This is a genomic window from Marinobacterium arenosum, from assembly GCF_019795155.1.
GTDB lineage: Bacteria > Pseudomonadota > Gammaproteobacteria > Pseudomonadales > Balneatricaceae > Marinobacterium_C > Marinobacterium_C arenosum.
Map to the genome: position 1 here is coordinate 1 of NZ_JAILYN010000033.1, position 51887 is coordinate 51887.

Below are 51887 nucleotides of genomic sequence, written 5' to 3' on the forward strand. Positions count from 1 at the left end.
TGTAGTCGTAGTGCTTGTACCGTGCCATCCCTTGCACCCTCTGCGGTAAAGTTCTATCCGGCGATTGTAGCGGTATCCGAGCCCGCAGACCAAGGGCTTCGGGACTTATCCGACAGCCTCAACACTTCATTATGGGAAAAATAATCCCTATTAACGCCAAACATTACTAGTAAAACTATCTTCCAAGTGGTTACAGGACTATCCGATAGAACAACAGTGAACAAAGAGATCATTTTTCAAAACTAAGCCTATCTTTCTAACAGCAATACTTTTAACCTTAAGCTTTTACTAACAAAAATCCAATCATAGCCATAACAAACAATAGAGGAAAAACAAAGTGAAAACCTTCCACAATTTCTCCTCAATATCCATTAAAAGTCTGATCTCAGCCCAACTCCCCAAAAGCTTCTAAATCCAATATTGCTTTCTCCATATCTTCACGCACAACATCTAATTTCTCTCTCATCAGATTATCACGAAGTTTTTCAAGGCACCTATCGGTGATATTTTCCTCATCAAAAAACTCGACAATCTCCACCAACAGATTAGATAATGCACATCTCACCCTATAACAATCACTATTAAAGAAAGAACATAGATCATTCAGAGACTGACAATTGTCTATTATACAAAGAGCTGCTGCATATCTCAGTCTTTCCTCTTCACAAGAAACCGTCATATATCTATTGCTAATAATATCTTTCACTCTACTATTAAAAAACTTTGCTAATACTATCGCTGAGCTCCCTCTAATTAACCAATGTTTGTCATCCAAACACGTCTTTATAGCCTTAAAAGGCGGAGGGGGTTGCAGGTTCGAAATAGCATCCAAACTTTCCGCTCTTACCAAGTAGTCTTTATCACCCAACCCATCTATAACTCTACGACTGACACGTTTGATATCCATAACATCAGCTAACTTCTCTATTGACCTAAGCCGCACTTCATAATCAGAATCCTCCGACAACACTAACAGCCTATCGATACCGGCCTTAGAATCGATATTAATAAGATTTATCTCATCTAACTTGTCCACAAAATTACATTCTCTTATATACAAGAATCCGGCTTATCACAATTTGGATTGCAAACCCCAAAAACCCCAAAAACCTTACAGGTTGTAAACGCCCAAGTTACATGCAGAATATGCAGGAAAAACACCCCCTTATCATTCTGATGCCACCACGCCCCTTACTGTTATTTCGACGTCGACGACCTTATTCCTCTACCTGATTTTCATCCGTCCATTATGCATTTATTTATCACGAAAATTTTGCACAACCTTATCGGAGATTTTCTCAACCATATCAGTATGTTTCTTACTCTGAGGACTTCGCTGGGAAAGCCCAAATGGATCGGTATAATACGCATGATCATTCATAACATAAGCGTAATAATTTACTCCTCTTTCCAATCCAATCGGATCTTCAGATATAAACCGCCTTAGCTGCGGGCGGTAATACCGGGCTCGATAGAAGTATAGACCGGTGTCATCGTTCTCCCGCCCGGTGTACTGGAAGCTGTTGCTTTAGGACGCTTCATCTTCGGCTGCTTGGACAAACGTCTGGTAGCGGCACTGGGAATCACAAAGCCTGATACGTAGAAACCTTCTGGCTTGAGGGGGTGAACGAGCAGGCCGACTTCGGCGGCTGGCTGGTGCCGGACGACAGCTGGGTGGCGGAACAGGCCGAAGCGGTGCTGAACCACGCCTGGCACGTATTCACCTACCAGCTGGAAAACCTGAATTTCGTGTAACTTCATAGCCTGGTGATGCCTCCGGGCGGGGCATCGACAGCAGCGACTGGTCGCGGCTAAAGTCCGCTACTACAAGAAGGATGCGAGACTGTAGGAGGCGCTTCAGCGGCGACCACGTGGGCACAGAAAACGTGCCACCCTACTGACAACCAGCTGGAAAACCTGAATTTCGTGTAGTCAGGATATCATCAGCTTGGCCAGGTCGCCGCTGAAGCGCCTCCTACAAAAGCGTCCGCGGCCAGATGTAGGGGCACGTAGTCTGTGCCCACCCTGCTGCACTTACTGCCCGGTACCGAGCTGAACACGAGCCATATACTGCGCCAGCGCCTGCGCTTGCAGATCATCCGACGCCTGCAGCCCCTGCCAGACGCCCTGCTGGTCCGCCGGCTTGCGATGCTGACCGAGCTTCAATTTGCCCTCCAGCCGACTCAGTTCCACCTTGAAGCCGACGATTCCGGCCAGCAACCGGTCGCGGAACGCATCAGTCAGAATATCCCGCTTGGCCAACAGTTCCGGCTCGTACTTGGCAACCGTCTGTTCGACCACCTCCAACGTCCGAGGCCCATCGAGCAGCCGAACCACACCATAGGCGTGAACCGCCGCATAGTTCCAGGTCGGCACCGCCGGTGCGGCCGCGTACCAGGTCGGCGAGATATATGAGTGAGGGCCACTGAAGATAATCAGAACCTCTTTGCCGTCCAAATCCTGCCAGTGCGGATTCGCCTTGGCAAAGTGGCTGTACAAAGTGCCACTGTGCCCCTCACTGCGGTTTAACAGAAACGGTAGGTGACTGCCCTGCAGCGGTTCCGAAACCAGCACGCCGAAGCCGAACTGGTCGACAAACGCCTGAGCCTGCTCGGTAGACGCCATTTGCATATTGCCCGGCACGTACATTTTTTATTCTCCCGGATAAAAATAATCGGTGTTAAGCCCAGCCACCGAATTGAAAATCTCAGCCTTTACGCCGCCATACAGATCCCGGCACTCCAGGCTAAAGGCTAGGATATCGCCAAAACAATTTTGCTACTTGCATAGGAAGCACTGGCTGTTTTTATTTAGCGACTGTTTTTTGAATGGACCTTAACGATATTGGTTGCTAGCAACAAAACAAAAAGGCGCCCGAAGGCGCCTTTTCAATGAGCTTACCGAAGCAAACGAAACTTACTGCTCCTGGTTGGCCAGGAAGAACCAGGTATCCAGAACCGAGTCCGGGTTCAGCGATACCGAGCTGATACCCTGCTCCATCAGCCAGCGGGCCAGTTCCGGATGATCGGACGGGCCCTGGCCGCAGATGCCGATGTACTTGTTCTGCCGCTTGCAGGCGTCGATCGCCTTGCCGAGCAGAATGGTCACCGCCTCGTCGCGTTCGTCGAACAGGTGAGCGACGATGCCGGAGTCGCGATCCAGCCCCAGGGTCAGCTGGGTCAGGTCGTTGGAGCCGATCGAGAAACCGTCGAAGTACTGCAGGAACTTGTCCGCCAGCAGCGCATTGGCCGGGATCTCGCACATCATGATCAGTCGCAGGCCGTTCTCGCCGCGCTTCAGGCCATTGGCCTCCAGCAGTTCGACCACCTGGCGCGCTTCGCCGACAGTGCGCACGAACGGCACCATGATCTCGACGTTGGTGAAGCGCATCTGGTCGCGAACGATCTTCAGCGCCCGGCACTCCAGCTCGAAGCAGTCGCGGAACGACTCGGAGATATAGCGGGTGGCGCCACGGAAACCGAGCATCGGGTTCTCTTCGCTCGGCTCGTAGTGGTCGCCGCCGATCAGGTGGCCGTACTCGTTGGACTTGAAGTCGGACAACCGCACGATCACTTTCTTCGGATAGAAGGCCGCCGCCAGGGTCGAAATACCCTCCACCAGTTTCTGGACGTAGAAATCCACCGGCGAGTCATAGCCGGCACAGCGGCGCTCTACCACCTGGCGCAGTTCACGCGGCTGGTCGTCGAAGTTCAGCAGCGCCTTCGGGTGCACGCCGATCATCCGGTTGATGATGAACTCCAGGCGGGCCAAACCGACGCCGGCATTGGGCAGCGATTGGAAGTCGAACGCCCGGTCCGGGTTGCCGACGTTCATCATGATGTCGAACGGCAGGCTCGGCATCGATTCGATGGAGTTTGTCTGATGCTCGAAGTCCAGCGCTCCTTCGTAGACCCGGCCGGTGTCGCCTTCGGCACAGGAGACGGTCACCAGCTGGCCCGGCTGCAGCTGCTCGGTCGCATCACCACAACCAACGATCGCCGGAATGCCCAGTTCGCGGGCGATGATCGCCGCATGGCAGGTACGACCGCCACGATTGGTAATGATCGCCGCGGCACGCTTCATCACCGGTTCCCAGTCCGGGTCGGTCATGTCGGTGACCAGCACGTCGCCCGGCTGCACCTGGTCCATCTCGCTGAGATCGCCGACGATGCGCACCGGCCCGGAACCGATCCGGTGACCGACGGAACGCCCTTCCGCCACCACCTTACCGGTCTCTTTCAGCAGGTAACGCTCGATCACGTTGGTCTCGCTGCGGCTCTTCACCGTCTCCGGCCGCGCCTGAACGATATACAGCTGGCCGTCGTCACCGTCCTTGGCCCATTCGATATCCATCGGCCGGCCGTAGTGGTTTTCGATCAGCACCGCCAGGCGGGCCAAACCCTCTACCTCGGCATCGTTGATCGAGAACTTGTTGCGCTCGGCCACCGGCACAGACACCGTTTCCACCGCGCGGTGGGTTGTGCCTTCGTCGCCGTAGACCATCTTGATCGCCTTGGAACCCAGGTTACGGCGCAGGATCGCCGGTACACCCTGGGCCAGCGTCGGCTTGTAGACGTAGAACTCGTCCGGGTTGACCGCGCCCTGTACCACGGTCTCGCCCAGCCCGTAGGCGGAGGTGATGAACACCGCGTGCTGGAAGCCGGATTCGGTGTCCAACGTGAACATTACGCCACTGGCGCCGGTCTCGCTACGCACCATCTTCTGGATGCCGGCGGACAGCGCAACCTCGGAGTGTTCGAAATTCTGGTGTACCCGGTAGGAGATCGCCCGGTCATTGTAGAGCGAGGCGAATACTTCTTTGATCGCGTGCTTGACGTTGTCCAGCCCGCGGATGTTCAGGAAGGTTTCCTGCTGACCGGCAAAGGAGGCATCCGGCAGGTCTTCCGCGGTGGCCGATGAACGCACCGCCACCGCCAGTTGGTCGTTGTCGCCGGCCAGTTCAGCCCAGGCCTGATCGATCGCCTGTTCCAGGCCGGCGGTCAGCGGTGCATCCAGGATCCAGCCGCGGATCTCGGCACCGGTCTTGGCCAGTGCCTGTACATCGTCAGCATCCAGCTGCTGCAGCCGTTCGTTGATCTTATCTTCCAGGCCGCTCTCTCTCAGAAAATTACGGTAGGCATCAGCGGTGGTCGCGAAACCGTTGGGAACCCGAACGCCGGCACCACTCAGTCCCCTGAGCATCTCGCCCAATGAGGCGTTCTTGCCACCGACACGCTCAACGTCTCCCATTCCCACCTGATCAAGGCGCAGTACATATTCCTGCAAGGTCTTCTCTCCTACGGCTAGCACTGAAAGTTAAGCGACCACCGGCCTCTGCCGCCCTGCCAGACTCGAGGCTGACGTCTGCGCAACAGCTGCCGGCGATGCACCGATGCCGAATATAATACTGCAGATAGACGGAAAAATCGTTGTTACTTCGGCGCTTAGCCGCCAGCTGACCCATCGGCGGCACAATCTGCTATAGTCCGCCGGCAAATGAAGTGTCAGGAACGGGATCGATGAAACGTAGTGCCTTTTTTATCTCAGACGGAACCGGCATCACCGCCGAAACCCTCGGCCAGAGCCTGTTGGCGCAATTTGAAGGGATCGAGTTCGACAAGAACACCCTGCCCTACGTGGATTCACTGAGTAAAGCCGAGCAGGTGGTCGCACAGATCAACCAGGCCGCTGAACAGGACGGCGAGCGGCCGATCGTATTCGATACCGTGGTCAACGAGGAGATCCGGGCACTGATCGCACAGAGCAACGCCTTCAAGATCGACGTGTTCGCCAGCTTCCTTAACCCGCTGGAGCAGGAATTGAGCACCCGCTCCTCCTATTCGGTCGGCAAATCGCACGCGATCTCGCAGATGAACCGCTACAAGGAGCGGATCGATTCGGTCAACTTCGCCATCGACAACGACGACGGCGCCCGCACCCAGCAGTACGACCAGGCGGATATCATCCTGGTCGGGGTGTCACGCTGCGGCAAGACACCGACCTGCCTCTACATGGCGATGCAGTTCGGCATCCGCGCCGCCAACTACCCGATCACCGAGGAAGACCTGGAGCTGAACGAACTGCCGCCGTCGCTGCGCCCGCACCGCAACAAGTTGTACGGTCTGACCATCGACCCGTTCCAGCTGGCGGCGATCCGCCATGAGCGGCGCCCCAACAGTCGCTATTCGTCTCTGGACCAGTGCACCCTGGAGGTGCGCGAGGTAGAGCGGCTGATCCGCCAGGAGAACATGCCGCTGATCAACACCACCACCTTCTCGATCGAGGAGATCGCCACCCGCATCATGGCCGACACCGGTCTGAAACGGAAAACCGGCCAGTAATTCAAAAGCAAGCTGCGACCACACCCCCGGCTTTTACCGGTAGGAGGGGATTTATCCGCGACCAATACGGCCAGGGAGGCAGGTGCAGTACCCGGGTCGCTCGCGGAGCGTGCTGCGACAGGGATTAAAGGCGGATTGGCGGTCTACATCGACGGCGCCAACAGCTGCCTGCGGTGTTGGCGCACCGCAATGCTCGGCACTACGAGGCTTGCAACAACTGCCCGGTACGACGCAGCAATTGGGCCATGGTGAGATCGCTGCCGCCAAGGCCACGCGCCCAGTACCAGAGGCACTCGAGGGATTCGCTGAGCCAGAGCGCCCGTTTCAACCCCTGTTCCATGGCCTGCGAGTCGAGCGTGGTAAAAGCCGGTAGCTGAGTCAGCTGCTTGGCGCTAACGCCGAACCGGCGCTGCAGTGCGGCGGCATCGAACCAGGGATTGCCGAGCGCGCCGTACTCCCAATCGACCACCACCAATTGCTGATCCAGCACACAGAGATTGGCGCCGTGCAGATCATGATGGGTCAGCACCGGCTTGACGGTTGGCAAGGCCGCCAGTGCACCATGCAACCGATCGATCAGCTGCATCAATTGGGGTTCCAGCGGCAAGCCGGCCAGCTGCGGACGGTAGGCTTCGAACAGAGCACGGTAGTCCAGTTCCAGCTCGGCCTGAAGCGGCAGTTGCTGCCACTCTGACACCGCCTGCAGCAGCTGCTGACGCAGCCGGTTGGCCAGCGGCAACGAGGGTGCCGGCCCGTGCCAGGCCATCAGGCACCAGCCCTGCTGCCAGTCGTTGTGCACCAGCCGTGGCGCCCAGTCGGTGCCGGCCAGTTGCTCGAGCAAGCGCGCCTCGCGCTGGCGGTCGACGCCGAAGGCAACATCCGCCGACGCGTTTAGCCGCAAAACCAGGGTCTGCCCCTGGTGCTCGGCACGGTACAGCCAGTTGCTGCTGCCGCAGGCCATCGGCTGCCAGTCGGGCGATGCCTTAAGGTATTGATTTACTGATGAGAACTGCGTCGACTGCATGACTCGCCCATAGCGCTTGCGTTAGAATTTCAGCCTAGACCGGCCGCGAAACGCGGCAGTTTACCGCGCCCGAGGCGCTTCGTCTTGCCCGCTTACCGAGACCGCCATGAGATCACTGCTTTCGCTGTTCACCGCCCTGCTGCTGACAACGTCCGTCAGCGCCGCCGACCTGACCGTCTACACCTATGACTCCTTCATCTCGGAGTGGGGCCCGGGCCCGAAGCTGGAAGCGGCCTTCGAGCGGCAGTGCGATTGCGACATCACGTTCATCGGCGTCGAGGATGGCGTCAGCATTCTCAACCGGTTGCGTATCGAGGGCGACAGCAACAAGGCCGACCTGATCCTCGGCATCGACGACGGCCTGATGGAGGAGACCCGCACCACCGGGTTAATCCAACCCCACGGCCTGAAACTGGACCGGCTGAAGCCGGAACTGGCCTGGTCGGACGACAGTTTCGTGCCGTTCGATTACGGCTACTTCGCCTTTATCTACGATAGCCGCCAGATCAGTAAACCGGTGGACTCGCTGCAGGCGCTGATCGATTCGGACGCCACGGTGATCTACCAGGACCCGCGCACCAGCACCCCGGGCCAGGGGCTGATGATGTGGGTCAAGGCGGTGTACGGCGACCAGGCGGCCGACGCCTGGCAACGGCTGGCCGGCCACACGGTGACCGTCACCAAGGGCTGGTGGGAGGCCTACAGCATGTTCCTGCAGGGCAGCGCCGATTATGTGCTGAGCTACAGCAGCTCGCCGGCCTACCACGTGGTGGCCGAGGGCAAATCCCACTACAAGGCGGCGCCGTTCAGCGAGGGTCATGTGGCACAGATCGAGTTGGCAGCGATCACCCGCACCAGCGGCAATCCTGAACTGGCGCGCCGGTTCCTCGAATTCCTGACCTCCGCCGAAGCCCAGCGGCTGATTCCGGTCAGCAACTGGATGCTGCCGGTGATCGACGGTGTCGAACTGCCGCCGGTATTCGGCGAGCTGATCCAGCCGAAACGGATCGGCTTCAGCCCGGCCGAGGTCGCCGACCGGCGCTCGCAGTGGCTGCGCGAATGGCGCAACGCGGCGGCCCAGTAATCCCCGATGCAGCGAGCAGGGATCGCGGCACTGCTGTTCAGCGTGCTGGTCACGGTGCTGGCCTTTCAGGGGCTGATTGGATTCGGCCACGGCGGCGCCGACTGGTCGCTGCTGAGCGACCGCTACTACCAGTCGGTGCTGCTGTTCTCGCTCAAGCAGGCCTCGCTCAGTGCATTGCTGTCGCTGTTGCTGGCCTGGCCGTTGGCCCGTGCACTCTACTACCGGCCACAACTGCCGGCAAGGCGCGGCTTCCTGAGCCTCTGCGTACTGGCCTTCGTGATGCCGACGCTGGTACTGATCACCGGCCTGGTGGCCCTGCTGGGCCGCAACGGTCTGCTCAGCCCGCTGCTGGGCGAACAGTGGAACCTGTACGGCCTGAACGGCATCCTGATCGCCCATGTCTACTTGAACCTGCCATTTGCGGTGCGGGTGATGTTGCAGCAGTTGCAGCATATCCCGGATAGCAGCTGGCAGTTGGCGGCCCAATTGAAGCTAAGCCGCTGGCAGCGGTTGCGGTTGATCGAATGGCCAACGCTTAAGCCGGCGGTACTGGTACTGTTCGGCTTCGTGTTCGTGCTCTGTTTCAACAGTTTCGCGGTGGTATTGGCGCTCGGCGGCGGGCCGCGCGCCACTACCCTGGAAGTGGCGATCTACCAGGCGCTGAAATACGACTTCAATATCCCCGAAGCGCTGACCCTCGCCTGGAGCCAGCTGCTGATTGCCGGCAGCCTGTTCCTGCTGCTGTCGCGCTGGGGCCGCAGCCACTGGCTATCGGTCGACACCCTGCAACGGCAGTGGATTCCTCAGCCCAACCAGCCCATGAAGCTGATTCACGCCATGGTATACGCCGCTGGCTGGCTGCTACTGTTGCTGCCGATTGTGGCGCTGCTGCCCGGCGTGCTGGAGGTCGACATGGCCCGTTTCGGCTGGTCGGCGCTGCTGCGGCCGACGCTGGTCAGCCTGGTGGTCGGCCTGCTGGCCGCCGGCGGTGCGATGCTGCTGGCCTACCTGATGCTGACGCCGGTCCGTCAAGCACACCTGAAACGCCAACGTAAACGGGCCCTGCTGCTGGAGTGGCTGTCGACCCACGCCCTGGTGGCTCCGGCAATGGTGGTGTCGGTCGGCCTTTATATCCTGCTGTTGCGGCAGATCGACCTGGACCGCTGGGGTATGCTGTTCGTGGTACTGTTGAATATGCTGATGGTGGTGCCGTTCGCAGTCCAGCAGTTGCGCCCACGGCTGTTGCAGTACGACGCCCAGTACCATCGGCTGTGCCGCGCATTGAAACTGAGCGGCCGGCAACGATTGCGGCTGGAGTGGCCGTTCCTGCGGCCGGCGTTTATCGCCAGTTTCGCGCTGATCCTGGTGCTGGCGATCGGCGACCTGGCGATCTTCGCCATCTTCGGCAATGAGCAGTGGACCACCCTGCCCTGGCTGATCTACAGCTACGCCGGCAGCTATCGAATCGCCGAGGCGTCGCTGGCGTCGCTGCTGTTGTTACTGCTCTGCGCGCTGATCGTGTGGGCTTTTGAACGGATACGACTGGATGCTTGAGATCGACAACCTGCGCGTCAAACAGGGCGCCGCCGAACTGCACTACAACCTCCGGGCGCTGCCGGGTGAACTGCTGGCGATCCAGGGCCGCAGCGGGGTTGGCAAATCCACCCTGCTGCATGCGATCGCCGGCTTCCTGCCGGTCGCCGGCGGCGACATCCGCTGGAAGGGCCGCTCGCTGCTGAAGTTGACGGTCGAGCAACGTCCGGTCAGCCTGCTGTTCCAGGATCACAACCTGTTCGAACATATCAACGTCTGGCACAACCTGCGCTTGGGGATGCCGGCCGAGCAGTCGCCCGAGCCGCTGCACCAGGCCGCCGAGGTGCTGCAGGTGACTGAACTGCTGCAGCGCAAGCCGAGCGAGCTGTCCGGCGGTCAGCGCCAACGGATCGGCCTGATCCGCGCCCTGCTGCGGCCCGAGCCGATCGTACTGCTGGACGAGCCGTTCGCCGAACTAGACCCGCAGACCCGCCAGTTGGCCGCCGAGTGGAGCCGCGCCACCGCTAAAAACGGCCATAAAACCCTGCTGCTGGTAACCCATCAGGATGAGGATGTGGAACGGGTGGCCGACCGGGCCCTGCAGCTATAGGCCGCGCTTTTCATCCAGCCTGCCGGCCGTTACGCCCCGCTTCCGATCCAGGCCGCCTGCTTGACCCCTCCCCGCCAACCGACTTAACTGAAATCTGAAAGGCACGACAGATCCAGCTGTGCCCAGCTAGCAATCTTCGGGAGCAAGGAGATGCAACAACAACCCCACCATCAAACCTGGCCAGAAGCCGCCAACGACCTGTTTGGCCTGCTGACCGGCCGCCACGCGGAAGTCACCTATCAACTCGACGATCTCGAAGTGTACGTCCCGATCGAATCAGGCATGGAGACGGAACACGCCCTATGGAAACTCAACGGAACGATCAAGGTTCGGGCCCGCGAAGACAACGATCGTTAAACTCGCTATTTACCCCGCTGGATATCGTCGGCGATCTGCAGGCGACCAGCGGGGACGTTAACGTCCAACTGCATGCCCAAGGCGGCCTGATCACAGTGGAGATCAACCGGCTGCCGACACTGCGCAGCCACCGCGGCCAGCGGCGACGCCGCATCCGCTTTCTGCAACTGCTGCATGCCGGACTGCAGCGCACGGCTCAACGGATGGAGATCAAGCTCAACGGCAGAACCGCCGCCCGGCTGGGCCACGATGTCCGCCCGGGGGTGTTCTCCCGGCTCGTAGCGCGCTTGTTCGGCTTCGGGCCCCTGGAGCTGCGACTGACTGCTATAGTGCCGGCACTGCTCAGTCTTCGCGGCGACAGCGACACTGGCAGTTAGCTGAAAGACTGGCAGTCTCTGTTGGATTCGGAATCCAACTATCGCATGCGTACCGCGCCCCGTGCCGCCCGGCGCAGCCAGTGACGTCCGGCGCTGCGCAACGCTTGGTACGACTCGGTGAAAGGCGCCAGGTAGAGCTGTTTCAGGCTCTGCTCGCCTTCGACCACATTGGCAGCAAGTCCGAAACACAGCGGCGTATCCCGTTCCGACAGATGCAAACTACCACCCAACCAATCCCAGACCGCCAGCACCGCGCCAAAGTTCTTGTCATAGTGACGCGGCTCCACCGAGTGATGTATCTGGTGCTGGGCCGGCGAGATCAGAATCCGTTCCAGCGGTTTCCAGTAACCGATCGCGACATGGGAGTGGCGCAGGTTGGCACCGGTTACATTGAACGTGAACACCAGCACATTGACGCCCAGCACCGTGATCAGATCCACCTGGCTACCAAAGAAGAACAGGAACAGACCGATGCTGATCGCCTGCACCAGCACGCTGCGCAGTGCGAACAGCACACCCTCCACCGGATGGGTCCGTAATACCGTCAGCGGGGTCATCGTACGGGCCGAATGGTGCACCTTGTGAAAGGCCCACAACCAGGGCCAACGGTGCATCAGCATATGCAGGAAATAGCGGGCGAAATCGTCCAGCAGAAAAAAAAACAGCGTGAACGCGGTCATCACCGACCAGTCGGGCAGCAGGCTGCCCGGCAGCGGTGGATTACCGATCAATCCATGCAGTTGTTGGTAGATCAGCGTCGCCAGCACCACCTGGCTGAGCAACAGCGGCGAGATCAACATCATCAACAGCCGGTTGAGCAGCAGAATCTGGTAGTCCGCCCGCGCCGAAGAGGACCACCAGATCGCGGGCGACAGCATCTGTCGGCAACCACTCAGCCAACCGCTGCCGAAGCGCCAGCGCAGCCAGAGCATGCCGATCAGCAGCGCGGCCACCAGATAACCGACGAACACCCGCTTACGCGGGCTGGTGAACATTTCGGCCAGTTCGGTCAGGTAATCCGAGACAAGGGTTTCGATCACTGCAAGCTACCGATTCATAACCAGGAGATTGAGAAGCCAGCCGGGCATCGAGCTGCGACACGCACGTCTTGCAGCCACTTTACCGCAGCAAGACACCAGCTATAAAAAAAAACCAGCCACAGGGTCTGTGGCTGGTTTCCTTTCTGATTGTCGGCTGCTGACAACGAGCAGCCGACTATCCGCACACAGACGGGATCAGTCGTTCTCGGCGGAAGCCGCCTTGGCGCCCAGCTTCTCGACCAGCTTTTCCATACCGGCCAGTACATCCTTGCTGCGTGCCTTGACGCCGAACTCGTCGACCATCAGCTGCTGAACTTTCAGCATCTGCAGCATGTACTCATCCATGGTGACGGTGGAATCCTGCAGGTAGTTGCCCTTGGCGTCGATACCGGTCACCTGGGTGTTGCCCAGCAGCACCGGACCGAAACCGATCAGGCGGTTCAGCTGCACGCCGGTTTCGCCCAGATCCTTACCGCTCACCTGCAGCGCCATTGCGAAGCCTTTCAGCTCGCCCCAGTGCTTGATGTAGTTGCGGTAGTCGTCACCCACGCTGCCGCCGGCTTCCAGGATGCTGGTGATCTTCTGCAGGTCCTTGTAGGTGGAACCGGCATACTTGAAGACGTTCTCGGCGATCACCTTTTCCCAGTTCTCGGCGATCACTTTGGCGTGGCCTTTCAGCTCAGCGCGCTGTGCGTCGGTCAGGGCTTCACCGTTGGCATCGCTGATCAGCTGACGGCCATCGACGAACGCCTTGGTGATGGTGTGCAGGTAATCGGTCTTGCCGCTCTTGTCGGTCGCCGCCGCATAGTAGCCGTGGGCGTACGCCATCTCGTCATACAGGCTGACCTTGCCGTCGCCATTGTGGTCGGCAACGGACAGTGCGTCTTCCTTGCCCTTGGCGATGTTGTAAACCTGTTCGGCGGTCAGCTCCAGCGTGTGGGCCGGTACACCGAAGTAACCGAACGCCTCATCCCAGACGTGCTCTTTGCCGGTGTACGGCTTGCCATCCTTGTACGCCTTGTTGTTCGGCTTGGTGTCGGCTTCCAGCTTCTCATCCAGGTAGTTGTCCACCGCCTGGTTGTAGAACACCGCGCCCATGGTGAATTTGGAGATCAGCTGCGCGTAGTCGTAACCGTTGACCGAGTCGTAGCCCTTGTCCGCTGCGGATGCCTTGTCGATCATGAACGCCAGCACTTCGGCGCCGGTCATGTTGCCCGGCCAGCTGGTCACAGCGCCTTTGTATGCCTTACCCGCCAGGTTCTTCTTGCCGGACAGCTCGTCCACCTGGCTCTGCGCGATCACGAAGCCGCCCTTGCTGGTCGGCGACAGGATCTCACGGCCGGCATCCGTACCTTCGAAGTACGCCATCATCTTGGCTTTCAGTTCTGCGTTCGGCTGGCCGTTACCCTGTGCCGCCAACTTCTTCAAAGAGGTGTGCAGCACGTGACGCGCCATCTGGCCGCCGTAGGAAACGGAGTGCTTGGCATCGCCCTGGTAGTCCTTAACGGTTACCGGAAAATCAGCGTAAGCGTTCTGATCTGCCTGAGCCATAGCGCCGAAAGAACTCAGCGAAGCAACCGCCAATGCGGTAACAATTTTCTTCAGTTTCACGAGATACAACCTTCTGAAAGTGAGCTTATAAACCTGGCCTGCCGGATGGTTGCGGGCAGACCCAAACCGAAAACTGCGCTTAAGCTAACACAGCAGAAGTGCGAATTCCAATGATATACATTCCCATTTACACGCTGAGAATGACCTGCGTTAAGGTTTATTCAAAAACTGGGGATTCCAGCCGATTTACCGGCCACGAGGACTTGACAACAACCACCTCACCACCACTGAGAATCCGCTCACCCGACGTGTTCGATTCAGTGAAGGCAGATCACCAGCCAGTCAGATACCGCAGCGATGCCCGCGGCGCCTGTTTGCAGCGGACGCCGGGAAGAAACCCCGGACATATTTCGTGCAAAGCACTAGCGGCCCGGTGTAAAGCCGACGTCCATGGGCGCTTCATCGCTGCCGGCTTTCAACTGAGAACTGGCCTGAATGGTCTGGGCCAGTCGCGCTGACGCTTCGTTGACCTCTTCAGCCACAAACAGGGTGGTATGGGTTTTCGGTAGCCGGGGAAGCTGGTTTTCAATTACCAGACCGGGTTCGAGGGTGGACCTTGGAATCACGCCGACACCGATCCCGGCCTTGACCGCCGCCAGAACCCCCGCCCGGCTCTGGCTGGTAAACGCGATGCGATAGCCACGATTGATTTTGTTCAGTGCACCGATCGCCGCAGCGCGGTGCACACAACCGTCGGCAAACATCGCCAGCGGCAGTGGATCCCGCTGAATGACCGAGTGCGCTTCGGCACGCACCCAGACCAGCTCGTCGCCGAACAGGTGCACGCCGCCCTCGGCATTCAGCGGCAACTCCACCAGTGCAAGGTCCAGTTTTCCGTCTTCCAGTTGTTGTATCAGGTGTTGCGGACGATGATCCGAAACCACCTCGAGACAGGCTTCGGGGTACGACAGTACAAAGGCTTCCAGCAATGGCACCAACGTGCGCGTCGCGTATTGATCATGGGTGCCGAAACGAACCTGGCCGCCTATATCGCCATTCTGAAAGGCCCCCAGAATCCGGTCATGCAAGTTAAGCAGCTGATGGGCACTGGTTTTCAACGCCTCACCGGTCGGGGTCAGCCGGACCCCGTACTGCCCACGCTCCAGCAGCGGGCTACCGATCAGCGCTTCCAGCCGGTTCAGCTGCATGCTGACGGTCGAGGGGGCCCGATGCAAACGCGCAGCGGCGGCTGACAGGTTCAAGGTATCGGCGACAAGCACAAAGGTGCGTAAAAGTGGGATCGGTAGGTCGCGCATATCCAGTTTTCAATATGATTGAAGGTAACAATCAATATTTATCGTTTTGATGAATACATGCAAGCCCATAAGATAGCCTCAGTTGCGAGATTGCCCACGCATTCAGCCGGAGGAAGACCGATGCACATGGCAGCCGTTTTTGGTTTAAATCAAATTATCAGCCACGGATTTGGCGTGTTCCTCTTTGCGGCGCTGGTACCGATGATGCGGGAAACCATCGCCATCAGTCACTGGCATCTCGCCACTATCGGTGCGTTAACACAGCTGTCCTATCTGGCCGGCGCATTGCTGCTCGGCGTGATCGGCCACCGCATCGACTCCGGCCGACTGGCACTGGTGACCGGCGCCATCACCACCACCCTGCTGTTCACGATGGCCCGGCTGTCGGACCCGGTTGTCATCGGTGCCGTATTAATCTGCATGGCCGCCTGCGCCGCAATCAGCTGGGGCGCAATTGTCGAGATTATCAGCCGCCATGCCGACCCGAGCCGTTGCTCGACCTACCTGTCCAGTGCTGCCAGCGGCACCGCCTGGGGCTACGGCCTCAACGGACTGATCATTTTGTGGCTGGTACCTGCCATGGGCTGGCAAAGCGGCTGGTTGATGGCCGGACTGCTCGGTCTTTGCGCGCTCTGCTTCACCTGGCGACTGCTGCGACGGATCGGGACAACGGGCGCCCCGGTTACCACGTCTGCCGGCAGCGCTCTGCCGGTCGGCCGATTACTGATCACCATCGCCACCGAGCGTACCGCTCTGTTTTGCTGCCTGATCTGCTTCGTGGTCGGCTTTGCGACAATGCCGTTCGCCACCTGGCTCAACAGTTACCTCGATGAACTGCAGCTGCCCACGGCACTGGCCGGCTACAGCTGGACCACAGTAGGCGCCACCGGCATGGTGGCAGGCTTCGTCGCCGGCAAGCTGGCCGACCATCAGGGACCAGGCCGGGCACTGTTGCTGGTCGCGGTGGGATTTGCGCTGGGATTGCTGGCATTCACCCTGGATCCGGCACGATTCGCGCTGCTCGCGGGGTTTGGCTATGGCCTGATGTATTTCCCGATGTGGGGCATCATTGCGGGTTGGCTGAAGCAACAGTACTCCTCCACCGCCACCATGCAGATCAGCGGTATCGGCATGGTCACCTTTGGCCTCGGCGGTACGCTGGGCAATGTGCTGGCGGGGATCATTCACCAGAGCAGCGGCTCGCTACAACAGGTGTTCTATATCCTGACCGGCGACGCTCTTTTGCTGGTGGTCCTGGTGCTGTTCATCCTGCTATCGTCAGCCGGCAAGCAGGGGGTGGCGACGGCGGCCGGCTGATCAGCCGGCAGCATGCCCGTCGCCGAAAGTCCGTGACTTAAGGCAATGTGCCTTTGCGATTTGAGCAAAGCCCCTATCGGGAGTGGCATAGCCTTGCAGGGCGGACTTCAGTGCGCCACCGCCGCAGGCGGTTACATCGTAGTTACTGAAGTAACCCGTATTACCTCTTACGACAGGGCTTCAGTGTGTGCAGTAAACCGCTTCGCGGGCCGGTTAGCGAATCCGTTATTCCTGGCCGATCTCGATCTCCGAGAGCAGCCACTCGTATTCGTCGGTAATCTCCGACAGGAAGCTGTCGTGCAGGATGGCACGGCAGTCACGGGCGATCATCCCCGGCAGGTCGCCCAACTCATGCTGACGGGTCACCAGGGTGATATTGCGGTAGAAGGACTCGTCCAGCGGCAGCAGCTTGACCTGGTGCTGGCGAATACCGCTCTGGAACAGGCACAGCGGCGAGGTGATGGTACAGCCGATGCCCGACGCCACCGCCGAAACCACCGCGAAGGAGTTATCCAGCTGCAGCCGTTGAGCGGATTCGCACTGTATGCGTCGCAGGTAACGTTCGACATCCTGACCGATCAACGAGCTGGCGCTGTAGCGGATGAAATCGTAACTGGCCATTACCGCATGGATATCCCCATCGCCCTGGTAATCGTTCGGCACCGCCAGCACAAAGGGTTCGCGCAGGATGCGATAGCGCAGCAGATCGGAATAGTTGTCCAGCGGATCGTCGGAGATGATCAGGTCCGCCTGGCGCGAGTTCAACATATGGGCGTGCAGGTGGGACTGACCGGTCACCACGGTCCAGTTCTGGGTCCGTTTTCGCACCACGTCGATCAGCGGTTTACCGACCGCGGTGACGATCGAATCCACCAGCGCCACCTTCACATGACGCAGCAACTTGTAGTCCGCCTTACGCATCTCCTGGCTGGTCAGCCGGGCATCGCGCAGCAGATTGGTAGCCCGGTCGTAGAAGTAGCGACCGGCAGTGGTCACCTCCATTGGCCGGATGCTTCGATCCATCAGCTCGACCCTGAGCGATTCCTCAAGATTGGCCAGGATCTGCGAGATCGACGACTGACTCATACCCAGCCGCTGACCGGCCAGGGTCATATTGCCGGTTTCGACCACCTGTACGAATACTTCCAGTGATTTCAGATCAAATCCGAATGACGATGCCATAGTTCCCTCCGATGACCGGCCCATCGGTACTGATTGGTTTGTATTGTTTTTGTTATCGACGGCAGCATTTCGCCACACCACCGGATATTGAAGACAGTACAGCTGACCGGCAGCAACAACAATTACCCGATGGTGCCCATCAGGTATTAAGTTTTCCGATAGTAATATCCAAAAAGCGGCCCAACCACAAGGACCTGTACTATTTGGAGAGCAATGGCGCACTATCGAGCAGTGGCAAACGGTTGGGCCGGGACAGAATCAGCACTGTCAGGGGATTAGCTAGTGATCACGCATGAACAGAGTGTGCGGTCAGTATCAGCGAAACGACGGAGCCCGGCAAAAACCCATCAATTCCGCAGGCAGAACGCCATTAGCAAATTCAATAGTGGTGCCAGATCCGCCGTACTCAGCACGATCTTCACGCCGTGGCGCTGCCCGGAACACGCCGCCCTTGCATCGCCAGCAAGCCGGCCGCGACCACTACCAGCATTCCCAACCAACTATGCAACGCCAACAGTTCGTGCCACAGCAACCAGCCGAACAGAGCGGCAAAGGCTACCGAAGCGTAGGTGAACGGCCCCAACTGACCGGCCGGTGCCAATCCGTAGGCGCGGCTCAGCAATAGCTGAGCCAGCGTCGAGGTACTCGCCATCAGCGCCAACCAGAGCCATTGCGACAGAGTCGGATTCACCCAGCTCCAGAGCGCCGGCAGCAGCGAGATCAGGGTACTGAACAGGGCAAAATAGAACACGATCCGCCGGGCCGGCTCACTGCCGCTCATCCGCCGGATCACCACCTTGGCCAGCGCGCCGAGCATTGCCCCGCAGAGTGCCACCAGCAGCGCCAAATCGAGCGCACCGGCGGTCGGATTGAGGATTAGGAACACCCCGCCGAACCCCACCGCGATGGCCAGTTTCGCCATAGAGGGAATCCGCTCGCCCAGCCACCAGAACGCGAACAGCGGCATGAAGAACGGTGCGGTCTGCTTCATCAGCGCCGCCTGGGCCAGCGGCAGCTGAGCCCAGGAGTAATAGAGGCAGCTCATCGCCGCCACGCCGATCGCGGCCCGCATCAGGTGGAAACGCAGCTGATCGGTCTTCACCGCCGACAACCCGTTGCGCATCAGCCAGGGCAGTAACAGCAGCAGGCCGAACAGGTTACGCACAAAGACCACCTGCTCGGTTGGCAGCTCGCCGCCGAGCTGCTTGACCACCATCCCGGAGGCGACCAGCAAGAGCTCCGACACCAGGATCAGCAGGGCGCCGCGCGACAGGTTATGACTGTGCATGCAGGGATTCCGGGAGCGCCCGACGGGCGCCCCCTCTGTCAGTGGCTGAGGTTGCGAATCCGCTGATCAGATCGCAATGACTTGGTAGCTGCCGGCCAGTTTTTCCGCCGCGGCCGGGCTGGTGACCACCGCGATGCTGGCGTGCTCCGGTTTCAGGTAAGTTGCGGCAACCCGTTTCAGGTCATCAAGTGTCACCTGCAGAATACGCTGGCGGAAGGCCTTGCGTTGTTCCGGGGTACGGCCGAACAGCGCGCTATGATAGGCCTGCTTGGCTTCACCGGCCGGCGAACCCGGCTTATCGATCGAGCTGACCACGCCGAGAATCGCCTCCTCCAGCTTTTGCGGGTCGTGTTCGGTCTGCTGCAACCATTCCAGCGACTGGTCGAAATCGGCCAGGGTCTCCTCCAGACGCGGATCGCGATAGGAGAAGAAGCGGAACGCGGCATCGCCGGAATCCTGCCCGGCGCCGGAGCCATAGGCACCGCCCTGCTCGCGGATGGCACGGTGCAGGTAGCCGTTACGCAGGAAGTCACCCAGTACCGTCAGTGCGGCGGAGTCCGGATGGTCGACCGGCACGGTCGGGTACGCCTTGGCGCAGAAGTTGACCTGGGTGCTGGTGGTCCACAACTGCTTCACAGAGTCACGCACCGGCGGCAGCTCCAGCAGCTCCGCCGCCGCCTTCTGCGGCTGCCAACTGTGCGCCAGGCTGTCGAGCAGCGCCTGGCGGTGCTCCTCTTCGGCCACCAGCAGGAAGCGGCGCGGCGCAGCGATCAGCTTCCGGTGGATCGCCTTCATCCGATCGGCCAACTGCTGCAGCGCGGCTTCATCGGCCAAGGACTCGTCCAACTGCTTGATAAAGTGAATGCTGGCCAGCCCCTTGCTCTGGTGGCTCTGCAGCGCCGCCGGGCTCATCATCGCCGACGCCGCCATCATCGCCAGCGAATGACCGTGGCCGGTGATACTCTGCTCCTTGCGGGTACGCTGCTGGGCAACGATCTCGCGCAGCCGCTTCAGCTCGTCAAAGCGGGCCTTGAACAGGGTTTCGTTCATCAGCTCGGTCAACTCGGCCTGCTTGGCGGTCAACGCCTTACCGGACAGGGTAAAGAAACTGGCGACCCGCTGTTCGTCATCCACCGCGCCGCGCATCGACGCAAACGCATGCAGACCGCCGGTCACCTGGGCCTGGTACTGCTGGTTCTGCTGGTAGTCGCGGTCACCGCAGCCCAACTCGGTCAGGCAGTAACTGAACAGCGGCAGCAGCTGCAGCTCATCATCGCTCAGCGCCGGCAGGTCAAAGATCACCTGTTGGTAGACCAGGCCATTGGTGCCCTGGCTGTACCAGCAGGTCTGCAGCCCGGGCAGCACGTCGTCATCACCATGCGGGATTCGCATCTCCGCCGGCACATCGCTGATGGTGACCTTCGGCAGCAGGCTTTCGTCGTCGACCTGTATCTGGCGATTATTCAACGCCTCGGTGCGCTCGATCACCGCCTGTTTCTCCGCCTCGTCCATCTGCGCGGCCATGGCGGCCAACAGGGCTTGTTCCGCGGCGTCCCGACGCTGGGCCAGCTCCCGGTCGGGGCGCAGGGTGACCCGGATCCGATGCGGATTATCCAGCAGCCACTGTTTCACCAGCGACTGGATGAAATCCGGCTGCTTGATCTGTTCGCGCAGCTTTTCCAGTACTGGATCCAGATTCAGCAGTGCAATCGGGTCGCCACGGTGGATCGCCGACGACAGCGACGACAGGATCAGGTTCATGCCATAGGGATAACCGTCGCCGCTGATCTCGCGCTGCGCCAGTTCCAACTGATGCAGCTGGGCCTCCAGCATCTCCTGGGGCACCCCCTGCTCGGCAACCTGTTGCAGAGTATCGAGCACCAGCTGTTCGAAACCGGCAGCGGACTCGGGCTCACTGCCCTCCAGGCCACACATGAAGCTCATCTCACGGTTGGAGTCTTCCAACCCGCACAACGGCGATGGCGCGCTGCCCAGATCGGTGGATTCCAGCGCATGGCGCAACGGCGAGGCGCTGTTGTCCAGCAACACCCGCGTCAGCAGGTGCGCCTTGAGCTGCTCCTCAAGATCGATCGAATGCCCCAGCAGCCAGCCCATTACGTGGTGGGTCTTGGCGGCGGTATCGTCCTGGTCCAGCGCGTAAGCTTCTTCCACCCGCACCGGCGCGTGGTAGCGCTTCTCATCCTCGACAACGATCTGGCTGTCCAGCTTGTCGAAACGGGCCAGCGCCTGGCTGTCGATGCGCTGCTGCAGGTCGCTGACCGGCAGGTCGCCGAAGGTCATGAAGACCGCATTGGACGGATGGTAGTGGGATTTGTAGAACTCGATCAGTTCGTCATAGCTCAGATCGGTAATACAGTCCGGTTCGCCACCGCTGTTGAAATGGTAGGTAGTGGTCGGGAACAGGTACTTACTGACCGTCTGCCATAGGGTCGACACCGGAGAGCTCATCGCGCCCTTCATCTCGTTCAGCACCACCCCTTTATAGGTGAGCGGCGAGTTCGGATTGTCGGGCTCGGAAAATTCAACACGGTGCCCCTCCTGGGCGAAGTCCAGCGGGTCCAGGCGGGAGAAGAATACCGCGTCCAGGTAGACATCCAGCAGGTTGTAGAAATCCTTCGGATTCTGACTGGCAAACGGATAGGCGGTCCAGTCGCTGCTGGTGAAAGCGTTCATGAAGGTGTTCAGTGAACGCCGGGTCATCATAAAGAACGGATCACGTACCGGGTATTTTTCGCTGCCGCACAGCGCCGTGTGCTCCAGGATATGGGCCACCCCGGTCGAGTCCATCGGCACCGTCCGAAAGGCAACCAGAAACACATTTTCCTGATGTTCGGCGGCCAGATGATAGTGCATGGCACCGGTTTTGATGTGCTGGTACTCAGCGACATCCAGGCCGAGAGAATCAATGCGCTGGGTGCGGATGAACCGGAAGCTGTCGTGATGCTGGGTGGAATCCATAAACCGTATAACCTCATTGTATCCGGGAGGCGGAGCGATCGCCGGTCAAGGCGCCCCTCAGCATCCCGAGAGAATGCTTGGCGACAGCCCTTGTCGCCCTGATCTTTCAAAATATAGCTACTGGCATTGTATCGGCTTGGCAGCGCCTTTCAAAAAACTGTTGCATTGCCGGGCTACACTCTAAGTCCGGGTTGAGCAGACCCGATTGAAAAAACAACAAGTGCACCGCCAAAAAGGCTAGATATAGCCGCTAAAAAACAAACCAACTCAACCAGATAAAACACAATAACATATTGATATTATGTCATTTTTTCTATGAAAGCCAACAGGTGCATCGCATTGTGCGACGCACAATACAGCTGTTGACAGGTTATTTTTTAGCCACTATATTAAGACCAAATTGCTGCAACGCACAATTACCCCCTATTGCTGCTACCGAGGATGACCGATATGTACCAAGACATGATGAAAGATATGAAGGACCAGATGAAGCCGGTTGTAGATATGGCAGATATCAATAAGAAGACAGCTGAAAAGCTGTTCGCGCTGCAGTCTGAGTATGTCTCCGATTTCGTCAACTCCAGCCTGGAACAGGTACGCGCGCTGACCGAAGCCCGCGATCCGAAGCAGGTGGTGGAACTGCAGGTCAACTACTTCAAGCAGCTGGAATCCAAAATGACCGAGGTTGCCGAGAAAGAGCTGGCAGCCATGACGGAAGCCAAGGATCAGTTCACCAATATCTTCGAAAGCAGCTTTGCCGACATGGGCGAAATGCCGTATTTCAAGCAGTTCGCCGACATGGGTGAAATGCCGTATTTCAAGCAGTTCTCAGAGATGGGTGAAATGCCCTACTTCAAGCAGTTCGCTGACATGATGCAGCCGCAGAACAGCAACGCCGCTGAGGAGAAGGAAGTCAAGAAAGCACCGGCTAAGCGCAAGACCGCTGTAACTTCCAGCGTCAGTGCGGCCACCAGCACTGCTGCCGCATCCTGATTCAATTTTTGTTATGCGCTCTTAGGGACCCTGCGGGGTCCCTTTTTTGTTGTTAGTCCTGAGTCAACAGAGATCCCGTAGCAGCTCGCTCCACGAGCGACAGGCTGCCGATCCACGATATTATGGGCAGCCCGGCCGGAGACCCACCTGCAAGGAAAGGTCAGCCGGGTGATCGCGGAGGATATCCAAAAAATCAGTGCTGGATCGGCTGCAGCCGGGCCAGTGCCGGCAACGGCCCCTCCAACCCCATGGCGAACGCCATCACCTTGTTCTTGGCCGGTCCGACCCGCTCGGCAACGCCGAGGCCGATATTGCGCAGCACCTTCAACGGTATGATGTCGTTGCTGAACACCCGATAGAAACTGTCCATCAGCTGCATCATCAGCAGGTTGTGCTGGCGGCGCGCCTTCTCGTACTGCTTCAGCACCTCCAGCGAGGTGAAGTCTTCGCCATAACGGCACGCTTCCCAGACGGTTTCCGCCAGTGCAGCGGCATCCAGCAGGCCGATATTGACCCCCTGCCCAGCCAGCGGGTGGATCATATGGGCCGCGTCACCAACCAGCGCCACACCCTCCAGCACATATTGCTGGGCGTGCTGGCGGCGCAACGGGAAGAAACCGCGCTCCAACAACTGATCGATTCTGCCAAGCGTTTCCGGGAAGGTTTCCACCAGCTCCGCCATAAAGGCATCATCCGGCTGCGCCATCAGGCGCTTCACTTCGTTCGGGGTGTTGTACCAGACCAGCGAAGCATGCGGGCCGTTCAGCGGCAGAAACGCCAGCGGGCCGGTCGGGGTGAACTGCTGCCAGGTGATATCCTGCTGCGGATAGCCGGTCACCACCGAGGCGACCAGCGCATGCTGCTCATAATCCCACTTGGTGACGCCGATACCCGCCGCCTGGCGCACCCGGGACTCGCCGCCATCGGCCGCAACCAGTAACCGACCGATCAGCTCGCGGCCGTCACTCAAGCGAACCACGCTGGCGCCGGGCGCATAGTCGATCGCCTCGGTGCTGGCCGGGCAGATCAGATCGACGTTATCGAAGGCTTTCAGCCGCTCCAGCAGAGCCAACTGCACCACCCGGTTCTCGACGATATGACCGAGCTGCGCATGGCCACCGTCAGCGGCACGGAATTCGGTGGCAGCCTTGCTTTCACTGGCTTCCCAGACCTTCATCCGCTGGTAGGGACAGCTACGACGACTGACAATGCCCGGCCAGGCGCCGATCATTTCCAGGATGTTCTGCGACGCAACGCTCAGCGCCGACACCCGCAGATCGTGGGGCTGCTCGGCATCGAACGGCTGCGGAAAGCGATTTTCCAGCACCGCTATCGACAGATCGCTGCCACCCAACGCACAGGCCACGGCCGCACCGACCATACCCCCACCCACAATAAGAACGTCGTAACGGTTTTCCATCCGGACTACACCAGCTAACTCAAAGATGGCGGCCAGTATACCGGAAGCGGACCGGCGGCGCTTGAGTAGGGTCAATGGGGGGGGTAGCGGCGAATATCAATCGACAGTCGGCCTATTGGCCGGCTTAAAAAACACCACCCGATCCGCCTCGATATTCTTCTTGAACTGCTCCGGCACCTCGTCCCAAATAAACAGATCAACCCGAAACGGCAAGTAACTCTCCTCCAGGGCTTCCCTCAGTTTGAGCACCTGGAGCTTCTGCTCGGAGCTGGCGAACACCACCATGTCCAGATCGGAGTGCGGCTTGGAGGTCCGCTTCACACGCGAGCCATACAGCCAGACTTCGGTATTCGGCAGATAGCGACCGAGCAGGTCCAGAATCTCTTTCCGCTGGGAGGGGGTCAGATCTATTTCATCCGACTTGGCAACCATTACGCCCAACGCTCCCCGCTCAGGGTTTGATACAGGGCGACCGCATCGTTAATAAAGTCACTCATCAGCGCCAGGGCCTCCTTGGCTTTTTCTCCGCTGTAATCATGCGAAGTGCTTACGCGCGCACCGGCGTATTTCAGCCAAGCTTCAATGGGCGTCGGAAGCAGATTGTTTTCATTGGCAAGACGTAAGACCGGGTTGGGGCCATTAGGCACCTCCGGCAAGCCGATCTCTTCCGATAAATAGCGTTTCAGCACCTTCCACAAGCAATCCCAACAGGTTTCGAAGCGCTGGATTACCGATTCTGCTACCGCCTCCTTAATCAGCTCCGGCATGTTTTCATCCAGAGTGCAGTGGTTTTCAAACTGCACTTGCAGATGTTTTAGTGCCTTCTGAAGTTTGTCATATTCAATCATGACTAGGTCTCCACCCACGAAATCTCGAAATGTATTAGGCAAATTGCACCACAACGTCTTACAGGCACGAAAAAGTCACTCATGAGCGAGTTGCCGTCCAGTTGCGTATTCAGGTCGGTCATTTTGTGTCCTTAAATCTTGTCTACTCAGGGCGCCGGATTGGGGCGACTCAGGTTAATTCGCTTTATTCGGGTAATCCGCCTCGCGCCAGAAGGAGCGCTTGCGCCAATGGGCATTCTGCAGCTGCCGGATATATTGCTGGGCCGTGTCGAAGGCCCGGTAATCCGGCTGTTGCCGGTCCAGTTCCAGCAACTTGTGGAAATACCGGGCTGCGTGTCGATAGGCCTGGGAGCGGCCGCTATCGAGAATATCGCTCAGCAGGGCCCGGTAGCAGAGGATCGTCGCCAACGGCTGCCCCGCCGCCTCGAAGGCGTCGCTCCATTGCGTCAGGCAGGTATAGTGTTGCCGGTTCAACTGATCGGCGCGTTCGATCAGCAGCTGTGCGGCCAAGGTTATGTCCTCGACCGTGAGCAACATCCCGACAACCTGCCACAATTCATCCGTTTGCTGTGCCAGCACCGCGACCCGGGGTTTAAGCGCCACTTTCTCGTCGCTGGCTGCCAGCTTCCAGTACGCTTCTAGCGAATAGTTGTCCAGCTGCTCGAAAAAGGCGTGTAGCAGATTTTCCTTGAGACCCGCGACGTCGCCCTGCCGCTCGAGCAGCCGGTTGACCAAGCGGGAATGCTCACCACGATGATTCTGCCAGCCGGGCCGGTCCAGCCAATAGCGCGCCCGTTCAAAGTCATCAACGCTCATTGCGAAGAGAACGATATCCGCCATCTGCAAGGCGTTCGGTTCGGGAGCCTGCAACAGCACCGATCTTTCATACATCCCCATGTCGCCGAGCGCCCTGGCAACCTCGCCAAGCGCTATGCAGGCGTGGAATGCCTTTTCGTTACATACGCCGGATTCCGGCTCATCGCGGAGCGCCACCCGGACGTCATTTTCAAACCGCCAGGCCAATTGCGTCAGTTCTTGTTCTGTCAGCAGTTCGCCGCTATGGGCGATGAGATCGTCGAAACAGCCATATTCGTTACTGTTGAAGAGACTGACAACCTTTGCCCCCCAGTCCGTTTTCTCCCCCTGTTCCCGCTCTCTGACGGCCACGGCAAGTTGCAACCAGAGTTCGACAGCCTCCCGGAACAGCATACCGATATCGCCGCCGGAATCGTCCGCGCCCCCGAACACTTGCTCCGCCAGCGAAAGAAAGTATTCGACCAGGCCCAGCGCAGCCTTTGGATCCTGCTCGCCGAGGGCGTCGCAGGCCGAACACAGCAAGGCATCCAGGCGATGGGCAAAGCTGGCGGCATGGCGATAATCGACAAAGTCGTGTTCGAAGATAATCGAATCCAGGTGCTGTTTGATACGGTCGACTTCGTCACTCAGGGCACCGGCTTCGCCAGCGGAGGCCAGGCAGGCCTCGATGATCACGTCGGTATCGGCGTGGATGCCGTGCAGTCTGCTCACCAACGAAACCAGCTCTGCCCGGGAGCAGTTTTGCAGTTTTTGTGCGATATCCATGTGATTACTCTTCAGTCTCCTTGCTGGCGGCAAAGATGCTCAGCAACAGCTCAGGATCACCGATCAGCCGGTACTCCGAGCCCCGGCCACTCAGCTCGCGGCTACGATTGACGATTAGGAACACGCCTTCGCCGCGCCGCTCGATCAGCGCCTGCCTCCCCGCGCCTGCGCGTGCGCGTGCTTTAGCAGCGGCGCAGCAGGTTAACATGCGCCCCGCTTGCGGGTCACGGTGCCGCCAATCAGGACACCAGCCAGTGCCCACCCAACTTCTGGCCCGGAATCACCCCTTCCTGGACTGGCTTGTAGACGGTGAATCTGGACAGTTTGAGATAATGGGATAGTTCTTCAAGCGTCACTACATGGTCATGCTGGCCATTGGCCATGGTCTTTACCGGTAACTGACAGTTTTTCGAAAATTCTAAGTGGATTCCAGATTCATGCAAGTAGCATCCCTTTCGTCACCGATACTTGAGGAACCGATGTACCAGCCTTTGAGGGGCCATGGTGGCGTCAACGGGTCGACCTTTTAAAAACTGTGCAGCAGCAACAGCAGGCTCCAGAAAAGACAATGCCAGTCAGTAACGATACTGACTGGCATTTCGCTAGAGTGGCCGTCACTCAATCCGAGCGCGGCCGGCGGGCGATCAGATTTCGGTGACGCCGCCCATGTACGGCAGCAGCGCTTCCGGTACCTGGATACGGCCTTCTGCGGTCTGGTAGTTTTCCATGATCGCCAGCAGCGTACGGCCCACCGCCAGGCCGGAGCCGTTCAGGGTGTGCGCCAGTTCCGGCTTACCGGTTTCCGGGTTGCGCCAGCGGGCCTGCATACGACGGGCCTGGAAGTCACCCATGTTGGAGACCGAGGAGATCTCGCGGTACTTGTTCTGCGCCGGTACCCAGACTTCGATGTCGTAGGTTTTCATCGCGCTGAAGCCCAGGTCGCCGCCACAGAGGGTGATCACCCGGTACGGCAGGTTCAGCTTCTGCAGGATCTTCTCGGCATGGCCGGTCATCTCTTCCAGTGCGTCCCAGGACTTGGCCGGTTCGACGATCTGCACCATCTCCACCTTCTCGAACTGGTGCTGGCGGATCAGACCACGGGTATCCTTGCCGGATGCGCCCGCTTCGGAGCGGAAGCACGGCGTGTGCGCGGTGAATTTCAGCGGCAGCTGGTCTGCGCCTAGGATCTCGTCACGCACCATGTTGGTGACCGGCACTTCAGCGGTCGGGATCAGGTAGTAGTCGCGCTCGCCGAACGGCACCTTGAACAGGTCCTCTTCGAACTTCGGCAGCTGGCCGGTACCGCGCAGCGAGTCGGCATTGACCATATAGGGCACGTAGATCTCTTCGTAGCCGTGCTCCTCGATATGGGTATCCAGCATCAGCTGGATCAGCGCCCGGTGCATACGGGCGACGCCGTTGCGCAGTACCGCGAAGCGGGAACCGGTCAATTTTGCGGCGTTTTCGAAATCCAGCTGACCGTCGCGCTCGCCCAGATCGATATGATCCTTCAGCTCGAAATCGAAGGTGCGCGGGGTGCCCCAGCGACGGACCTCGACGTTGTCATCCTCATCGGCCCCTTCCGGCACCGATGCATCCGGGATGTTCGGCACACCGGCCAACAAGTCGTCCAGCTCGGCCTGAATCTCGTTCAGCTGCGCCTTGGCGGCGTCCAGCTTCTCACCCAGTGAGGCCACTTCCGCCAGCAGCGGCTGGATATCTTCGCCGGCCGCCTTTGCCTTACCGATATTCTTCGAGTGACTGTTACGCTCGCTCTGCAGCGTTTCGGTCTCAACCTGTACCGCCTTGCGGCGCTCTTCCAGCTCGTTGAAACGGGCTACGGGAAATTCGAAACCCTTTTTCTGCAACTGCTGGGCAATCTCATCCGGGTTCGCACGAACAATTTTCGGATCTAGCATGGGAATTCAGTCAACCTTAGTTAAAACAGGCGGGTTATCCATAAACCGGCGGACAGCGCCGCGATACATAATAGAACGCTTAATGATATATAAATCGCCGCCGACATGACATGCCCTTCCTGCAGCATCGCCACCGTCTCCAGCGAAAAGGTGGAGAAGGTGGTGAAGGCGCCCATGAAGCCGACCATCAGCAGCGGCCGCAGCTCGGGATTCAGCCGCGCCTTCTCCAGAATCAGTACGAAGCAGACCCCCATCAGGAAGGAGCCGAACGCATTGCAGAACAGGGTACCATAGGGCAGCCGGTGCTCGGCGTTGTTGAGCAGCGCGCTGATCCAGTAGCGCCCCAACGCGCCCAGGGCGCCGCCGACAGCGATGGCGATCAGGTGCATCAGTCCTTGTACCTCTTGCGTGGGCTGACCTCATCCTGCGTACGCAGGTGATCCAGTTTCTCGCCGATCTTGATCTCCAGGCCGCGCGGTTCCGGCTGATACCAACGCTGCCCCGCCAGCACTTCCGGCAGGTACTCCTCGCCGGCCGCGTAGGCATTGGGTTCATCATGGGCGTAGCGGTACTCGGCGCCGTAGCCCAGGTCCTTCATCAGGCTGGTCGGTGCATTGCGCAGGTGCTCCGGCACCGGATGGGTGGGCTGCTGCTTGACATCCGCCAGGCACTGATTGAAGGCACGATAGAGTGCGTTGCTCTTCGGCGCGCAGGCACAGTAGACCGCCGCCTGGGCGATCGCACGCTCGCCTTCGGCGGCGCCGACCCGCTCGAACGCCTCCCAGGCGGACAACGCCACCTGCATCGCGCGCGGGTCGGCATTGCCGATATCCTCGGAGGCGATCGCCACCAGCCGACGCGCCACGTAGAGCGGGTCGCCGCCGCCGTCGAGAATCCGGCAGTACCAGTAGAGCGCACCGTCCGGTGACGAACCGCGCACCGACTTGTGGAACGCCGAGATCATGTCGAAGAACAGGTCGCCCTGCTTGTCGAAACGGCGACCGCCGGCCTTCAATACTTCGGACAACACCGCATCACCGATCTGGCCGACGCCATCGTGATCGTCAGCCAGGTCGGCGGCGATCTCCAGCAGGTTCAGCGCCTGGCGGGCATCGCCGTCGGCCGCCCGCACCAGCCGCTCCAGCGCCTCGTCGGCGATCTGCAGCGGTTGCTGGCCGAGCCCCCGCTCCTTGTCATGCAGCGCGGTCTCCAGCAGGCCGCGCAGATCGCCCTCCTGCAGGCTGCGCAGCAGGTAGACCCGGGCACGGGACAGCAACGCGTTATTCAGCTCAAAGGAGGGGTTCTCGGTGGTGGCGCCGACGAACAGCACCGTACCGTCTTCGATGTAGGGCAGGAAGGCATCCTGCTGCGCCTTGTTGAAGCGGTGCACCTCGTCGACGAACAGGATCGTCTTGCGGCCGCTCTGCGCCTTGACCTGCTGCGCCTGGGCAACCGCCTCGCGGATATCCTTGACCCCGGCCAGCACCGCCGAGATGGTCAGGAACTGGGCATCGACCTGGTTGGCGATCAACCGTGCCAGGGTGGTCTTGCCGACCCCGGGCGGGCCCCAGAAGATCATCGAGTGGGGCGTGCCCTGCTCCAGCGCCTTGCGCAGCGGCTTGCCGGGCGCCAGCAGGTGCTGCTGGCCGCAGTATTCGTCCAGGTTACGTGGCCGCATCCGGGCGGCCAGCGGCTGGTAGGCCGGGCTCTGGTCGGCAAACAGATCGTCCATCAGAGAGTTTCGTCAATAATGATATCGGTGCCTTCCGGTGCCTCGAACCGGAAGCGTGACGGCGCCAGCACGGGGTTCATCTGCTGGTCGTGCAGCAACACCGTGGTGCGCTGGCCGAGGTGATCCTCCAGCATCAGTTCGCTGAGCACCTGGTTGGCGAAAAACAGCCGGATACGGGCGAAGTTGCCGTTCTCCTGTTTCGGGATCAGTTCGAACAGCTGTTCACCTGGCCCCATCTCCCGTTGCTCGATCCGGTACTGCTCGCTGAGCTGATCGATTTGGCCGTTCAGCAGCATCGCCGGTGCGCTGGCCTGCTGCTGCCCTGCCGGCTTGCGGGTCACCTGTTCCAGGTCCGGATCGTAGACCCAGATATAGTCGCCGTCGCCGACGATCACCTGCGGAAACGGCTTGTCGGTACGCCAGTAGAACTTGTTCGGCTTGGCCAGCAACAGCTCGCCCTGGGTCTGCTGGCCGCGGCGGCCGTCATTGTTCATGATGAACTGCTCGAAACGGGCACTGAAGGTCTGGTAACCGGTCAACAGCCCGGTCAACTGCTCGGTGGCAGAGCCTTGCGCCTGGGCCAGGCCGGCCAGCAACAGAGCGGCCGCAGCGATCAGTTTGGTAAAGATTTTTTTCATCGGTTTAATCCCTCGGTGGCGGTGGCGCCAGAACATCCCGCTGACCGTTACTGCCGGCCGGCGATACCACGCCGGCCGCTTCCATGGTCTCGATCATCCGGGCGGCCCGGTTGTAGCCGATCTTCAACTTGCGCTGCACGCTGGAGATCGACGCCTTGCGGGTCTCGGTGACGAAAGCCACCGCTTCATCATAGAGTGAGTCCTGTTCATCATCGAACAACCCGGCTGAACCGCCGCTTGCCGCCCCCTCGCCGTCATCGGCGCTGAGGATCTCGTCGATATATTCCGGTGTGCCCAGCTTCTTCCAGGCATCCACCACCCGGTGCACCTCGTCGTCGCTGACGAAGGCGCCATGTACCCGGTTCGGCAGGCTGGTGCCGGCCGGCAGGTAGAGCATATCGCCCCAGCCCAGCAGGTGTTCGGCGCCGGCCTGGTCGAGGATGGTGCGCGAATCGATCTTGGAGGAGACCTGGAAGGCGATCCGGGTCGGCACGTTGGCCTTGATCAGGCCGGTGATCACGTCCACCGACGGCCGCTGCGTCGCCAGGATCAGGTGGATACCGGCGGCACGGGCTTTCTGGGCGATACGGGCGATCAGTTCCTCGACCTTCTTGCCGACGATCATCATCATGTCGGCAAACTCGTCGATCACCACCACGATATAGGGCAGCGACTCCAGGTCCGGTGCCGGATGATCGGCCGGCAGCCCCTGCTCTTCCGGGTTCCAGAGCGGGTCCTTGATCGGCTGACCGCTGGCACGGGCGGCCTGCAGCTTGTCGTTGAAGCCGGCGATGTTGCGCACCCCCATCTTGGCCATCAGCCGGTAGCGGCGCTCCATCTCGCCGACGCACCAGCGCAACGCGCCGGCGGCATCTTTCATATCGGTGATCACCGGGGTCAGCAGATGCGGAATCCCCTCGTAGATCGACAGCTCGAGCATCTTCGGGTCGACCATGATCAGCCGCACCTCATCCGGCGTGGCCTTGAACAGCAGGCTGAGCAGCATCGCGTTGACGCCGACCGACTTACCGGAACCGGTGGTACCGGCCACCAGCAGGTGCGGCATCTTGGCCAGGTTGGCCACCACCGGGTTACCGGCGATATCGTTACCCAGCCCCAGGGTCAGCTTGGAACTGGCTTCTTTATAGGGCTTGGAGTTCAGCACCTCGCTGAGGCTGACGGTCTGGCGGTGCTCGTTCGGGATCTCGACCCCCATCACCGACTTACCCGGAATGACCTCCACCACCCGCACGCTGGAGACCGCCATCGAACGGGCCAGGTCCTTGGCCAGGTTGGTGATTTTGCTGGCCTTGACGCCCGGCGCCGGCTGGATCTCGAATCGGGTGATCACCGGGCCGGGGTTGACCTCGACCACCTCGGCGATTACGTTGAAGTCCTTCAATTTGGACTCCAGTAGCCGCGACATCTGCTCCAGCTGCTCGTCGGAATAACCGGCGGTCTGGTTCAGTGCCGGCGGATCCAGTTGATCCAGCGACGGCAAGGTGCGCTTGTTCAGCTTCGGCTTGGCCGCGCCCTGCTGCGCCTCCAGCCCCAGCTCGGTAGCCTGCATCGGCTTGTGGGCCTCGGCCAGCGGCACGATCTTCAGGTTCTTGCGCGCCTCTTCGCCCTGCTGCTTGGCGGTGTCCGCCGGCTGCGCGACCGCGGCCTGCTGTCGTGGCGGATCGGGTACGAACGGCGGCTCGTCGTAGTCGGCGTCAACCGCTGCCGGCTGGGGCTCGGCCAGCAGATCCAGGTCCATCGCCGGTTCACGACGCTCACTAACCGACTCAGCCGGCTTGCCACCCTTCTCTACTTTGGCGACCTGGCGTGACGGCTCAGCGGCCACCTCTTCCGGCTGAACATCAATGTCGCTCTCGCTGCGGTAGTCTTCAGGATCATAGACCTCGTCATCATACTGATCGTCATAGTCCCGCTGCGGCAGCAGCCGGCGCAGACCACGCATGATACGGTCGCCGAGCAGTTCCAGCCCCAGCTGCCAACCCAGTTCGATATAAAGGGTAAAACCCACCAGCATGGTCACGAACAGCATTACCGAGCCACCGGCCACGCTGAACCAGGAAACGCTCCAGTCGGACAACGCCTCGCCCAACAGGCCGCCGGCGCTGAACGGATAAGCCAGCGTCCGGTTGGCGATATGGGTCGCCACCAGGGCACAGAACGGCGCCAGCAATAGCAGCGCCCCACTGGCCCGCAAGATGAAATAGGGTACCGATTCCATCAACGTCACGCTGCGCCGGCTCAGGAAGCGGACCGTCGGTACCAACACCAGCAACGGCACCAGGTAGGCCCCCACACCGAACACCGAGATCATCAGGTCCGCCAGCCAGGCGCCGGCCGCGCCGGTAAAATTCTGCGCCTGCGGTTGATAGCCGGTATGGGACCAGCCGGGATCGCGCGGGTCGTAACCGACCAGCGCCAGAATCAGAAACAACAGAGCCCCCAATACAACTATCAAACCCGATTCCTTACAGGTTCGGGCCAGTAACATAGGAAATGGCGGGGCTTTGGGGTGCTTCTCAGCGTTCAATACAGTCCCTCTGTCGCATGATGGTTGAAAACGTCGCAGACGATACCATAAATCGCCGAGTGCCGGGCAAACGCCATCGGGGCTGCCGAAGCTTTAAGCACCAAGCTTCAAGCAGCTCGCCAAATCAGCCCCGTAGTGGAGCCACAGAGAGTCGGCGCTCTCCTACCAACCTGCCCGCCATGTCACTTACGACTTGCAGCTGATAACTCGCAGCTCCCCGAAGGGGCATAAAATCATCTGTCGCATCAGACTGTTGCAGCGTTCGCCGGCGCTGTTCGCTTGCAAAAAAACAGATTCGGCCTATCCTTGCTCTTTCGTTGTTTTAGGCATAAGAGACACAGACTCCCATGAGCGAAACCAAGCATCACCGCCTGATTATCCTCGGTTCCGGTCCGGCCGGTTACACCGCCGCCGTTTACGCTGCGCGCGCCAACCTCAACCCGGTCATCATCACCGGTATGCAGCAGGGCGGCCAGCTCACCACCACCACCGACGTCGACAACTGGCCGGGGGATGCAGAAGGCGTTCAGGGACCGGAGCTGATGCAGCGCATGCAGCAGCACGCCGAGCGTTTCGACACCGAAATCATCTTCGACCATATCAATGAAGCCGACCTGAACAGCCGGCCGTTCACGCTGAAAGGCGATATGGGTCAGTACAGCTGCGATGCGCTGATCATCTGCACAGGCGCATCCGCGCAGTACCTGGGCCTGCCGTCGGAAGAGGCGTTCCAGGGCAAGGGCGTCAGCGCCTGCGCCACCTGTGACGGGTTCTTCTACCGCGGCCAGAAGGTCGCCGTGGTCGGCGGCGGCAACACCGCGGTCGAAGAAGCACTGTACCTGTCCAACATCGCCGACGAAGTGACCCTGATCCACCGCCGCGACAGCCTGCGCGCCGAGAAGATCCTGCAGGACAAGCTGTTCGAGCGGGCCGAAAACGGCAACATCAATATCATCTGGAACCATCAGCTGGATGAAGTGCTGGGCGACGACATGGGCGTGACCGGCATCCGGCTGAAGAGCAAGCTGGATGACAGCACACAGCAGCTGGACCTGGCAGGCGTATTCATCGCTATCGGCCACAAGCCGAACACCGACATCTTCGCCGGCCAACTGGAGATGAAAGACGGCTACCTGAAGATCCAGTCGGGCACCGAAGGCAATGCGACCCAGACCAGCGTTCCGGGCGTATTCGCTGCCGGTGACGTCTGCGACCATATCTACCGCCAGGCGATCACCTCGGCCGGCTTTGGCTGCATGGCTGCGCTGGATGCCGAGCGCTACCTGGACGACCTGAGCTGATACCGGCTCAGCTGATGAAGGGCCCTGACGGGCCCTTCTCGTCTCACTCCTACGCTCTTGGGCTCTATCGGAACACGGACCCATGATCCCCTGGCTGCTCGAAGCGAGCGACTTCCCCACACCGGACCAGGCACTGGACGAGCCGAACGGCCTGCTGGCCTTTGGCGGCGACCTCAGCGAGCAACGCTTGCTCAACGCCTACCGGCACGGCATCTTTCCCTGGTACAGCCCGGGCGACCCGATCATGTGGTGGAGCCCCAATCCACGTTGCGTACTGTTCCCGGATCAGCTCCATCTTTCCCGCAGCTTGCGCAAGGCACTGCGCAGGCGTGAGTACCGGGTCACCCTGGATCAGAATTTCGCTGCCGTAATGCAGGCCTGCGCCGAACCACGTCGCGGTGAACCCGGCACCTGGATCAGCCGGGATATGCTACAGGCCTATTGCCAGCTACACCGAGCCGGCTGGGCCCATTCGGTCGAACTCTGGCAGCAGGAACAACTGGTCGGCGGCCTCTACGGCATCGCCATGGGGCGGCTGTTTTTCGGCGAATCGATGTTCAGCCGGCAACGCGATGCGTCGAAAATTGCCTTCGCCTGGCTGGTCGAACAACTTCGTGAATGGGGCTATGCTTTAGTTGACTGTCAGGTGAGCAGCCCCCATCTGATGAGCCTCGGCGCCCGGGAGATTCCCCGCCAACAATTCCTGGGGATCCTCGATCAGCATGCGGAAACAAGGCTCAAGCATCCCTGGCAGATTACCCTTGCCGACGATTGGTTCGAGCGCCCGCGATGACGAATCTGAGATCTATCAACTTCTATGCCACACCTGGGCACCACTGCAGCTACCTGCCGAACAGGGAGGCCAAAACGCTGTTCGTCGACCCCCAGGCGATCATCGCCAAGGATACCTACAGCCAGCTTTCCGAACTGGGGTTTCGGCGTAGCGGCCGACATATTTACCGCCCCCATTGCGGCGAGTGCCAGGCCTGCATTTCGGTTCGCATCCCCTGCACCCAGTTCCGCCCCACCCGCAGCCAGAAGCGGATTCTGGCCCGCAACCGGGACCTGAAGGTACGGGTCGTCAGCCCGCAGCTGAACCGCGAGTACTACCAGCTGTACGAACGCTATATTATCGATCGACACGCCGATGGCGACATGTACCCGCCAAGCGAAGAGCAGTTCATGTCGTTCCTGGTGGAAGGTGATCAGGAGAGCGTCTTTTTCGAGTTCCGCGACCGGCAGAACAAGCTGATAGCACTGGCGGTCAGCGACTTTCTCGAAGAGGGGCTATCGGCGATCTATACCTTTTTCGAGCCGGCAGAGTATAAGCGCAGCCTCGGCAGCTACGCGATTCTTTGGCAGATCAGCGAGTGCGAGCGGCTGAAGCTGCCCTACCTTTACCTGGGTTACTGGGTCAAGGATTGTCGCAAGATGAACTACAAGCTCGCCTACCGCCCGATCGAGATGCTGCTCGACAACAGCTGGGTGCTTATTCGTTGATGTATAAATGGTTTTGCCATGAACAGCGGTTTAGGGCAAAATACGGCGCTTTATTAAGGTCCGGGTAATTGGCCTGACGAGGTAGAGACTGAATGGCTAAAGAAGACAGTATTGAAATGGAAGGCACCGTGGTTGATACCCTGCCCAACACTATGTTCCGTGTTGAGCTGGAAAACGGCCACATCGTCACCGCGCACATCTCCGGCAAGATGCGTAAGAACTACATCCGCATCCTGACCGGCGACAAGGTAAAAGTTGAACTGACACCGTACGACCTGAGCAAGGGCCGTATCGTATACCGCGCGCGTTAACAGGCGCCTTCGCCCGGTGACCGGATGGCAGCCCTCAGGCTGCCACCATCACCTCCAACTGCAAATCCCCCTCTTCCGAGACACCGATCTCGACATCGCCACCCTCCTCGGCGAGTTCTCCGAATAGAATCATCTCGGCCAGCGGTTTCTTGATCCGCTCCTGGATCAACCGCTTCATCGGACGGGCACCCATCTGCTGGTCATATCCCTGCTCAGCCAACCACTGGCGTGCCTCTTCGGTCAGGTGCAGTACCACGCTTTTATCATCCAGCTGCGCCTGCAGTTCGGTAATGAACTTGTCGACCACCCCCTTGATGATATCGGTGGTCAACGGCTTGAACTGGATGATCGAGTCGAGCCGGTTACGGAACTCCGGCGAGAACATCTTGCGGATCGCCTCCATGCCATCGGTGGAGTGGTCCTGCTGGGTAAAGCCAATCGACGCACGGCTCATCTGCTCGGCGCCGGCGTTGGTGGTCATCACCAGGATCACATTGCGGAAATCCGCCTTGCGGCCGTTGTTGTCGGTCAGCGTACCGTTGTCCATCACCTGTAGCAGCAGGTTGAACACTTCAGGGTGGGCCTTCTCGATCTCATCCAGCAGCAATACACAGTGCGGCGACTTGGTGATCGCCTCGGTCAACAGGCCGCCCTGGTCGTAACCGACATAGCCCGGCGGCGCACCGATCAGACGCGATACCGTATGGCGTTCCATATACTCGGACATATCGAAGCGGACCAGCTCGATACCGAGCAGCCGCGCCAGCTGGTTGGTGACCTCTGTCTTACCGACCCCGGTCGGCCCCGAGAACAGGAAGCAGCCGACCGGCTTGTTGGGCTCTTTCAGGCCGGCACGGGACAGCTTGATCGCCGAGGCCAGCGTATCGATCGCCTGATCCTGGCCCAGCACCACCATCTTGAGATTACTGTCCAGCTTGGCCAGCAGATCCTTATCGGACGCGGACACGCTCTTCGGCGGGATACGGGCGATCTGGGCCACTACGGCCTCGACCTCGGGTACATCCACCTTGTCCTTGCGCAGCTCCGGCGGCAACAGCCGCTGATAGGCACCGGCCTCGTCGATCACGTCGATCGCCTTATCCGGCATATGCTTGTCGTTGATATAACGATCGGCCAGCTCAGAAGCGGCTTTCAGTGCTTCGTCCGTATACACCAGTTCGTGATGCGCTTCGAAGCGACTCTTCAGCCCACGCAGGATCTGCCAGGTCACCTCGACACTCGGCTCGAGCACATCGATCTTCTGAAAACGACGCGCCAACGCACGGTCTTTCTCGAAGATGCCGCGGAACTCCTGGAAAGTGGTCGAGCCGATACAGCGCAGCTCACCGGAGCTCAGCAGCGGCTTGAGCAGGTTTGAGGCATCCATCGAGCCACCGGATGCCGCACCGGCACCGATGATGGTGTGAATCTCGTCGATAAACAGGATCGCATGGGGCTGCCGCTTGATCTCATTGAGCAGGCTTTTCAGCCGCTTCTCGAAATCGCCGCGGTACTTGGTACCGGCCAGCAGCGCACCCAGATCGAGTGAGTAGACCACCGACGAGGCAATGATATCCGGTACCTCGCCTTCGATAATCAGCTTGGCCAACCCCTCCGCGATCGCCGTTTTACCGACCCCGGCCTCACCGACCAGCAGAGGGTTGTTCTTACGACGCCGCGACAGGATCTGAACCACCCGCTCAACCTCCGCCAAACGACCAACCAGCGGGTCGATACGCCCCTGGGAAGCCTGGGTATTGAGGTTGACGGCAAACCGCGCCAACGCGCTCTTGTTCTTGTCTTCCGGCGATTCGCTTTCAGCCAACGACTCCTGATCCGGCTCCTCATCCGGTTCGCCGCCCTTGGCGATACCGTGTGAGATGAAGTTCACCGCATCCAGGCGCTCCACGCCCTGCTTCTGCAGCAGGTAGACGGCATGGCTTTCCTGCTCGCTGAATATCGCCACCAGTACGTTGGCGCCGGTCACCTCATGGCGCCCGGAGGACTGTACATGGAACACCGCCCGCTGCAGCACTCGCTGGAATCCCAGCGTTGGCTGCGTCTCCACATTGGGAATGTTCTCCGGCAGCAAAGGCGTGGTGTCCTCGACGAAATCGACCAAGGTCTTGCGCAGGCTATCAAAGTCCGCTCCACAGGCTCGCAGCACATCGGCTGCGTCAGGATTGTCAAGCAACGCCAGCAGCAGATGCTCGACGGTCATAAATTCGTGACGCTTGTTCCGCGCGTTCTTAAACGCCACGCTGAGGGTATCTTCCAGCGCTCTGTTCAACATTTTGTCGCCTCCCTCAAACCTTCTCGACTTCACATAACAGCGGGTGATTGCTCTCCCTTGCATATTGATTCACCATCGCCGCTTTAGTTTCAGCGACATCCCGGGTGAATACACCACACACGCCCTTCCCCTGTGTATGCACTGCAAGCATGATCTGAGTTGCCTTCTCCTGATCCATGCTGAAGAAAAGCATCAAGATCTCCACGACGAACTCCATTGGAGTGTAGTCATCATTCAGCAGTACCACCCGATACATCGCCGGTTGCTTAAGCTCCGGCTTGGCCTCCTCGACAACGGTACCGGTACCCTGCCCGTCATGCTGTTCCGGTTCATCCCCGCATACGATTAGTGCCTGACGATAACTCATTGAGACTTTGTCCAGATTGAATACTATTAAATTACACTTATAACCATCAGTTCTATAAAGAACGATACGCTCTTATCAAAAGATATAAAATTGAAATCTAAGCGTATATTGCATTTTGAACGAGGTGCTATACTCCCGTAAAGCAGGAGAGCTTAGTGACTGATGTCCCTGTAGTAATGGCCTCATGCAGCCTCTGCAAAAATTGTAGCAGTCGCTGTCTCGGCTTGGCTGGCAGAACTATATCGTGTAGTCATATCAGGAGTACTGTATGCAAACAGGGAAAGTGAAATGGTTTAATAATGCGAAGGGATATGGATTCATTCTTTCGGATGAGTATGGAGAAGACCTCTTTGCACACTACTCAGCCATACAGGTAGACGGATACAAGAGCCTTAAAGCCGGACAGCAGGTCGAGTTCGAGACCCAGCCCGGCCCCAAAGGCATCCATGCAGTCAATATCAAGCCCGTAAACGGCCACTAACGGCCTAACGGCTGCCAGCCAGTTAGGCGCAGGCTATAGGGCCATCTGCATGTCTCCCGCCAAGGGATAACCACAGCCCATCGGCGCCCCGATGGGCTTTTCGCCTTTGGCATCACATCTCCCATCACGCCAGATGCTAGCTGTTGTCGCCAACCACAGCCCGGGCTGCCCGGCCTGCCTCCCCGAAACGATCATCCCGTTCAAAACAGATCCGCCCCACTCAGCGGCGGGGCGGATATCAAGAAAAGTGCCGACCATGAATGCCAGCAGCGCACTTACATATGGCCGATAATCGCCTGGCCGAACTCGGAACTCTTAAGCAGGGTCGCCCCCTCCATCAGCCGTTCGAAGTCATAGGTCACCGTTTTGGCGGCGATGGCGCCATCCATCCCCTTGATGATCAGGTCGGCCGCTTCGATCCAGCCCATATGACGCAACATCATCTCCGCCGACAGGATCACCGAGCCCGGATTCACCTTGTCCTGACCGGCATACTTCGGCGCGGTGCCGTGGGTCGCTTCGAAGATCGCCACCGTATCCGACAGGTTGGCCCCCGGCGCAATGCCAATACCACCTACCTCGGCGGCCAACGCATCGGACAGGTAATCGCCGTTCAGGTTCAATGTGGCAATCACATCGTATTCGGCCGGGCGCAACAGGATCTGCTGCAACATGGCGTCGGCGATCACATCCTTGACCACGATCTGCTTGCCGGTGTTCGGATTGTTGAAACTCATCCACGGACCACCATCGAGCAGCTCCGCGCCGAACTCCTCCGCTGCCAGCTCATAGCCCCAGTCCTTGAAGGCCCCCTCGGTGAACTTCATGATGTTGCCCTTGTGGACCAAGGTCAGGGAGTCACGGTCGTTGTCGATACAGTACTGCAGCGCCTTGCGTACCAGCCGCTTGGTGCCCTGTTCGGAAACCGGCTTGATACCGATACCGCAACCCTCGGTGAAGCGGATCTTGGTAACGCCCATCTCTTCGGTCAGGAACTTGATCACCTTTTCCGCTTCCGGCGTACCCGCCTTCCACTCCACGCCGGCATAGATATCCTCGGAGTTCTCACGAAAGATCACCATATCCACGTCACCGGGCTTATTGACCGGGCTCGGCACCCCTTCGAACCAGCGAACCGGCCGCTGGCAGACGTAAAGGTCCAGCTCCTGGCGCAGTGCCACGTTCAGCGAGCGGATACCGCCACCAACCGGGGTGGTCAGCGGCCCCTTGATGCCGACCGAAAACTCATTGAAGGCCGCCAGGGTCTCCTCCGGCAGCCAGGTGTCCTGATCATAGACCTGGGTGGCCTTCTCGCCGGCGTAGACCTCCATCCAGGAGATCTTGCGGGCACCGCCATACGCCTTATCCACCGCCGCGTTGACCACATCGATCATCACCGGAGAAACGTCCACGCCGATACCGTCACCCTCGATATAGGGGATGATCGGGTGGTCCGGCACCTGCAGGGAGGCGTCCGCATTGACGGTAATCTTCTGGCCCTCGGCCGGCACCTGAATATTCTGGTATCCCATTCTCTACTCCACTCTATAGAGGGGGACGCTCTGAATGACTAATAATTGAGAACGTCCCCTGGATTCGTATTAGAATATCGACTGCATGGCAGATATATTCCCTCTGCCCCTGCCCAGCTTAGTCGAACTCCGCCGCTACTACACAACCAGACCAATGTCGAACATCCTGCTATTCAACAAACCTTTCCAGGTTCTGACCCAGTTTACCGATGCGGAGGGGCGATCCACCCTGGCCGACTACATCGACCAGCCCGGCTTCTATGCCGCCGGGCGATTGGATTACGATTCGGAAGGGTTGCTGCTGCTGACCGATGACGGCAGTCTGCAGAATCATCTGGCCCACCCGAAGTTCAAGCAGCCGAAAACCTACTGGGTGCAGGTGGAGGGCGAGCTCAGCGCGGAGGCGATCGAGCGACTGCAGCGTGGCGTGGAACTGAAGGACGGCCCGACCCGACCGGCCAAGGCGAGAATCATCAAGGAGCCGGCGGTCTGGCCACGCAACCCGCCGATCCGCGAACGACGGAATATCCCGACCAGTTGGCTGGAGCTGACCATCACCGAGGGCCGTAACCGGCAGGTAAGGCGGATGACCGCAGCGGTCGGCTTCCCGACCCTGCGGCTGATCCGGGCACGGATCGGTAACTGGTCGATAGAGGGGCTGGCGCCGGGCAGCTATCGCCAGGAAGTGGCAAACCTGCCGCGCCCGGCAGGCAAGGCTACTTCTTCCAGCGTCCGGCGGCAGCCAGGTCGCTCTGCTTCTGCTCGACCCAGCGCTCGCCGTCGGCGCTGATCTCTTTCTTCCAGAACGGCGCATCCTTTTTCAGGTAGTCCATGACGAACTGCGCCGCTTCGAAGGCGTCCTTGCGGTGACCGCTACCGACCCCAACGAACACGATGTTGTCGTTAAGATGCAGCTCGCCGACACGGTGAATGATGATCACCTGCTGCAGATCCCAGCGCTGATGCGCCTGCTCGGCGATCTTCCGCAACGCATTTTCGGTCATCCCGGGATAATGTTCGAGAAACATCCCCTGCAATTCACCGTCGACCAGCTCCCGAACGATGCCGGTAAAGGTCACGATCGCACCGCTGCTGGCATCCTCGGAGCGTAGCTGCTCGGCCAGGGCCGCCAGATCAAAGTCTTCATTCTGGACACGTACCAGGGTATTCGCCATCGCTTGCACTCGCCTGTCTGAAAGAGGAAAAATCATGACGTTAATGGTATCGTGTGCGGCCTTTATCTAACAGTACAACCCGATAGAGAAGCTATGGTCTGGACACCCCATGCTACCGTCGCCACCATTGTCGAACGAGACGGCCGCTTTTTGCTGATTGAGGAGCGCGCCTCCGGCAGCATCGTGCTGAATCAACCGGCGGGTCATGTTGAAGAGGGCGAGCGCTTTATCGATGCCGCAGTCCGTGAAACCCTGGAAGAGTCCGCCTGGCATGTAGACCCGGAATACCTGGTCGGCCTGTACATTTACCAGGCACCGGCCAACGGCGTCACCTACCATCGCATGTGCTTCTATGCCAAGGCCCGCGAGCACGAACCGGAACGACCACTGGACGACGGCATCCTGCGTACCCACTGGCTGACCCGCGATGAGATCGCGGCACGCAGCGACAGCCTGCGCAGCCCGATGGTACTGCGTTGCATCGACGACTACCTGGCGGGTCAGCGTTACCCGCTCGATTTTATCTATGAACACCAGAATGAGATGAGTGCGGCGATTGAATGAGCACTAATAACCTCGACAACCAAGCCAAGAAAGTGATCGTCGGCATGTCCGGCGGTGTCGACTCCTCGGTCTCCGCACTGCTGTTGCTGCAGCAGGGTTACCAGGTGGAAGGCCTGTTCATGAAGAACTGGGACGAGGACGACGGCACCGAATACTGCACCGCCAAGGAGGACCTGGCCGATGCCCAGGCGGTCTGCGACAAGCTTGGCATCCCCCTGCACAAGGCCAACTTTGCCGCCGAGTACTGGGACAACGTGTTCGAACACTTCCTGGCCGAGTACAAGGCCGGCCGCACGCCGAACCCGGACATCCTCTGCAACCGGGAGATCAAGTTCAAGGCGTTCCTGGAGTACGCCAAGGAGCTGGGCGCCGACCTGATCGCCACCGGTCACTACGTGCGGCGCGGCGAAGTCGACGGCGCCGCCGCCCTGTTGAAAGGGCTGGACGACAACAAGGACCAGAGCTATTTCCTGCACCAGGTCGGCACAGAGGAGTTGGCCCAGACCCTGTTCCCGGTCGGTGAGCTGGAAAAGCCGGAAGTACGCCAACTGGCCGAAGAGCACGACCTGGTTACCCACGACAAGAAGGACAGCACCGGCATCTGCTTCATCGGCGAGCGCCGTTTCGCCGACTTCCTGAAACAGTACCTGCCCGCCCAGCCGGGCAAGATCGAAACACCGGACGGCGACCTGATCGGCGAGCACAGCGGACTGATGTATTACACCATCGGCCAGCGCCAGGGGCTGCATATCGGCGGCCTGAAAGGCTACCCTGAAGCGCCCTGGTTCGTGGCCGGCAAGGATCTGGAGCGCAACGTGCTGATCGCCGTACAGGGCAAACAGCACGATCTGCTGTTCACCGATTGGCTGAGCGCCCAAGATATTTTCTGGATCTCCGGCCAGCCGCCGCAGACGCCGGCCCGGCTACACGCCAAGGTACGTTACCGCCAGTCGGACCAGGCCTGCACTCTGCAACGGCTGGACGACGGCAGCTGGCGGGTAGAATTCGACCAACCGCAACGGGCGATCACCCCGGGACAATCGGTGGTGTTCTACGATGGTGATATTTGCCTCGGCGGCGGTGTTATCGAAAATACCGGTAAAGACGGTGTTATAGATACCACCGGCCAAAAAGAACATTAAGCAGGATCGCGCATGTCACGCCAACACGACGAACAAACCATCGCCCTGGCCGCCCTGTTCCAGTCGGCGGCCCTGGTCGACCAGATCGCCACCCGCGGCATGGTAGCCCAGAACAACTTCGAGAGTTCGATCTACAGCGTTTTCGTCACCAATCCCAAACAGACCGAGGATATTTTCGGCGGCACCCACGACCTGCCCTACAACCTCAGCCTGGGACTGCGTAACCTGCAGGACCTGGTCGAGCGCAGCAAAGCCGAACAGAACCGCAACGTCACCAACTACGCGCTGAGCATGATCCACCTGGAGCGCAAGCTCAGCGCCAACAGCGAGATGATGAAGCATATCGGCAACCGGCTGAACCAGATCCGTGAACAGGCCCGCTACTTCAACAGTGAAGGCGGCGACCCGATGGATAACCCCAGCGCGCTGGCCCATCCCAGTGTGGTCGCCAACCTGGCCAGCCTGTACCAGGAGACGTTGAGCACCTTCAAGTTCCGCATCCAGGTCGGCGGCGACCCGCGCCTGCTGCAGAACAGCGAAAACGCCGCCAAGATCCGCGCCCTGCTGCTGGCCGGTATCCGCGCGGCGATGCTGTGGCGCCAGGTCGGCGGTAAGCGCTGGCACCTGCTATTTTTCCGCTCCCGCCTCCGGCCGTCGCTGAAGAAGATCAAGCAGCCCCACTGATCCCGCTTATCCCTTACGCGCCGGCGTTCACCGGCGCGTGCCTTAGTTGCCGTCGCACCGCTGGCCCTTTTTGTCTATAATGCCGCCTTTCCGTTAACTGAGTGAACGAAGAGATCGATTCATGGAGCTTTCCGCCCTCACCGCTATTTCCCCGGTTGATGGTCGCTACGGCAGCAAAACCGCTGACCTGCGTCCCGTATTCAGTGAATTCGGCCTGATCCGTGCCCGTGTGACCGTCGAGGTTCGCTGGCTGCAGAAACTGGCCGCTCACCCGCAGATCACTGAAGTACCGGCACTGAGCGACGCTGCCAACGCCCTGCTGAACGATCTGGTCGACAACTTCGGCATGGCCGAAGCCGAGCGCGTCAAAGAGATCGAACGGACTACCAACCACGACGTGAAAGCGGTTGAGTACCTGATCAAGGAGCGCATCAAGGACAACGCCGAACTGAACGCTGTCGGCGAGTTCGTGCACTTCGCCTGCACCTCCGAGGACATCAACAACCTGTCCCACGCGCTGATGCTGAAAGAAGGCCTGGCCACCATGCTGCCGGTAATGCAGCAGCTGACCGACGCCATCGCAGAAATGGGCCGCAACTACGCCGCCCAGCCGATGCTGTCGCGCACCCACGGCCAGACCGCTTCACCGACTACCGTCGGCAAGGAGATGGCCAACGTCGCCTACCGTCTGCAGCGCCAGATCAAACAGCTGCAGAACAACGAGATCCTCGGCAAGATCAACGGCGCCGTGGGCAACTACAACGCCCACCTGTCCGCCTACGCCGACGTCGACTGGCAGGCCAACGCCAAGGAGTTCGTCGAGAGCCTGGGGCTGACCTTCAACCCGTACACCACCCAGATCGAGCCGCACGATTACATCGCCGAGCTGTTCGACGCGGTCTGCCGCTTCAACACCATCATCATTGATTTCGACCGCGACGTCTGGGGCTACATCTCCCAGGGCTACTTCAAGCAGAAGACCATCGCCGGCGAAGTGGGCTCCTCCACCATGCCGCACAAGGTCAACCCGATCGACTTCGAGAACTCCGAAGGCAACCTCGGCATCGCCAACGCCATCATGCAGCACCTGGCAGCCAAGCTGCCGATCTCCCGCTGGCAGCGCGACCTGACCGACTCCACCGTACTGCGTAACATGGGCGTCGGCTTCGGCTACAGCCTGATCGCCTACCAGGCCAGCCTGAAAGGTATCAGCAAGCTGGAACTGAACGCACAGCGCCTGAACGAAGACCTGGAAAACAGCTGGGAAGTACTGGCCGAGCCGATCCAGACCGTAATGCGTCGCTACGCCATCGAAGAGCCGTACGAAAAGCTGAAGGCGCTGACCCGCGGCAAGGTGATGAACAAAGCCACCATCCAGGAGTTCATCGACACCCTGGAGCTGCCGGAAGCCGCCAAGGCCGAGCTGAAGGCGATGACGCCGCACAACTACATCGGTAACGCGGTCGATCAGGCCAAGGCGATCTGATCCTGTTTTTTACGGCTTAAATAAAAGTCGTAACACCGAACAACGGGGCCCTCAGCGGCCCCGTTTTTTATACAGCTCCCTATCGCACAGCACTCGCAGCTTTCGGCTTTACGCTCAATTTTCATAATTCTCCGCTATGCTCGCCCTCCACAGACTGTGGCACTATCTACGGCAGCAAACAGGAACCTGAAGGGATGAGTATGGAATCGATTACCGTGGCCGATGGCAGCGCCATCCGCTATATCAGCCTGGGCCAGGGGCGGCCGTTGATCTTTCTGCATGGCTGGACCGCCAATGCCCGCGAGTGGCTGCCGTTCGCCTCGGAGCTGGCCGACCGGTTCCAGGTGTTCTGCTGGGAAGCGCGCGGACATGGCAGCCAATCTGAAAACGCCGCAGTCGACGCCGATATCGAACGGATGGCGGACGACCTGCAGCAGCTGATCGAGCATCACGACCTGCACGAAGTCACCCTGATCGGCCACTCCATGGGGGCGCTGACCGCCTGGGAGTACATGCGCCGCTTTGGCAGCGCTCGGCTGGCCGGGCTTTGCGTGGTCGACCAGTCGCCCAAGCTGGTCACCGACGGCAGCTGGCGCAAGGGTATCTACGGCGACTTCGACTATCACCGCAACCAGTCCTTCCTGGCACGCTTGCAAGAGGACTTCGCCGAAGGGGTGCTGGAGCTGGTCGCGCTGGGCAACAACCCGCGCTCCAGGGAGAATTACGAGCGTAATTCGCGCGGTTTCCAGCAGATGCGCGACTACCTGCGTTCGCTCAGCCCGGCGCCGCTGATCCAGTGCTGGGACTCGCTGACCCAGCGTGACTACCGCGAGCTGCTGGCCGAGATCGATATCCCGGCACTGCTGATCTATGGCGACCAGAGCCAGTTCTACTCCACCGAGCTGGCCCGCTGGGTGGCGGAACAGATCCCGCAGAGCGAGCTGCACATCTATGAGGAATCGGACCACAGCCCACACCTGTGGCACCGCGAACGCTTTATCTGGGACCTGCGCCGCTTTGCGGACGCGCTTTGATAGCCCTTCAATCGACCCAACCGGCGGCAATGGCTTGATCAATGCCGCCATTTCCGTTTCAATCCGGCTCCAGCACCTGAATCGCACCGGCGGCCCCGGCCGCGCCGATTCCCACCTCAATCGCACTCGGCTGCCGCACCCGGCAGCCGAACCCAGACCGGATGCCAACAGTTACATGCTCGACAATATTCGTATCGTCCTGATCAACACTTTTCACCCCGGCAACATCGGCGCCGCCGCCCGCGCCATGAAGAATATGGGCCTCAGCCAGCTCTACCTGGTGCAGCCCAACGATTATCCCAGCGAAGAAGCGGTCTCCCGTGCCGCCGGCGCCAAGGACCTGCTCGACAATGCCCAGGTGGTGGAGACGCTGGAGGAAGCGATCGCCGACTGCCAGCTGGTAATCGGCACCAGCGCCCGCGACCGCACCTTCAACCTGCCCAAGCTGGATGCCCGCGAATGCGGCCAGAAAGCGGTATCGGAAGCACGCACCGCACCGGTGGCGCTGGTGTTCGGTCGCGAAACCATGGGGCTGCACAACAGCGAGATCGCCCAGTGCAACTACCACGTCTATATCCCGGCCAATCCCGCCTATCCGGTACTGAACGTGGCCCAGGCGATCCAGCTGCTCTGCTACGAGATCTGGATGGCGGCCGAGCAGCAAAGTTACCCGGAACAGCCGCAGCCCTACCCGCTGCAAAAAGAGATGGGCCTGTTCTACGAACACCTGGAACGGGTACTGCGCCGCACCCGCTTCATCATCCCGCAGCACGAGGGTAAGGTACTGGAGAAACTGCGCCGCTACTTCAACCGCTCGCGGCCGGAGAAAGTGGAGCTCAATATGCTGCGCGGAATCCTGACCTCGGTCGAGGAAACCCTGGACGACAAGAAAGATAATTAACGGCCATCCGCCATTTACCACGAATAACAACAGCTCCCGGAGAGACGCCCATGCAAACTGAATTGAAAAACCTGCTGAGCCAGGCCGCCAACCTGCACGAGGGTCTGCAGAAGATGAGCCATCAGGCCGACAGCTACCAGTACAACGCCGCCGGCATCCGGGAGAACGCCCAGATCATCCGCAGCTGCCTGAACAAGGTCGGCAATAACCGGATCGCCGCGCTGTCCGCCCGCGACACCCGCAAGGTGATGGCCGAGATGGAGGAAGCGGTCGAGCGGCTGATGGAGTTCCTCGACTGATGGAGCAGACAAGCATCTTCGGTGAACTGAGTATCGAGCAGTTCCTGGCCGAATACTGGCAGAAGAAACCGCTGCTGGTCCGGGGCGCCTTTGCCGATTTCGAATTCCCGGTCGGCGCCGACGAGCTGGCCGGCCTGGCCTGCGAGGAGGAGGTCGAGTCCCGGCTTATCCTGCAGGATGCCGATGGCGAGCAATGGCAGCTCGAGCACGGCCCGTTCGGCGAAGATCGCTTCACCAGCCTGCCGGAGCGGTACTGGACCCTGCTGGTGCAGGCGGTCGATCACTGGGTGCCGGACGCCCAGGCGTTGATGGAGCAGTTCGATTTCGTGCCGAACTGGCGGCTGGACGACCTGATGATCAGTTACGCCGCCGACGGCGGCGGGGTCGGCCCGCACTATGACAACTACGACGTGTTCCTGATCCAGGCGGCAGGCTGCCGCCGTTGGGACGTTGGCGGCCTGTACGGCGAAGACAGCCCGCGCCGGCCGGATACCCCGGTGATGATCCTGCCGGAATGGCAGGCCGAGCAGAGCTGGCAGCTGCAACCGGGCGATATGCTCTACCTGCCGCCACGGGTCGGTCATAACGGGGTCGCTGCCGGCGACGGCTGCCTGACCTACTCGGTCGGTTTCCGGGCCCCCGCCCACAGCGAGATTTTCCAGGGTTTCAGCCGTTTCCTGGCCGACCGGCTGGCCGGCGAGTTGCGCTATGCCGACCCTGACCTGCGGCGGCCGCAGCACCCGGGCGAAATCGACGACCGGGCGATCGAGCGGTTGCAGGCATTGATGCGCCAGTATATCGACCAGCCGGACCTGCTCAGCCGCTGGTTCGGCGAGTATATGACCGAGCCCAAGTACCCCGAGCTGGCCACTGATCAGGCTTCGATCAACAGCCCGCTACGGACCGGCGAGAGCCTCTATCGCAGCGAAGGCGCCCGGCTGGCCTACCGCCGTCAGTCGGATGGCGGTTACCTGCTGTTCGCCGATGGCCAATCGCACAGTTTCAATGAAGCCGAGCTGCCTTTGGTACAGCAACTGGCCGACAGCGGCTGGCTTGAATTGAACGCCGCACCGAGCGCTGCTGAGCGCAAGTTGCTGGAAGCGCTGCTTCGGCAGGGGTCGATCTACAGCGACCTGGACCAATAAGCCTCATGGGCGCTGTATAGCGGTCGCCCTCGGAGCGGGCTGCTACGGCACGGCCCCTGTAGCAGCGGGCTCTGACCGCGACAGCGGTTGGCAAGGCCTGCGGGCGACGTAGATTTTGCAATGGCGACTTTGGTGGTCAGGCGCGGCAAAGCCCTGCTAGACCGCTCCCCTGAGCCACCTCCTGAATCAACCGCCGCAGCCAGCGGTGCGAGCTGTTGTGCTGCAGTAGCGGACTCCAGGCCATCTTCAATTCGAAATTCGGGATCTCGAACGGCGGCCGGCGGATCACCAGGCGCGGGTTATCCTGCTGTGCCAGCGCGGCCCGGCTGGGGATGGTCACCACCAGCTCTTTCTGCTCGGCCAGCAGCGCCGCCGATTGGTAATGGCGGGTAAAGACGGTGATATGGCGCTGCTGGCCGATCCGCTGCAGCGCCTCGTCGACCCAGCCTAGCCGCTTGGTATCCTTGGGGGTCAATCCCATGCCGGCGCCCATACCGGTTTTGCTAACCCAGACATGGTTGGCCTGCAGGTAGGTCTCCAGATTGAAGTCATCGGCGATCGGGTTGTCGGCGCTGAGCAGGCAGGAGAAGCTGTCCTGCCACAGGGTCAACTGGTGGAACGCCTGCGGCATGCTGTCGAACCGGTTGATCACCAGATCCACCTGGCCCTGCTCCACCTCCAGAAAGCTCATATCGCTGGGGGTCAGGATATCCAGCACCACGCCAGGCGCCTGCTCCGCCAGCCGCTCCAATACCCTGGGAATCAAGGTCGACTCGCCGTAGTCACTGGTCATGATACGGAACACCCGGTCACTGGAACGGGCGTCGAACTCGGCACTCGATTCGACCACCTGTTCGGCCAGCGCCAGGATCTGCCGTAACAACGGCTGCAACGCCTGCGCCCGTTCGGTCGGCATCATCCCCTCGCTGGTGCGCACCAGCAGCGGATCGCCCAGGGTCTCCCGCAAGCGGCGCAGACCGTTGCTCATCGCCGGTTGGCTGATGCCCAGTAAGCTGGCCGAGCGGGTCACATTGCGCTCACGCAGCAGCACATCGAGATAGACCAGCAGGTTCAGGTCGACATGTTCAAGGTTCATCGTTCGGTCACCGGGCTGTATTCAGGGATAGCTAGACTCTCGAACCTATATTCATTTCATGAATGTTGCAAATAATCACCATTTATTTCAATTATGCCAGGCCACCCCCTAGAATCGATTTCGAGCCTGAATTAAAGCAGTCGCCTGGCAGCCTTTCGGGCTTGGCCGATCGTAGCGAGGGAAAGGCCGTTTTGAGACAGTTGTTGAGCTCTTTTGAGGCGAATAGTGGTTCTATTTAACGAAAAAGAGCTTAATAAATGGCCAAACCGGCTTTTCCGCAATAGATCAGTGCTAAGTTCGAAAGGCTGCCGACACTGCACAACCCTGAGGGATTGGAACCATGTCTAACTACAAAAACGATATCGACGCCATTGCCAGCCTGCGTGAAGCCAACGGCACTGCCTGGGAAGCTATCAACCCGGAATACGCCGCCCGCATGCGCGCCCAGAACCAGTTCAAGACCGGCCTGGATATCGCCCGCTACACCGCCAAGATCATGCGTGAAGACATGGCCCGCTACGACGCCGACAGCAGCCAGTACACCCAGTCGCTGGGCTGCTGGCACGGTTTCATCGGCCAGCAGAAGCTGATCTCCATCAAAAAGCACTTCGGCACCACCGACCGTCGCTACCTGTACCTGTCCGGCTGGATGATCGCCGCGCTGCGCTCCGAGTTCGGCCCGCTGCCGGACCAGTCGATGCACGAAAAGACCTCGGTACCGGCGCTGATCGAAGAGCTGTACACCTTCCTGCGCCAGGCCGACGCCCGTGAGCTGGGCGGCCTGTTCCGCGAGCTGGATGCCGCCCGCGACGCCGGCGACGCCGCCAAGGAAGCCGACGTTCAGGCCAAGATCGACAACTTCCAGACCCACGTGGTGCCGATCATCGCCGACATCGAT

General features: G+C 59.9%; 49 protein-coding genes and 2 pseudogenes. 24 read left to right on the forward strand and 27 right to left on the reverse strand.

Translation table 11 applies throughout. The features are described from left to right. Window positions 1–385 precede the first annotated feature (385 nt). Both K6T12_RS14570 and K6T12_RS21855 read right to left on the reverse strand, forming a co-directional pair. Window positions 386–1036 (reverse strand): HEAT repeat domain-containing protein, encoded by a 651-nt coding sequence (locus K6T12_RS14570; RefSeq protein ID WP_222223607.1) that lies wholly within the window; start codon window positions 1034–1036, stop codon window positions 386–388. Window positions 1037–1255: 219 nt separating this feature from the next. Next, a pseudogene (locus K6T12_RS21855) lies at window positions 1256–1513 on the reverse strand (RHS repeat-associated core domain-containing protein); the annotation flags it as partial. A gap of 110 nt (window positions 1514–1623) precedes the next feature. Between K6T12_RS21855 and K6T12_RS21570 the strand changes: the two are divergent. Continuing rightward, window positions 1624–1755: a hypothetical protein gene (locus tag K6T12_RS21570; RefSeq protein ID WP_255611759.1), complete on the forward strand. Its 132-nt coding sequence runs from the start codon at window positions 1624–1626 to the stop codon at window positions 1753–1755. A gap of 279 nt (window positions 1756–2034) precedes the next feature. Here K6T12_RS21570 and K6T12_RS14580 read toward each other — a convergent pair whose 3' ends face one another. Next, a complete protein-coding gene (locus tag K6T12_RS14580) occupies window positions 2035–2649 on the reverse strand; it encodes an FMN-binding negative transcriptional regulator (RefSeq protein ID WP_222223608.1) in 615 nt (204 codons plus the stop codon). Between the two features lie 267 nt (window positions 2650–2916). Next, window positions 2917–5286 carry a phosphoenolpyruvate synthase gene (gene ppsA / locus K6T12_RS14585; protein ID WP_222223609.1) on the reverse strand — a complete coding sequence of 790 codons (2370 nt, stop codon included), beginning with the start codon at window positions 5284–5286 and terminating at the stop codon, window positions 2917–2919. A 233-nt stretch (window positions 5287–5519) separates the two neighbouring features. Between ppsA and ppsR the strand changes: the two genes are divergently transcribed. Then, entirely contained in the window at window positions 5520–6341 is an 822-nt protein-coding gene (ppsR, locus tag K6T12_RS14590) for a posphoenolpyruvate synthetase regulatory kinase/phosphorylase PpsR (RefSeq protein ID WP_222223610.1), read from the forward strand. Window positions 6342–6540: 199 nt separating this feature from the next. Here the strand turns inward: ppsR and K6T12_RS14595 are convergent, their stop codons facing one another. After that, window positions 6541–7365, reverse strand: coding sequence for a phosphotransferase (locus K6T12_RS14595; RefSeq protein WP_222223611.1), 825 nt, complete (start codon window positions 7363–7365; stop codon window positions 6541–6543). 106 nt (window positions 7366–7471) lie between these two features. On the opposite strand from K6T12_RS14595, the gene thiB reads away from it, so the two are divergent. The 5 genes from thiB (at window position 7472) to K6T12_RS14620 (ending at window position 11326) form a co-directional block, all read left to right on the forward strand. Beyond that, window positions 7472–8449 (forward strand): thiamine ABC transporter substrate binding subunit, encoded by a 978-nt coding sequence (thiB, locus tag K6T12_RS14600; RefSeq protein ID WP_222223612.1) that lies wholly within the window; start codon window positions 7472–7474, stop codon window positions 8447–8449. A 6-nt stretch (window positions 8450–8455) separates the two neighbouring features. Continuing rightward, the gene (locus K6T12_RS14605; RefSeq protein ID WP_222223613.1) at window positions 8456–10003 is read left to right on the forward strand and encodes an ABC transporter permease subunit; all 1548 of its coding nucleotides are present in this window, start codon (window positions 8456–8458) and stop codon (window positions 10001–10003) included. Next, entirely contained in the window at window positions 9996–10592 is a 597-nt protein-coding gene (locus K6T12_RS14610) for an ATP-binding cassette domain-containing protein (protein WP_222223614.1), read from the forward strand. The genes K6T12_RS14605 and K6T12_RS14610 overlap by 8 nt, the downstream gene beginning before the upstream one ends. Before the next feature lie 150 nt (window positions 10593–10742). Next, window positions 10743–10949, forward strand: a complete 207-nt coding sequence (locus K6T12_RS14615) for a hypothetical protein (RefSeq protein ID WP_222223615.1) — start codon at window positions 10743–10745, stop codon at window positions 10947–10949. Further along, a complete protein-coding gene (locus tag K6T12_RS14620) occupies window positions 10895–11326 on the forward strand; it encodes a hypothetical protein (protein ID WP_222223616.1) in 432 nt (143 codons plus the stop codon). Before K6T12_RS14615 ends, K6T12_RS14620 begins: the two co-directional genes overlap by 55 nt. Window positions 11327–11364: 38 nt before the next feature. Here K6T12_RS14620 and K6T12_RS21775 read toward each other — a convergent pair whose 3' ends face one another. From K6T12_RS21775 to K6T12_RS14635, 3 genes are all read right to left on the reverse strand, one after another. Beyond that, on the reverse strand, window positions 11365–12366 hold the full coding sequence (locus K6T12_RS21775) for a sterol desaturase family protein (RefSeq protein WP_222223617.1): 1002 nt from the start codon (window positions 12364–12366) through the stop codon (window positions 11365–11367). A gap of 195 nt (window positions 12367–12561) precedes the next feature. After that, window positions 12562–13977: a DUF4856 domain-containing protein gene (locus tag K6T12_RS14630; RefSeq protein WP_222223618.1), complete on the reverse strand. Its 1416-nt coding sequence runs from the start codon at window positions 13975–13977 to the stop codon at window positions 12562–12564. Window positions 13978–14339: 362 nt separating this feature from the next. Continuing rightward, window positions 14340–15233, reverse strand: a complete 894-nt coding sequence (locus K6T12_RS14635; RefSeq protein WP_222223619.1) for a LysR family transcriptional regulator — start codon at window positions 15231–15233, stop codon at window positions 14340–14342. Between the two features lie 126 nt (window positions 15234–15359). Between K6T12_RS14635 and K6T12_RS14640 the strand changes: the two genes are divergently transcribed. Next, window positions 15360–16550 (forward strand): MFS transporter, encoded by a 1191-nt coding sequence (locus tag K6T12_RS14640; protein WP_255611761.1) that lies wholly within the window; start codon window positions 15360–15362, stop codon window positions 16548–16550. A gap of 225 nt (window positions 16551–16775) precedes the next feature. Here K6T12_RS14640 and K6T12_RS14645 read toward each other — a convergent pair whose 3' ends face one another. The 3 genes from K6T12_RS14645 to K6T12_RS14655 all read right to left on the reverse strand — a co-directional run bounded on the left by K6T12_RS14645 (window position 16776) and on the right by K6T12_RS14655 (window position 21999). Then, a complete protein-coding gene (locus K6T12_RS14645; protein WP_222223621.1) occupies window positions 16776–17732 on the reverse strand; it encodes a LysR family transcriptional regulator in 957 nt (318 codons plus the stop codon). Between the two features lie 418 nt (window positions 17733–18150). Continuing rightward, complete coding sequence (locus K6T12_RS14650) at window positions 18151–19020, reverse strand: DMT family transporter (RefSeq protein ID WP_222223622.1); 870 nt, start codon at window positions 19018–19020, stop codon at window positions 18151–18153. 66 nt (window positions 19021–19086) lie between these two features. Beyond that, window positions 19087–21999 (reverse strand): insulinase family protein, encoded by a 2913-nt coding sequence (locus tag K6T12_RS14655; RefSeq protein WP_222223623.1) that lies wholly within the window; start codon window positions 21997–21999, stop codon window positions 19087–19089. Between the two features lie 450 nt (window positions 22000–22449). Here K6T12_RS14655 and K6T12_RS14660 point away from each other — a divergent pair, with 450 nt between their 5' ends. Then, a complete protein-coding gene (locus tag K6T12_RS14660) occupies window positions 22450–22992 on the forward strand; it encodes a phasin family protein (protein WP_222223624.1) in 543 nt (180 codons plus the stop codon). A 193-nt stretch (window positions 22993–23185) separates the two neighbouring features. Here K6T12_RS14660 and K6T12_RS14665 read toward each other — a convergent pair whose 3' ends face one another. The 11 genes from K6T12_RS14665 to K6T12_RS14715 form a co-directional block, all read right to left on the reverse strand. After that, window positions 23186–24412: a UbiH/UbiF/VisC/COQ6 family ubiquinone biosynthesis hydroxylase gene (locus K6T12_RS14665; protein WP_222223625.1), complete on the reverse strand. Its 1227-nt coding sequence runs from the start codon at window positions 24410–24412 to the stop codon at window positions 23186–23188. A 96-nt stretch (window positions 24413–24508) separates the two neighbouring features. Then, complete coding sequence (locus K6T12_RS14670) at window positions 24509–24844, reverse strand: nucleotidyltransferase family protein (RefSeq protein ID WP_222223626.1); 336 nt, start codon at window positions 24842–24844, stop codon at window positions 24509–24511. Beyond that, window positions 24844–25260 (reverse strand): nucleotidyltransferase substrate binding protein, encoded by a 417-nt coding sequence (locus K6T12_RS14675; RefSeq protein WP_222223627.1) that lies wholly within the window; start codon window positions 25258–25260, stop codon window positions 24844–24846. Before K6T12_RS14675 ends, K6T12_RS14670 begins: the two co-directional genes overlap by 1 nt. 174 nt (window positions 25261–25434) lie before the next feature. Further along, the gene (locus K6T12_RS14680) at window positions 25435–26841 is read right to left on the reverse strand and encodes a DUF6880 family protein (RefSeq protein WP_222223628.1); all 1407 of its coding nucleotides are present in this window, start codon (window positions 26839–26841) and stop codon (window positions 25435–25437) included. 4 nt (window positions 26842–26845) lie between these two features. Beyond that, window positions 26846–27049 carry a hypothetical protein gene (locus K6T12_RS14685; RefSeq protein WP_222223629.1) on the reverse strand — a complete coding sequence of 68 codons (204 nt, stop codon included), beginning with the start codon at window positions 27047–27049 and terminating at the stop codon, window positions 26846–26848. Window positions 27050–27080: 31 nt separating this feature from the next. Next, a complete protein-coding gene (locus K6T12_RS21860) occupies window positions 27081–27224 on the reverse strand; it encodes a helix-turn-helix domain-containing protein (protein ID WP_222223630.1) in 144 nt (47 codons plus the stop codon). 261 nt (window positions 27225–27485) lie between these two features. Next, window positions 27486–28760 (reverse strand): serine--tRNA ligase, encoded by a 1275-nt coding sequence (gene serS / locus K6T12_RS14695; protein ID WP_222223631.1) that lies wholly within the window; start codon window positions 28758–28760, stop codon window positions 27486–27488. A gap of 20 nt (window positions 28761–28780) precedes the next feature. Further along, entirely contained in the window at window positions 28781–29152 is a 372-nt protein-coding gene (crcB, locus tag K6T12_RS14700; RefSeq protein ID WP_222223652.1) for a fluoride efflux transporter CrcB, read from the reverse strand. After that, window positions 29149–30492, reverse strand: coding sequence for a replication-associated recombination protein A (locus tag K6T12_RS14705; protein ID WP_222223632.1), 1344 nt, complete (start codon window positions 30490–30492; stop codon window positions 29149–29151). Before K6T12_RS14705 ends, crcB begins: the two co-directional genes overlap by 4 nt. Further along, window positions 30492–31130 carry an outer membrane lipoprotein chaperone LolA gene (lolA, locus tag K6T12_RS14710; RefSeq protein WP_222223633.1) on the reverse strand — a complete coding sequence of 213 codons (639 nt, stop codon included), beginning with the start codon at window positions 31128–31130 and terminating at the stop codon, window positions 30492–30494. The genes K6T12_RS14705 and lolA overlap by 1 nt, the downstream gene beginning before the upstream one ends. A 4-nt stretch (window positions 31131–31134) precedes the next feature. Beyond that, a complete protein-coding gene (locus K6T12_RS14715; RefSeq protein WP_222223634.1) occupies window positions 31135–33639 on the reverse strand; it encodes a DNA translocase FtsK in 2505 nt (834 codons plus the stop codon). Window positions 33640–34025: 386 nt separating this feature from the next. On the opposite strand from K6T12_RS14715, the gene trxB reads away from it, so the two are divergent. The 4 genes from trxB to infA all read left to right on the forward strand — a co-directional run bounded on the left by trxB (window position 34026) and on the right by infA (window position 36790). Next, the gene (gene trxB / locus K6T12_RS14720; protein ID WP_222223635.1) at window positions 34026–34979 is read left to right on the forward strand and encodes a thioredoxin-disulfide reductase; all 954 of its coding nucleotides are present in this window, start codon (window positions 34026–34028) and stop codon (window positions 34977–34979) included. Between the two features lie 82 nt (window positions 34980–35061). Further along, the gene (gene aat / locus K6T12_RS14725; protein WP_222223636.1) at window positions 35062–35772 is read left to right on the forward strand and encodes a leucyl/phenylalanyl-tRNA--protein transferase; all 711 of its coding nucleotides are present in this window, start codon (window positions 35062–35064) and stop codon (window positions 35770–35772) included. Then, complete coding sequence (locus tag K6T12_RS14730) at window positions 35769–36479, forward strand: arginyltransferase (protein ID WP_222223637.1); 711 nt, start codon at window positions 35769–35771, stop codon at window positions 36477–36479. The genes aat and K6T12_RS14730 overlap by 4 nt, the downstream gene beginning before the upstream one ends. Window positions 36480–36571: 92 nt before the next feature. Next, complete coding sequence (infA, locus tag K6T12_RS14735; protein ID WP_078319170.1) at window positions 36572–36790, forward strand: translation initiation factor IF-1; 219 nt, start codon at window positions 36572–36574, stop codon at window positions 36788–36790. A 34-nt stretch (window positions 36791–36824) separates the two neighbouring features. On the opposite strand, the gene clpA is transcribed toward infA, so the two are convergent. Both clpA and clpS read right to left on the reverse strand, forming a co-directional pair. Further along, window positions 36825–39083, reverse strand: coding sequence for an ATP-dependent Clp protease ATP-binding subunit ClpA (gene clpA / locus K6T12_RS14740; protein ID WP_222223638.1), 2259 nt, complete (start codon window positions 39081–39083; stop codon window positions 36825–36827). Between the two features lie 13 nt (window positions 39084–39096). Next, window positions 39097–39450 carry an ATP-dependent Clp protease adapter ClpS gene (gene clpS / locus K6T12_RS14745; RefSeq protein WP_222223639.1) on the reverse strand — a complete coding sequence of 118 codons (354 nt, stop codon included), beginning with the start codon at window positions 39448–39450 and terminating at the stop codon, window positions 39097–39099. A 268-nt stretch (window positions 39451–39718) separates the two neighbouring features. Here clpS and cspD point away from each other — a divergent pair, with 268 nt between their 5' ends. Beyond that, window positions 39719–39931, forward strand: a complete 213-nt coding sequence (cspD, locus tag K6T12_RS14750) for a cold shock domain-containing protein CspD (protein WP_222223640.1) — start codon at window positions 39719–39721, stop codon at window positions 39929–39931. Window positions 39932–40206: 275 nt separating this feature from the next. Here the strand turns inward: cspD and icd are convergent, their stop codons facing one another. Next, window positions 40207–41463 (reverse strand): NADP-dependent isocitrate dehydrogenase, encoded by a 1257-nt coding sequence (gene icd, locus K6T12_RS14755; protein WP_222223641.1) that lies wholly within the window; start codon window positions 41461–41463, stop codon window positions 40207–40209. 154 nt (window positions 41464–41617) lie between these two features. Between icd and K6T12_RS14760 the strand changes: the two genes are divergently transcribed. Beyond that, window positions 41618–42253 carry an rRNA large subunit pseudouridine synthase E gene (locus tag K6T12_RS14760; RefSeq protein ID WP_222223642.1) on the forward strand — a complete coding sequence of 212 codons (636 nt, stop codon included), beginning with the start codon at window positions 41618–41620 and terminating at the stop codon, window positions 42251–42253. On the opposite strand, the gene moaE is transcribed toward K6T12_RS14760, so the two are convergent. Then, window positions 42180–42638 carry a molybdopterin synthase catalytic subunit MoaE gene (moaE, locus tag K6T12_RS14765; protein WP_222223643.1) on the reverse strand — a complete coding sequence of 153 codons (459 nt, stop codon included), beginning with the start codon at window positions 42636–42638 and terminating at the stop codon, window positions 42180–42182. The genes K6T12_RS14760 and moaE overlap by 74 nt on opposite strands. Before the next feature lie 93 nt (window positions 42639–42731). Here moaE and K6T12_RS14770 point away from each other — a divergent pair, with 93 nt between their 5' ends. From K6T12_RS14770 to K6T12_RS14805, 8 genes are all read left to right on the forward strand, one after another. Further along, window positions 42732–43202 carry an NUDIX hydrolase gene (locus tag K6T12_RS14770; protein WP_222223644.1) on the forward strand — a complete coding sequence of 157 codons (471 nt, stop codon included), beginning with the start codon at window positions 42732–42734 and terminating at the stop codon, window positions 43200–43202. Further along, window positions 43199–44344: a tRNA 2-thiouridine(34) synthase MnmA gene (mnmA, locus tag K6T12_RS14775; RefSeq protein ID WP_222223645.1), complete on the forward strand. Its 1146-nt coding sequence runs from the start codon at window positions 43199–43201 to the stop codon at window positions 44342–44344. Before K6T12_RS14770 ends, mnmA begins: the two co-directional genes overlap by 4 nt. 12 nt (window positions 44345–44356) lie before the next feature. Beyond that, complete coding sequence (hflD, locus tag K6T12_RS14780) at window positions 44357–45028, forward strand: high frequency lysogenization protein HflD (RefSeq protein ID WP_222223646.1); 672 nt, start codon at window positions 44357–44359, stop codon at window positions 45026–45028. 121 nt (window positions 45029–45149) lie between these two features. Then, window positions 45150–46514 carry an adenylosuccinate lyase gene (gene purB, locus K6T12_RS14785; protein ID WP_222223647.1) on the forward strand — a complete coding sequence of 455 codons (1365 nt, stop codon included), beginning with the start codon at window positions 45150–45152 and terminating at the stop codon, window positions 46512–46514. Window positions 46515–46708: 194 nt separating this feature from the next. Further along, window positions 46709–47548 (forward strand): alpha/beta fold hydrolase, encoded by an 840-nt coding sequence (locus K6T12_RS14790; RefSeq protein ID WP_255611766.1) that lies wholly within the window; start codon window positions 46709–46711, stop codon window positions 47546–47548. A gap of 175 nt (window positions 47549–47723) precedes the next feature. Then, window positions 47724–48449: a tRNA (cytosine(32)/uridine(32)-2'-O)-methyltransferase TrmJ gene (trmJ, locus tag K6T12_RS14795; protein WP_222223648.1), complete on the forward strand. Its 726-nt coding sequence runs from the start codon at window positions 47724–47726 to the stop codon at window positions 48447–48449. 50 nt (window positions 48450–48499) lie between these two features. Further along, entirely contained in the window at window positions 48500–48748 is a 249-nt protein-coding gene (locus K6T12_RS14800) for a hypothetical protein (protein ID WP_222223649.1), read from the forward strand. Further along, window positions 48748–49893, forward strand: a complete 1146-nt coding sequence (locus tag K6T12_RS14805) for a cupin domain-containing protein (RefSeq protein ID WP_222223650.1) — start codon at window positions 48748–48750, stop codon at window positions 49891–49893. Before K6T12_RS14800 ends, K6T12_RS14805 begins: the two co-directional genes overlap by 1 nt. Window positions 49894–50029: 136 nt before the next feature. On the opposite strand, the gene K6T12_RS14810 is transcribed toward K6T12_RS14805, so the two are convergent. Next, window positions 50030–50989, reverse strand: a complete 960-nt coding sequence (locus K6T12_RS14810; RefSeq protein ID WP_222223651.1) for a LysR family transcriptional regulator — start codon at window positions 50987–50989, stop codon at window positions 50030–50032. Window positions 50990–51329: 340 nt separating this feature from the next. On the opposite strand from K6T12_RS14810, the pseudogene K6T12_RS14815 reads away from it, so the two are divergent. After that, a pseudogene (locus tag K6T12_RS14815) lies at window positions 51330–51887 on the forward strand (isocitrate lyase); the annotation flags it as partial.

What these genes read in the sequence shown, in the direction of transcription:
- K6T12_RS14580 (WP_222223608.1), bottom strand. Translation starts at nt 2,649, where the DNA reads ATGTACGTGCCGGGCAATATGCAAATGGCGTCTACCGAGCAGGCTCAG.
- ppsR (WP_222223610.1), top strand. Translation starts at nt 5,520, where the DNA reads ATGAAACGTAGTGCCTTTTTTATCTCAGACGGAACCGGCATCACCGCC.
- K6T12_RS14595 (WP_222223611.1), bottom strand. Translation starts at nt 7,365, where the DNA reads ATGCAGTCGACGCAGTTCTCATCAGTAAATCAATACCTTAAGGCATCG.
- thiB (WP_222223612.1), top strand. Translation starts at nt 7,472, where the DNA reads ATGAGATCACTGCTTTCGCTGTTCACCGCCCTGCTGCTGACAACGTCC.
- K6T12_RS14605 (WP_222223613.1), top strand. Translation starts at nt 8,456, where the DNA reads ATGCAGCGAGCAGGGATCGCGGCACTGCTGTTCAGCGTGCTGGTCACG.
- K6T12_RS14610 (WP_222223614.1), top strand. Translation starts at nt 9,996, where the DNA reads ATGCTTGAGATCGACAACCTGCGCGTCAAACAGGGCGCCGCCGAACTG.
- K6T12_RS14615 (WP_222223615.1), top strand. Translation starts at nt 10,743, where the DNA reads ATGCAACAACAACCCCACCATCAAACCTGGCCAGAAGCCGCCAACGAC.
- K6T12_RS14620 (WP_222223616.1), top strand. Translation starts at nt 10,895, where the DNA reads ATGGAAACTCAACGGAACGATCAAGGTTCGGGCCCGCGAAGACAACGA.
- K6T12_RS14635 (WP_222223619.1), bottom strand. Translation starts at nt 15,233, where the DNA reads ATGCGCGACCTACCGATCCCACTTTTACGCACCTTTGTGCTTGTCGCC.
- K6T12_RS14640 (WP_255611761.1), top strand. Translation starts at nt 15,360, where the DNA reads ATGGCAGCCGTTTTTGGTTTAAATCAAATTATCAGCCACGGATTTGGC.
- K6T12_RS14645 (WP_222223621.1), bottom strand. Translation starts at nt 17,732, where the DNA reads ATGGCATCGTCATTCGGATTTGATCTGAAATCACTGGAAGTATTCGTA.
- K6T12_RS14650 (WP_222223622.1), bottom strand. Translation starts at nt 19,020, where the DNA reads ATGCACAGTCATAACCTGTCGCGCGGCGCCCTGCTGATCCTGGTGTCG.
- K6T12_RS14655 (WP_222223623.1), bottom strand. Translation starts at nt 21,999, where the DNA reads ATGGATTCCACCCAGCATCACGACAGCTTCCGGTTCATCCGCACCCAG.
- K6T12_RS14660 (WP_222223624.1), top strand. Translation starts at nt 22,450, where the DNA reads ATGTACCAAGACATGATGAAAGATATGAAGGACCAGATGAAGCCGGTT.
- K6T12_RS14665 (WP_222223625.1), bottom strand. Translation starts at nt 24,412, where the DNA reads ATGGAAAACCGTTACGACGTTCTTATTGTGGGTGGGGGTATGGTCGGT.
- K6T12_RS14670 (WP_222223626.1), bottom strand. Translation starts at nt 24,844, where the DNA reads ATGGTTGCCAAGTCGGATGAAATAGATCTGACCCCCTCCCAGCGGAAA.
- K6T12_RS14675 (WP_222223627.1), bottom strand. Translation starts at nt 25,260, where the DNA reads ATGATTGAATATGACAAACTTCAGAAGGCACTAAAACATCTGCAAGTG.
- K6T12_RS14680 (WP_222223628.1), bottom strand. Translation starts at nt 26,841, where the DNA reads ATGGATATCGCACAAAAACTGCAAAACTGCTCCCGGGCAGAGCTGGTT.
- K6T12_RS14685 (WP_222223629.1), bottom strand. Translation starts at nt 27,049, where the DNA reads ATGTTAACCTGCTGCGCCGCTGCTAAAGCACGCGCACGCGCAGGCGCG.
- K6T12_RS21860 (WP_222223630.1), bottom strand. Translation starts at nt 27,224, where the DNA reads ATGGCCAATGGCCAGCATGACCATGTAGTGACGCTTGAAGAACTATCC.
- serS (WP_222223631.1), bottom strand. Translation starts at nt 28,760, where the DNA reads ATGCTAGATCCGAAAATTGTTCGTGCGAACCCGGATGAGATTGCCCAG.
- K6T12_RS14705 (WP_222223632.1), bottom strand. Translation starts at nt 30,492, where the DNA reads ATGGACGATCTGTTTGCCGACCAGAGCCCGGCCTACCAGCCGCTGGCC.
- lolA (WP_222223633.1), bottom strand. Translation starts at nt 31,130, where the DNA reads ATGAAAAAAATCTTTACCAAACTGATCGCTGCGGCCGCTCTGTTGCTG.
- K6T12_RS14715 (WP_222223634.1), bottom strand. Translation starts at nt 33,639, where the DNA reads ATGTTACTGGCCCGAACCTGTAAGGAATCGGGTTTGATAGTTGTATTG.
- trxB (WP_222223635.1), top strand. Translation starts at nt 34,026, where the DNA reads ATGAGCGAAACCAAGCATCACCGCCTGATTATCCTCGGTTCCGGTCCG.
- aat (WP_222223636.1), top strand. Translation starts at nt 35,062, where the DNA reads ATGATCCCCTGGCTGCTCGAAGCGAGCGACTTCCCCACACCGGACCAG.
- K6T12_RS14730 (WP_222223637.1), top strand. Translation starts at nt 35,769, where the DNA reads ATGACGAATCTGAGATCTATCAACTTCTATGCCACACCTGGGCACCAC.
- infA (WP_078319170.1), top strand. Translation starts at nt 36,572, where the DNA reads ATGGCTAAAGAAGACAGTATTGAAATGGAAGGCACCGTGGTTGATACC.
- clpA (WP_222223638.1), bottom strand. Translation starts at nt 39,083, where the DNA reads ATGTTGAACAGAGCGCTGGAAGATACCCTCAGCGTGGCGTTTAAGAAC.
- clpS (WP_222223639.1), bottom strand. Translation starts at nt 39,450, where the DNA reads ATGAGTTATCGTCAGGCACTAATCGTATGCGGGGATGAACCGGAACAG.
- cspD (WP_222223640.1), top strand. Translation starts at nt 39,719, where the DNA reads ATGCAAACAGGGAAAGTGAAATGGTTTAATAATGCGAAGGGATATGGA.
- icd (WP_222223641.1), bottom strand. Translation starts at nt 41,463, where the DNA reads ATGGGATACCAGAATATTCAGGTGCCGGCCGAGGGCCAGAAGATTACC.
- K6T12_RS14760 (WP_222223642.1), top strand. Translation starts at nt 41,618, where the DNA reads ATGTCGAACATCCTGCTATTCAACAAACCTTTCCAGGTTCTGACCCAG.
- moaE (WP_222223643.1), bottom strand. Translation starts at nt 42,638, where the DNA reads ATGGCGAATACCCTGGTACGTGTCCAGAATGAAGACTTTGATCTGGCG.
- K6T12_RS14770 (WP_222223644.1), top strand. Translation starts at nt 42,732, where the DNA reads ATGGTCTGGACACCCCATGCTACCGTCGCCACCATTGTCGAACGAGAC.
- mnmA (WP_222223645.1), top strand. Translation starts at nt 43,199, where the DNA reads ATGAGCACTAATAACCTCGACAACCAAGCCAAGAAAGTGATCGTCGGC.
- hflD (WP_222223646.1), top strand. Translation starts at nt 44,357, where the DNA reads ATGTCACGCCAACACGACGAACAAACCATCGCCCTGGCCGCCCTGTTC.
- purB (WP_222223647.1), top strand. Translation starts at nt 45,150, where the DNA reads ATGGAGCTTTCCGCCCTCACCGCTATTTCCCCGGTTGATGGTCGCTAC.
- K6T12_RS14790 (WP_255611766.1), top strand. Translation starts at nt 46,709, where the DNA reads ATGAGTATGGAATCGATTACCGTGGCCGATGGCAGCGCCATCCGCTAT.
- trmJ (WP_222223648.1), top strand. Translation starts at nt 47,724, where the DNA reads ATGCTCGACAATATTCGTATCGTCCTGATCAACACTTTTCACCCCGGC.
- K6T12_RS14800 (WP_222223649.1), top strand. Translation starts at nt 48,500, where the DNA reads ATGCAAACTGAATTGAAAAACCTGCTGAGCCAGGCCGCCAACCTGCAC.
- K6T12_RS14805 (WP_222223650.1), top strand. Translation starts at nt 48,748, where the DNA reads ATGGAGCAGACAAGCATCTTCGGTGAACTGAGTATCGAGCAGTTCCTG.
- K6T12_RS14810 (WP_222223651.1), bottom strand. Translation starts at nt 50,989, where the DNA reads ATGAACCTTGAACATGTCGACCTGAACCTGCTGGTCTATCTCGATGTG.